Genomic DNA, 57,671 nt, shown 5'->3' with positions numbered 1-57,671 from the left:
AGCGTGTACCGATTCAGCGTGGAGTGGGCCAGAATCCAGCCGCAGCCGGGCATGTGGGATCAGCGCGAGCTCGAATACTACGACCGCGTGATGCACTACATCCTGCTGGCCGGGATGCGTCCGATGATCACGTTGGATCATTGGGTGTACCCGGGATGGGTGGCCGACCGTGGCGGCTGGAACGATCCGAGCATGGCGCAGAGTTGGCTTGCCAACGCACGCAAGGTGGTTGACCGCTATGCCCAGTTCAACCCCATCTGGGTCACCATCAATGAGCCGATCGTCTATACCTACCTCAAGGAATTGTCTTTCGGCGGTATCGAAGCGCGGAACGTCCCGTTGATGCTCGATCAACTGGTGCGTGTCCATCGCAGCATCTACGACCACATCCACTCGATTCAGCCCGGAGCCTGGGTGACGTCGAACTCTGCGTATCTGCCGACCGTCCAACCTGCACTGGACGCGATGTTTCTCGATCGGATCGCAGACAAGCAGGACTTTGTCGGTATCGACTACTACTACTCGGTGGCGGCGACGGATCTCAACACGTACAACGCTGCGACCGAACAGTTCTGGAAGGCTTCATCGTCGGCTGATGGCCTCTACTACGCGCTGCGCTACTACGCGCGGAAGTTCCCGGGCATGCCCCTGTACATCGTCGAGAACGGAATCCCCACCGAGAATGGGAAGGCGCGACCTGACCGGTATCAACGGGAAGATCAACTGCGCGATGCGGCGTACTGGATCACCAGGGCCCGAGCCGACGGGATGAACGTGGTCGGATACAACTACTGGTCGATCACCGACAACTACGAGTGGGGTAGCTACACACCACGTTTCGGTCTCTATCAGGTGGATGCGACCTCGGATCCGACGCTGACCCGCAAGCCCACTTCCGCCGTCGCGGCCTACGCCGAGATCATCGCCAACGGAGGCGTTCCGGTCAACTATCGGCCCACCCGCCCGGCTGATTTTTGTTCTCTTGTGGATGCTCCAACGAGCTGCAGTCAGCCGGTACGGTGAACGCCGACTGATCAAAGCCGTCATCGAATTCTGATCCGGCCGATTGTCCCGCGCCGGTCAGATTCTCCTGCGCCGAGCGTTCTGCCTCGGCAGATCCGAACATCGCAACCGCAACCGCGCCGAGGACTGCGAACGTGAATCCGGCGAGCGCCAGCCACTGCATGCCGGGCACCGTCGAGTCACCGAGCCAGAGCACCCCGACGATCCCAGGCGCCGCGGTCTCCCCGACAACCAGCGCCGCCGTCGACCCGTTCACCTCGCCCAGTTGCAGCGCCACGGTGTGCAGATAGAACCCCGCCGCACCCGCGATGGCGATCACCCACGCGGCCGGATCGGCCAGGATGGTCGGCAATGAGAGCGGATCGATGCCGTCGAGAATGCGGACGCCGATCACGACAGCGCCGAACAACAGGCCCGCTGCGGCGCCGGCGGCCACCGATCCGGCTCGCCCCATCCGGCGAACCGTGAACAGCGACAAAATCACCAGCACGACGGTGATGGCAAGCAGTGCCCAATGCAACGATGGCGGCGTCGGGTGATCGCTGTGCGGCTGCGACGCCGAACCCAAGAGCAGCAGCGCCACCAATACCGTGCCCATCGCGACGTAGTCGCGCGGGTGCAGTTTGATCCCGAGTAGGCGGATCCCGAGAAGTGCCGTGATGATGAGGTTGCCCGCGACAATGGTCTGCGACAGGAACAGCGGCAGCATCCGCGCCGCGCCTGCGCCGGCAACAAATCCGAGTACGTCGAAGATCGCACCAGCGACAAAAACCCCGGTCATCGCGGTGGCGACGGTGGATCGCCACGAGGGTGACCCGTCGGCGGTGGACATCCGCTCGTCGCCGAGGTTCGCCCGGGCGGTCTGCCGTGCCCCGAGGGCCTGCATCACCGACGACAGGCCGTAGCCCACTGCCGCGATGACGGCCAAGCTCACTCCGAGCAGCATTTCGTTTTTCCCTTCGCATGCACTTCTTGGTTGCAACACCTCCAGGATGCTCAGGTATTTCCCAGCTGCGCCACTGATTTTTCACAGCTTGGGCGATGGCGGGGTGTGCCGGTGCCGTGAGTGAGGGCCGGGACCTAGTGTTGAGCGATGAGCCAAACCGTGTTGATCACCGGTGCATCGAGCGGGATCGGTGCCGAAGTCGCCCGTCAGATGGTTGCCCGCGGACTGACCGTGATGGGTACCAGCCGCAGGCCCGGCGCCATCGAGAATCCGATCCCCGGTGTCACCTACCTCGAACTCGACCAGAATGACCCGGCCAGTATTGCGCGCTGCGCGGAGCAGGCCGGCGCCGTCGACATCCTGATCAACAACGCAGGCGAATCGCAGATGGGCCCACTCGAGGACACCCCGATGGAGGCCATCGAAAAGCTGTTCGCGACCAATGTTCTCGGGCCGATCGCGCTGACCAAGGCGCTTCTGCCGGGTATGCGGGAACGCAGGCGCGGCACCATCGTGATGGTCGGGTCGATGCTCTCGAGTTTCCCGCTGGCCTTTCGGTCGTCGTATGGCGCCACGAAGTCGGCGCTCAAGGCCTTCGCGGACGGCAGTCGCCGTGAGCTCGCGCCGTTCGGGATCGCGATCTGCACCGTGGAGCCGGGGACCATCGCCACCGGTATCGGCGACCGGCGTGGGTACTTCATCTCCGACAATTCGCCCTATCGCGGCGACTACGACACCGTCGCCGCAGCCACCCGCCGCAACGAAGATGCCGGTCTGACCGTCGGGCCGATGGCCGAAGTGGTCGTCGAGGCGGCGCTGTCGAAGGACCCGAAGCCGCTGTACGCCAAGGGGAACCGCGCACCGATCGTATTCGCACTGCGTCGCGTCCTGCCGCGTCGGACGATCGGCGACATCACCGGCAGATTCCATGGACTTTCGAAGGCCAGGCCCTGAGGACATGCGGAAGCTACTGGTCATCGGCATCGGGCCGGGCGATCCACGTCAGATCACCATCGAGGCCATCGACGCGATGAAATCCGTCGACACATTTTTTGTCCTCGACAAAGCCCCCGAGCGTGGTGTTGCGGTCAAACAGTCCCTCGTGGGCCTGCGTCGGGAGATCTGCGACCGTTACCTCGACGGGGAGTACCGGTTCGTCGAGGTCCCCGATCCGCCGCGTGACCGACGTCCGGACGACTACGCCGCCGAGGTCCGTCGCTGGCACGACGCCCGCGCCGACCTCATCGAGCAGGCCCTGACCGACGAACTGGGCGAGGACGGTGTCGGGGGAATCCTGGTCTGGGGTGATCCGGCGCTGTATGACAGCACCTTGCGCATCGTCGACACCATCGTCGCGCGCGGACGCCTGGACCTCGACCACAGCGTGATCCCGGGCATCACGAGTTTTGCGTCGTTGACCGCCGCGCACAAGATCCTGCTCAACCGCATCGGTGAGCCCATCCACATCACCACCGGCCGCCGGCTGGCCGACACCCCGGCGGGGGTGGCGACCAATCAGGTGGTGATGCTCGACGCGGATTGCACATTCCTGCAGACGGCAGCGCCCGACGATCACATCTGGTGGGGCGCCTATGTGGGCACACCCGATCAGATCCTGATCTCCGGCACCGTCGGTGCGGTCGGTGAGCAGATCCGCGACACCCGCAACTCCGCCCGAGCGCACCACGGCTGGATCATGGACATCTACCTGCTCCGCAAACCCCGATGATGTGGTCTTTTGGCGAACAAAAGCCCAGGTCGGCACCGCCAAAAGGGCACACTATCGGGCGGGGCTAGGCGATTTCGGCGAGTGCGGACAGGATCGGGTCGCGGAGTTCGGAGCGGCAGATGACAAAGTCGGGCATGAACGGACTGCGGCGGTTGTATTCGAGCTCGGTGCCGTCGATGCGGCTGCAATGCAGCCCGGCGGCCTGAGCGACCCCGACCGGCGCGCAGTTGTCCCATTCGTACTGCCCACCGGCATGGACGTAGGCATCGGCATCGCCGCGGACGACGGCCATCGCCTTGGCGCCTGCCGAACCGATCGGAATCATGTCGAGTCCGAGTCGCTGTGAGACGTGGCCGGACTCGTAAGAGGCCCAACCCCGCGAGGCAACCATTCGGCCGGTCAATTCGCCGTCGACCGTCGGCACGGTATCGGTGGTGTACACCTCGCCGATTGCCGGCAGCGAGACCGCGCAGTCGGCCGGTTGACCATCGATCGTCAGGGCGATGTGGACCGCCCAGTCGTCGCGGCCCGAGGCGAACTCGCGGGTGCCGTCGAGCGGGTCGATGATCCAGACCCGGTCGGAGGTGAGCCGCCGACCGTTGTCGGTGGCCTCTTCCGAGAGCACCGCGTCAGCCGGTCGGTGCTGTGAGAGAACCGCACCGATCCAGGCCTGTGCCATTGCATCGCCGACATCACCGAGCAGATATCCGCCGAGCAAATGCTGATACCGGATGTCCACCAGGATCTTCCCGGCGCCTTCGGCCAACATTCTGGCCAACTCGGCGTCGGTCACCGAACCACTGGAGCGCATCTGGTTACTAGAACATACTGTCCTCATGCCGGAGTTACCTGAGGTGCAGGCCATCGCCGACTACGTCGACGGCCGGGCTACCGGATTTCCGATTCGTCGTGTCGACGTGGCATCGCTGGCGGTGCTCAAAACCGCCGACCCGCCGTACACCGCGCTGGCGGGCAGAACCATCGAGTCGGTGACCAGGATCGGAAAGTACCTGGTCATCACCACAGCTGGACCGAGCGACAGTGCCGATGACGGCCCGATCCATCTGATCATCCATCTGTCGCGGGCCGGATGGCTGCGGTGGTCGGACAACCTGTCACCGGCTCCGCCGCGTCCGGGCGGCAAGGGACCGATCGCCTTGCGCGTGCACTGCGGGCTGCCCGGTGAAGGTTTCGACGTCACAGAGGCCGGTACCCAGAAACGCCTGGCGGTGTGGATCGTCCGCGATCCCGCCGAGGTCGAACGGATCAAGACACTCGGTCCTGATGTGTTGTCACTGAGCCGGGACGAACTGGCCGCGTTGCTGAAAACCTCGGGGGCGCGGATCAAGACGGTACTGACCGACCAGCGGATCCTCTCGGGTGTGGGCAACGCCTACAGCGACGAGATCCTGCACACCGCCAAGTTGTCGCCCTTCGCGACGTCGAAAACCCTGACCCCCGACCAGGTCGATGCGCTGTACTCGGCCATCGGTGAGGTCCTGCGAGGCGCAATCGGGCGGCTCGAAGGCCAGGAGGTGGCGAAGCTGAAGGGGGAGAAGCGGTCTGGTCTGCGTGTCCATGCACGCACCGGTCTACCCTGCCCGATCTGCGGTGACACCGTGCGCGAGGTCTCGTTCACCGACAGGTCCTTCCAGTATTGCCCGACCTGCCAGACCGGCGGAAAGGTCCTGGCCGATCGCCGGATGTCGAGATTGCTCAAGTGAGCACAGATCCGCTTCCGGCGGGCTTGCAGCTCAACCAGATCCAGTTCATGGCCACCCACAACTCGTCACACCGGATGATGCCGCCCGACGAGCGATTCGGATGGCTGATGGGGTCGGACCTGGATTCATACCGCTACGAACATCTTCCGCTCGATCAGCAACTCGGCGATCAGCACGTGCGGGGGATCGAGCTGGACCTCTATCCCGATCCCGACGGCGGACGGTATATGCGTCCGTTGGCACGCAGGTGGCGCGGCCGGGGACCACGCCCCGAACCGCTCTGGCGCCTGCCCGGGTTCAAGGTGATGCACGCACCGGACGCCGACTACCGGACCGGTTGCCCGACGATGCGCGGTGCGCTGCAGACCGTGAAGCTCTGGTCGGATGCACATCCCGGGCATGTGCCGGTGGTGATCCAACTCGAGCTCAAGGCGTCGTGGCCCTGGGCGCTGCTGTTGCGGGGTGCCCGGGTGCCGCGTTGGTCGCCGGCGATACTCGACGCACTCGACGCCGAGATCCATTCGGTGTTCGGTGAGGCGTCACTGTTGACTCCTGACCGAATCCGTGGCGCCGCACCGACGTTGGAGCGCGCTGTGCTGGAATCGGGCTGGCCGCGGGTGGACGACGTCCGTGGAACGGTGCTGTTCTTCTTGGACTACGGCGACCAGGATTACATCCGCGACAACTACCGCATCGGACGGCCGAGCCTGCAAGGCCGGGTGGCATTCACGACTCCACCTCCCGGACAATCCGATTCGGCGTTCATCATGCACAACGATCCTCGCGGACAGGGGTTCTTGCGGATCCGTGAGCTGGTGAACCGCGGATATCTGGTCCGGACCCGATCCGATGACCCGGTGTCGACCGCGAAGGCCGATGAGCACCGTCGGCCACAGCTGGCGTTGGCTTCGGGTGCGCACATGATCAGCACCGACTTCCCGGTGCCGGGCCTGGCGTTTCGGTGGGGCGACGGCACGTTTGTGTCCCGGCTGCCGGGTGGGTCTGCGGTGCGACCGAATCCGGTGACGACGTGGTCCGACGCCGGAGGGTAGGTTGCCTGCCATGAGCCGCAACAAGATCTTGATCACCGGTGCCAGTTCGGGGCTGGGCGAGGGCATGGCCAAAACCTATGCGGCACAGGGCCGCGCGCTGGCGCTGTGCGCGCGGCGGGTCGATCGTCTCGACGAGTTGAAGTCCGAGCTCGGCGCGCAGGCCTCGCAGATCGCGGTGGCCGGCCTCGATGTGACCGACGTCGACACCGTTCCGGTCGTTTTCGATGCTCTGCGTGACGAACTCGGTGGCCTCGACAGGGTGATCGTGAACGCCGGCCTGGGCAAGGGCGCACCGATCGGAACCGGCAAAGCTCACGCCAACCTCGAAACGGTACAGACCAATCTGATCGGCGCCCTGGCACAGATCGAGGCCGCGATGGAGATCTTCCGGGCGCAGAACTCCGGACATCTGGTGCTGATCAGTTCGATGAGTGCGGTGCACGGGCTCCCGAAGGCCCAGGCCGCCTATTCGGCGTCCAAGGCCGGACTGTCGGCGCTGGGAGAAGGCCTGCAGGCAGAGCTGGTCGGTTCGCCCATCAAGGTCAGCGTGATCCTGCCCGGCTACATCGCCACCGACATCAACAACGGGGTGAAATCGAAGATGATGACCGATCGGGAGGCCGGGGTGGCGGCGCTGGTCGCGGCCATCGAGTCAGAACGCAGTCGGGCCGTGGTGCCGCGCTGGCCGTGGACCGCAGTCGACCTGGCGCTACGCCACCTGCCGGCTGCCATCACTCGTCGAATGGTCTGATCGGCGCCTGCGCACCGTCGCCGGGAAGCCGGTGTTCACGGTTAATGAGCGGTCTGCGGCGGGCATCGAAAAGTCCTCTGGCACAGACCACTCGAACTCGCGAAGCATGCGGTGCAGGACCGTGAGTACTTCCATCCGGGCAAAGTTCATACCGAGGCACTTGTGTACACCGCCGCCGAACGGCATCCACGCCATCCGATGTCTGCCTGCATCGCGTTCGGACATGCTGAAACGGTCGGGATCGAAGTGCGTGGGGTCGGGCCACACGTCGTCGATACGATGGTTTGCCCCCACCAGGACAACCACAAACGTGCCCCGCGGGATGTGGTGCCCGCACAGTTCGGTGTCCTTCACCGCTGCGCGCGGCAGTACCGGGACCGGCGGTCGAAGCCGGATCGCCTCCTTCATGACGCGTTCTGCCAGTGGCATCGATGTCAGATCGTCGTAGGTGATGGTCTCCGGCAATGCCTCGACCTCGGTCCGTACCCGGGCGCGCCATTCGGGGCTTTTGGCCAGCTCGAAAGCGGTGGCGGTGAGCGCGATGGTTGCCGTGTCGTGAGCCGCAAAGATCATGAAGATCATGTGGTCGATCACCGCGGCGTCGCTCAGTCGATGACCGTCCACCTCAGCGCGGCACAGTTCGGACATCAGGTCGTCCCCACCTGCTGACCGTTTCATGGAGACGAGATCGCCGAAGAACTTCTCGAGCCGGCGGCGGGCCGTCAGGCCACGACTGAACCGAAGCCCCGGGACCGGGAGGCGGAGCAGCGCGCCGCCCGCCTCGATCAGATCGACACAGGCGCGGTTGAGCTTGGTCGCCTCGGCGCGGTCGAGTTCAACGCCCGCGAACACTTCGAGGGCGATGTCCAACGTGAGATTCTTGAACTCCGTCCGAAGGTCGACGGCCGGGCCGACCGGAAGTTCCTGGATCGACTGACGCACCTTTGCCTCGACGTGCCGGTGGTAGACAGCGAGTCGGTCCGCGGTGAACGCCTGTTGCATGATCCGACGGTCCCGGTGATGCTCCTCGAAGTCCATCAACAGAACTCCTCGCCGGAAGAATCTACCCAACGCGAACTCGTAGACGGGTTCGTTCGAGAACGCCTTGTCGCGATTGAGTGTCAGTTCTTCTGCTGCGGCCGGACCCTGCGCCACCACGACCTTGCGGCGCAGTGCGCTGGTCAGAGCGATGTCGCCGTAGTCGCGACGCAGCGAAGCGGCAAGATCTGCCGGGCGGCGGACCAGTTTCACCGTTGAGATCAGCGGCAGGTTTCGCGGACCCCGGACCGCGCGCAACCCGGTGTCGGGAGGTGGCGTTGACAAGACTTTGCTCATGATCGTTCCTTCGATGTGGTGGGTTGCCGTATCTGCCGATGCCAATCGGTAGGGGGGTTCGATGATCCGGTCGTCAAGGTCCGGCCCAAGTACGCTGGAACCGGCGTAGGTCAGCCCGGAGGAGGCCCGATAGTGCGTGTTCTCGTGGTCGAGGATGACGTTCGCGCGGCCGAGACTGTCCGGCGGATGCTGGTCAGTGACGGCTGGAGTGTGGTCATCGCGCGGGACGGCGCCGAGGGGTTGTGGCAGGGCACCGAGCATGCCTTCGATGTGATCGTGCTCGACATCATGCTTCCGAAGCTGAATGGCTATCAGGTCATAAAAAAGTTGCGCGGCGGAGGAGTATGGACCCCCGTTCTGATGCTCTCGGCGAAGGATGGCGAGTACGACCAGGCCGAGGCGCTCGACTACGGGGCCGACGACTATCTGGTCAAGCCGTTCTCCGTGGTTGTCCTCAAGGCTCGATTGCGAGCACTGTTGCGACGTGGCGTCCGGGAAAGACCCGCGGTGTTGTCCGCGGGCTCGCTGCGTCTGAACCCGTCCGATCATGGCGTACACCGCGATGACACTCCGATCAAATTGACCCCCCGGGAGTACTCGGTTCTCGAATTCTTGATGCGCAACAAGGGGCGGGTTGTCACCAAAACCGAGATCATGCAGGCGATCTGGGATGAGAACTACGACGGCGATGTGAATATCGTCGAGGTGTACATCCGATATCTCCGAAAACGGATCGATATCCCGTTCGGTGCCAACTCAATTCAGACGATCCGGGGTGCCGGTTACTGTCTGGCCGACGGCTAGTGCATCGGGATGGTCGGCACCGTGGGCAGGTTCGTCCGCAGGCGGCACCGTTGTCTCGGTTCTGATGGTCATCGTGAAGCAGGCCCCACCTCCCGGGGCCTCGCTGACCGTGATGGTCCCGCCGTGTGCACGGGCGATCTCCATCGCGATCGGTAGTCCCAGACCCGACCCGACCTGGTGGCGGCCACGATCGAGTTCGTGTCGGTAAAATCGGTCGAAGATCTTGTCCTGAACCGCTTTCGGGACACCGGGTCCATCATCGCTGACCTCGATGATCGCGGTGGATTGATCTGTGTCCTTGCGCATTCTGATGGTGATCGTCGACGTTGCGTAGTGGGCGGCGTTGTCGGTGAGATTGCGGATCGCCCGTTGCAATTTGCCCGCGTCGCCGATGACCCGGATCGGCGTCACGTCGGCGATCACCTTTGCCAGACCGAGCGACCGGAGTCGTTGGACTTCTGAACCGACGATGTCGTCGAGGTCCACCTCGTCGACGGTCAGCGGGATGCCGCGTTCGTCGGCGCGGGCGAGCAGCAGCAGGTCGGCCACCATGGTGTTCATCCGCTGGGCTTCGGGCAACAGGATCGTTCGTACCGTCTCGACATCGATCGGTGAATCGGTGTCGTCGGCCAGGTCGAGGATGCCGACCAGGGTGGTCAGCGGCGAGCGCAACTCATGAGAGGCGTCCCCGACGAACTCGAGCTGGCTGGCCCGGCTCTTTTCGAGGCGGTCGAGCATGGTGTTCATGGTGACCGCCAACGTGGTCACCTCGTCGTCGGTCGAGGGAACCGGAACGCGGCGGCTCAGGTCAGAACTGGTGATCGCCGAAACCTGCTTGGTGATGCGGGCGACCGGGGCCAGGGCGCGACCGACGAAGAAATAGATGGCCGCTCCCGCGATCAGGATCACGATCGGGAATTCGACGGCCAGGATGGCCGCGGTACTCAGTAGAGCCGACGCATATGCCTGTGTGGAGACCACCGTGATGACGCTGTAGTCGATCCCGTCAAACCGGGCACCGGTGATCTGCCCGCAGTACGTGCCGGATCGGCCGGGTATGTCGACGTTGTCGATCCGCTGGGTGTTCCACCATCCCGGGGTCACCGTTGAGATCGGTTCCTGGGTGGCACCTGGGCTGGTCGCCACCACGACACCGTTCTGGTCGACAACCTGAATGATGTCGATACCTGTTGTCGCGGAGAGGAGGTCAGGATCCACGGAGGGCAAACCGCCCTCGTTGATCTGATCTGCGATGTCGTACGACCGGGTGCCGGTGGATTCGTACATCTCGCGGTCCTGGTACCGCTGCAACATGTACAGCATGATCACTGCACCGACGAACATCGCGATGGCAACGATGCACGTCGCCACAATCGTGGAGCGCACGCGCACTCCCTGATTGCGGCGGAACATCGCGCGGACACTGCATGTCCTGGCCATCGGCTCCGCCTTTCGAACTGTTGCTGCGGGCTGTTTCAAGAGTATGTCGGTCGTTCGGTAGATACCAGGGGACGCTTTCAGGAGCCTTTCAGGCCGACGGGCGCAGGGTTGCCTCATGACAGATCTCAAGCCCGCGAAGGCAACGGTTGCCGACGTGATCATCCGAAGGCTCGGTGTCATCGGTGTCGATCGGATATTCGGCGTACATGGTGCCAACATCGAAGACCTGTATGCGGCGGCACTGGCCGATTCGGACATGAAACCCGTTGTGGCAAAACATGAGTTCTCGGCGGGAACAATGGCTGACGGTGCTGCACGGATAACCGGGAAACCGGCGGCGGTGATGACCACCTCCGGCGGCGGTGCCATGAATGTGGTTGCCGCGTTGGCAGAGGCCTACGACAGTCGGGTGCCGGTGCTGGCGCTGATCGGCTCGGCTCCCACGGTGCTGGAGGGCCATGGCGGATTCCAGGACATGCTCAGTCCGCCCGAGACCATCGACGCCAGGGCGATCTTCTCGGCCGTGACCGGATTGTGTCTGAAAATCGATGCGCCACAGCAGATCCATGCCGCTCTCAATTCGGCCGAAGAAACACTCGCGGCCAATCTGCCGGTCGCACTGATCATCCCGAAGGATGTTCAGAGTTCTCTGGTCGTCGACCGGCCAAGGCTTCGATGTGTTCGCGACCGCACTGTTGCCCCGATCGCGGAACTGGAGGAGGTGGCCGCGACGCTGTCCGAAGCGCGCGGCGCCGTGACTGTCCTGGCAGGTGAGGAGGCATCTCGGCAACAGATCGGAGACGATCTGGCCGACCTGGTCGCAGCGACGGAGGGAGTCCTTGCTGCCACGCCCGGTGGTCGGGACGTCCTGGAACCAGGCGTGCCGACGGTGGGTTTGACCGGCGTGATGGGGCACCCGTCGGCAGCGTCCGCGGTCGCGAGATCCGCTGTCTTGCTCGTGTTGGGAAGCCGGTTGAGCCTGACCGACCGCGCGGGCCTGGACACCGGCGACACCATCGTCATCCACCTCGGTGCCGAATCACCGAGTATCGATGTGGACACCCATGTCCGGATCACAGATCTACGGTGGGCGATTCAGGTGATCACGAAGAACATCGACATCGCACGCGCGGTATCGAGGACGATCGTGCCCGGCATCGAGGCTTTGCCGACCCCGGCGCGAGTGCTGCCGGGGGACACCGACTCGCTCACCTCTATACAGGTCATTCAGACCATTGGAGACCGTATACCGGAGGATTTCAACATCTTTGCCGATGCCGGCAACGTCGGGGCGGCAGCCATCCATCACCTGCCGGTTGGCGGCCACGGACGATTTGTCGTCGCGCTGGGCATGGGTGGCATGGGCTATGCCTTCGGCGCGGCGATCGGCGCCGCGATGGTCACCGGCCGCCGTTCGGTGGTCCTCGCCGGGGACGGCGCATTCTTCATGCACGGCATGGAGATCCACACCGCGATCGAACACCGGTTGCCGCTGACCGTGGTCCTGTTCAACAACGATGCCCACGGCATGTGTGTGACAAGGGAACAGCTCTTCTTCCCGGGTACCCCGAGCATCAACCGATTCCGTCCCACCGATTTCGAGGCCGGACTCTCGATGATGTTCCCCTCGTTGAACGTCAGTGGCGCCCGGTCGCGCACCGATCTGCTCGCCGTTGCCGACGCCGCCTTCGACGGAGACGGTCCGCATTGTCTTGTGGTGCAGACCGATCCGGACGAACTTCCGCCTTTTGCCCCATTTCTTGCCGCCCGTACGACTCTCGAGGAGAACCGATGACCGTCACCCTGCCCGCGCTCGAAGATCTCGGACACAGTGCCGACGACCTCCCTGGCCTGCACCGGATAGAGACCCACGACCGGAAGAAGGCCACCCCGATCATCCTGGACATGCTCAGGTCGGTGTACCCGCATGATCAGGTGTTCGGTGAGTTCTGCCCGGTTCAGGCCTATGTCGACGCACCGCCACGCGATCTGTTCGACTGGCTGTCCGATACCAGGTCGCTGGAAGAGTGGACCTACAGTCTGCGTGGCTTCACGCCCACCGACGAACCGGGCCTGTGGATCTCGAAAGACCGCCTCGGCGAGGACACCAAGTGCTTCACCCGCACCGTCTCCAACGCCGACGCCATGACCGTCGACTATCACTGTGCCTGGGACCAGGGGGAACACCTGTGGATGATCTACCTGATGCGGGTGGTCGACGCGCAGGTGGTGCTGAACAAGCCGGGGTCGGTGGTGTTGTGGAACAACTGCAAACACCCGTTCTACGACAACAACCCCTATCCGGAGACGGCCCCACCGGAGCGTCCGGTCTGGGTGGGTGACTTCTGGGACATGTTCTCCGCCGGACACCAACTCGAGATGGACAACCTCAAAGCGATCGCCGAATACCGCAGCCATCACGGACTGCCGATCAAGCCGGAATGGATGAGCCGATGAATTCTCCGACGATCTCCCTGGTTGACGTTGCCAGTTACCTGCCCGAGAACCGCGTCCCGGCAGCCTATTTCGCGCAGTATGCCGAATCCGATGATCTGGCAGACAATCTCATGTTCCGGGCACCGGCGTATCGGCATCATGCGGCACCGGATGAGACCTCGGCCGAGATGATCGAACGCGCGATGGCCGGCCTGCTGGACCGGCACGGCTCCGAGGTCCTCGACGACGTCGACATCCTCATCACGCACAGTCAGCTACCCGAACTGCCGGTGGTGGGGTGTGGCGGTGAGGTCTCGCACCGGCTCGGCATCAAACCGGAATGGGTGATCGACGTCCACAACGGCGGATGCGCATCATTCATGCACATGATGAAGATGGCGCAGCAACTGATGATCGCCTCGGGGGCACGAAAAGCGTTGATAGCCAATGCCCAGAACAGCGCGGGCCAGGTATTCGTACAGGATCAGGTACGCGGCAAACCACAGGCGTCGATACCCGGTGACGGTTCGAGCGTGGCACTCCTCGAGATGAGCGATGCCTCTCCGATCCTGGCCACCACCTGCCGCTCGTACGGCGAGTACGCGGGTGACATGACGTCGGTGGCCTATCCGCAACGCAAGTACTGGGAGGCAGGCCCGGGTCAGGTCCATATCGGATTCACCGAGACCAAGATCGCCAAGGTGCTGGCGCGCGGCAATCGGCTGGTCCCGGAGGTCGCCTACGATGTGGCCGACAAGATCGGTGTCGCGACCAGAGACATCGACTGGTTCGTCACCAATCAGCCCAACCGGATCTTCCTGCGTAACTGGCGCGATGCCCTGGAACTGCCTGCGGAACGTCATCCGGACACCTTCGACGAGTGCGGCAATCTGTTCGGCGTCGGGGTGCCGCTGACCCTGGACACCGCGATCACAGACGGCCGGATCCGGCCCGGCGACATCGTGCTGATGGCAGCATTCGCCCATGCCGGCGACTACGCGGGCGCCACAGCGATCCGATGGGGTGGGCGATGACTGCACTGATCCCGCTGAACCTCAACGAAAGTCCGTATCCACCACTGCCCAGCGTGGCCGCAGCCCTGCACGAGTGTGTCAACAGCGCCAACCGATATCCCGAGTTCATCCCGGACACCCTGCGTTCGCAGGTCGCTGACCATCTCGGGGTTCCCGGCGACTGGGTCAGTATCGGAGCCGGCGCCACCGGATTGGCTTATCAAGTGCTGCAGGCATTTTGCCCGCCAGGTGGGCGGATGGTGTCCGCGACACCAACCTTTGACGGCTATCCGATCCTGGCGGACCTGGCCGGGGTGCATGTAGACGCGGTACCGCTGCGCGCCGATGGCGGCACAGACCTGCGGGCCATGGCGGCAGCGATCAGGCCGCAGACCCAGGTGGTGGTGCTGTGCTCACCTCACAACCCCACCGGATCGGTCATCGATGAGCCCGCCCTGCACGCCTTCCTGCGTCGGGTGCCGAAAGATGTTGTGGTGATCCTTGATCAGGCCTACTTCGAGTTCGCCGATTACACGCCGGATCTGCACCTACTGCTACTCCATCATCCGAATGTCATCGTGCTGCGCACCTTTTCCAAGGCACACGGACTCGCTGCCCTGCGGGTCGGCTATGCGGTCGGCAGTGCCCAGCTCATCACGAAGGTGCGCCGTTTCGAAGTGCCGTTCGCCGTCGGGTCCGCGGCCGCACTTGCCGTGCCCGCGGCGCTGGCCGCCACTGATGCGCTCCGGCAACGGGTCCGGTCCGTCCGCGAGGAACGAATTCGTTTGCAGGCGAACCTGACCGATATCGGGATCACGAGTCTGCCGAGCCAGGCGAACCATGTGTTCGTGCCATCGGAGCGACCGCAGGACCTGGCCACCGACCTGCGGTGCGGTGGTGTCGCGGCGAAGGTGTGTGCGGTTCCCGGTGCGCTGCGAGGTGTGCGGATCACCGTCGGTGACCGGGCCGCGACGGATTCGGTCGTCGCGGCGCTGATCGAGGAGCAGTCGGTCAGTGCGTGATGCGCGGGCGTTTGTGATCTGAACGCTGTCACAGAAGAAGTAGGCTGGCACGCATGGCAAAAGATGATGGCGAGGTCCACGGACGCGGTGCGTTCCAGTTGTACGGATACGACATGCAGGTCAGGATGAGTGACCTGCTGTCCGACATCTTCGGACGTGAGGACATCACCTGCTACGCAGGCGATTGGCGCGGCATCCTGTACTTCACCCTCGACGACGAACCCGGTGTCGATCCGCAGCAGGTGTTCGGCTTTGATCCGTCGACCGGCGAGAGCGGAGAACTGGCGACGCTGTCGGAGGTGATGGCGGCCGTCGACAACGGTGACATCGTCGAAGCCGTGGACGGCGCGGGATTCGAGGCCTGGCTCGCCGAGACCGGCCACAAGGAACTTCCGATGGGAACCTGCGCGCCCACACTCGAACTCGAGTTCATCGGGGGTGCGTCGGATGTGCGGGTCAGTGAACCTCGCGACATCGTGACCCACGTGGCGTTGGCCGCCGTGATCATGGGCCGTCTCGAAGTGCTCGGTGTCGAACCCGGCGATCCGATCCCGGACGAGCTGTACGACGAGGCGCGCTGGAACTGAGGCCTATTCGCCGGTTTGCGCTCCGCCGCTCGCCATCGCGGAAGGACCGAACTCCCTGCCACTGGGGTAGGGCAGCCGAATGTTGTTGGCCTCGTACGCTGCCAAGATCTCCTTTCGGATTCGTCGCTGCAGCGACCACTGGGCGTTCGGCCGGGTCTTGAGCAGGATGCGCAGGGTGACCATGTCGGCCGAGATGTCCTGAACACCCAGCATTTCGGGAGGTCCGAGGACGTCATCGGCAACCGCGTCGTCGGCCACCACCTGCCGCGCTGCTTCGAGGGCGACTTCCTGCGCACGCTCGAGGTCGACGTTGTGGGCCACCGGGATCTCGATCCGTGCCACGGCGTAGTCCTGGCTCATGTTGCCGACACGGATGATCTCGCCGTTGCGGACGTACCAGAGCGTTCCGTCGATGTCACGAATGGTGGTGACCCGCAGACCGACCGATTCGACCTCGCCGATCGCCTCACCGAGGTCGACGACGTCACCGACGCCGTATTGGTCTTCGAGCAGCATGAACACGCCGGATACGAAGTCTTTCACCAAGTTCTGGGCACCGAAACCGACGGCGAGGCCGACCAGCCCGGCGGAGGCCAGGAACGGCGCGATGTTGACCTGCAGAACGCTCAGGCAGGTCAACACCACCCAGACCAGGATCAGGATCGAGGCTGTCGACTTGAGGACCGATCCGATGGTCTCGGCGCGCTGCTGACGGCGCTGGGCCACTTTGGGGTCGCGCAGCGACTTGGGTGTCCGTTCCCGCAGGTGTCGCAACAGTGCCGGCTGTGCGCGAGCATTGCCCGAATCCGCCGATGGACGCCGCGTGGCCCGATTGATCAGTCGGTGCACGACGTACCGGGCAACCAGTCCGACAGCGATATAGATCACAATCCGGATCGGGTTCTCGATGAGCCAAAGACGGTTCGTCTCAGTCCATTCGAACGCGGTGGTGGAGTTCGCCAGAGTGCTCAGGGGTTGGGCAGTCATTCACTCGACCGTACGTACTTTGTGTCAGCTGTCCACCGCTGTGATGCAAACCCCGTGGTCGGCTACCAATGGGTGGCGGACAGTTCCCAGTGTCCGAGAGCTTTGTTGATCAATTCATGTAGATCTTCGCTGGTTGCAACTGCCGGGTCCGGGATCGCAAGGGCGATGGTCATCACTCCGCCGGACAGCGCGGCCCAACCGGCAACGGAGGTCCGCGTCATCTGCGTGGCCTGGGCGCAGAGCCTCGGATGCACCGAGCGGGCAGCGATCACCCGGCCACGATGACCGGCGAGCATCGACAGGATGCCGTCGAGTTCACCGAGGTTGGAAGCCAGGCCATCTCGCGAACCCGGGTCGGGGACGATGGCATGCGCGGCGCGGTGCCCGATGACCTGCAAGAGCTCGGCAGGCATGCCTGCAGGCGGTCCCAGCCCGGAGCCATCACCAGCCGCGGCATAGCCTGCACGTGCCCGCCGCCGCAGCAACGGCAGATCCTGACATTCGTCGATCGAGGTGATGCCGATCGAGGCGGTGGTCAAAGAGTTTGCCTCGTCGCCGCCTTGGGCAACCGGAAGTGAGAGTTCGATGGGCCCGAAACCCCGGATCTGCAGTACGAGTTCACCGATCAAAGACGTGAACAGAGTGTTCGATGTGCCGCCATGCGCTGCGGCAGCAGTTGTCCAGGCCTCGGCGTCCACCGAGAAGATGGCGGTCGGTTCCCGCCACTGCGGGGTTCCGGAGGCTTTGGAAGGTCCGGTCGGAGAGCGTTTGGCCGCAGCGAACAGCTCGGCGCGCTGCTCGCGATCGTGGCAGCCCTTCCACAGACTCCGAGCGACCCCGCCGATCACGGTTCGAAGCTGCGACGCCGCGTCCCGGAGGTCGTCGGCGAGCGTGGGTGAGGGGGAGTGGGGCAACTCGGGAGGCTCTCCTGCCGTGAGCTTTTCGCCTGCAGCAATCCCGGCGGCAGTCAGCAGCGTCCTGGCGTCGGCGACTACATGCGAGCAGACCAGCGAGACCACACTGCCGCCCTGCTCGAGCCGGGCCACCGACAACTCCCACACCGGACCCGAACCGATGTCGAGGTCGGTGTTGCCACGTTCGTCCGCCCAGGCGGTGATGGTTCCCGGAGCCAGCGACCGCGGCTCTTCGTGGACCGGTGCCACGGTGGCATCGGATGCAAAGACGTTGCGGGCAGGCCAGATCCGGGGACGGACCACTCTGCGGGTCAGCGGTCCCATCGCCAACGCACGATGGGCAGGCTCGAGATCGGCGGCGGTGACAACCGTGTCGAATCGCCACAGTCCTTGCATGTAGAGGGGAAGGCCCATGCCCTGATGGGTCCGCCAGAAGATGTCATCTGATACCCCGAGTCGCTCGCTCCGGACACCGAGTCGCTCGCTCCGGACACCGAGTCGCTCGCTCCTGACGCCCGCCCGTCGTGCGCGGGCGGTACCGATGGGCCTTCCCCTGCGCTTCATGCCTGTCGGCCGCGATGAGTCCGATACCAGCGCAGCAGCGAATCGGTGGACGAATCATCCTGAGCCTGTGGCGAATCGGCTTCGGTGATCACCTTCAGCAACTCGGAGGCCTGGGTCTTCCCCAGTTCGACACCCCACTGATCGAAGCTGTTGATGCCCCAGATCGCGCCTTCGACGAATACCTGATGTTCGTACAGTGCGATCAACTGGCCGACAACCGACGGGGTGAGCTTGGGTGCCAGGATCGACGTCGACGGCCGGTTGCCCGGCATCACCTTGTGCGCGACCACATGTGGGTCGACGCCCTCAGCCGCCACCTCGTCCGCGGTTTTGCCGAATGCCAGCACCTTGGTCTGCGCAAAGAAGTTGCTCATCAACAAATCGTGCATGCTGCCGGTGCCGTCGGCTGTCGGTAGATCATCGGTGGGCTCGGCAAAACCGATGAAGTCGGCCGGGATCATCCGGGTGCCCTGGTGCAGCAGCTGATAGAAGGCGTGCTGCCCGTTGGTACCCGGCTCACCCCAGAAGATCTCACCGGTATCGGTGGTGACGTGGTGGCCCTCGATGTCGACCGACTTGCCGTTCGACTCCATCGTCAACTGCTGCAGATAGGCGGGGAAACGCGACAGGTCGTTCGAGTACGGCAGGACAGCACGCGATGCGGTGTCCCAGAAGTTGGAGTACCACAACCCGATCAGGCCCAGGAGTACCGGAGCGTTCTGATGCAGTGGCGCGGTGAGGAAGTGGTGATCGACGATGTTGAATCCGTGGAGGAACTCGGCGAAGGACTCTTTGCCGATCGCCGCCATCACCGACAGACCGATGGCCGAATCCACCGAATACCGACCGCCCACCCAGTCCCAGAAGCCGAACATGTTGGCGGTATCGATCCCGAACTCGGAGACCTTCTCGGCGTTGGTGCTCACCGCGACAAAGTGTTTGGCGACGGCGTCGGGTCCGGCACCCAACTTCTCGAGGAGCCAGGCCCGCGCCGCGGAGGCGTTGGTGAGCGTCTCGAGGGTGCTGAACGTCTTCGACGCGACGATGAACAGCGTTGTCTCGGCGTCGAGTCCATCGAGTGCGGCCACCAGGTCGGCGGGGTCGACGTTGGAGACGAACTCGCAGCGGATGTCGGTGTCGACGTAGTGGCGCAGCGCTTTGTAGACCATCACCGGACCGAGGTCGGAACCACCGATACCGATGTTCACCACGGTTTTGATCGACTTCCCGGTGTGGCCCTTCCATTCACCGGACCGCAGCTTGTCGGTGAACTCACCCATCGCGTCCAGGACCGCGTGGACGTCGGCCACCACGTCTTGGCCGTCGACCTTCAGGGTCGCGTCGCGGGGGAGTCGCAGTGCGGTGTGCAAGACCGCGCGGTCCTCAGAGGTGTTGATGTGCTCGCCCCAGAACATCGCGTCGCGCTTCTCGGTGACCCCGGTCTGGCGGGCCAGATCCAGCAACAGGCCCAGGGTTTCGCGCAGCACCCGATGCTTGGAGTAGTCGATGTGGAGATCTCCGACGTCGACGGTGAGATCGGTTCCGCGCGTGGGGTCGACGGCAAAGATCTCCCGCAGATGCATTGCGTACACATGTGGCTGATGCGCAGACAGTTCTTGCCAGGGCTGTGACCCGGTCAAATCGAACTTTCGGTTTGGCTCAGTCGGAACGCTGGTCATCGTGACAGCCCCTTCATCGGTGGTGCGAATGTGTTTCTTCACTGCCGTACCTCGACCATCAGCCTAGTCAGACGGTCCATCTCGGGTGGCAACGAGCACGCCGACTCGATCAAGCGGCCTAGCATCGAGTTCCATGACGTGCTGCACACCTGCTTCCGAATCGGGTGACGACAATGCGAGACCGGCGATCGCGGCCACGGGTGTTCATCGTGTTCCGCAGGTGGCGATCGCAGCCGGTGATTTCGTGATGGGCGACCACACCGGTGATGGGTTCGCCGCCGACGGCGAGCTGCCTTTGCACGAGGTGGCGGTGGGTGCGTTCGCCATGGACGCGCATCCGGTCACCACGGCGGACTTCGCGGAATTCGCGGGCGAGACCGGCTATCTGACGGTCGCCGAACAGCAGGGGTTCTCCGCGGTGTTCCACCTGCTGATCGCGCAGGGGTGCGACGTGATCGAGCAATATGCAGGCGCGCCGTGGTGGCTCGCCGTGGCGGGTGCGAGCTGGCGACAACCGTTCGGGCAGCCATCGACTGTGGACGGGTTGGGCGATCATCCTGCGGTCCACATCAGTTGGGTTGATGCGCAGGCATATTGCCAGTGGTCGGACCGCCGACTGCCCACCGAGGCGCAGTGGGAGTACGCGGCTCGTGGTGGCCTGGCCGGAGCCCGATATCCCTGGGGTGATGACTTGATGGCGGCCGACGGCAGTTGGTTGTGCAATATCTGGCAAGGCGATTTCCCCGCCGACAACACTGCGGAAGACGGTTATCTCGGGACGGCGCCGGTACGCAGCTATGTGCCCAACGGGTTCGGGTTGTGGCAGATGGCGGGCAATGTCTGGGAGTGGTGCGCCGACCGTTTCGATCCCCGGTACTACCGGGCCATGGACCACCATGACCCGCAAGGGCCGCAGCGGGGCCGATCGCGGGTTCTACGGGGCGGTTCCTACCTTTGCCACGACTCCTACTGCAACCGCTACCGGAACTCGGCCCGCTCACACAACACGCCGGTCTCGTCGATGGGCAATGCCGGCTTTCGAACGGTGGGCGCGTCCGCGGATGGACCCCTGACCGGGGATCGAGGCGGTCAGGCCACCAGTGCGTGATCGGCGACCGGCCACGCGCCCACCGTCGTCACCGTGTGTCGGAGGCTCTCGAGTTTGGCCGACCGGACGTGATCGTGGAGCCATCCGGCCGCGTCGCCGGGATGACGGTGGGCCATGACCGCCGCCGAGAACGCCAGTGCAGCGCTGTCCGCGACGACGCTGACACAGTCGAACGCCGTGGTCACCTGGTGCGAATCGCTGACTGCGAGCAGGTCGGCGGCTCTCACCTGCGCGAGCGCGCCATTTGCGGAGGCGATCACCGGGCCGACCTGGATTGTCACCGGGCCGCCGAGGGTGTCGGTGAGCAGCCGTCCGGCCCGATCGGCGAGGAATGCGCGGGCCGTCGTCATCAATTCGAGTCGACCGCCTGCCGCAACGGTCACCGTTCCCCGGCCCAGCTGTACCCGATGCCACGCGGGAATCGGTGGATCGGTGTCCGGGCAGCGGACAACCCCGGAGGCGTCGTCGGTGAGATCGGCGAAGTAGAGCGCCTCGATGATCAACTGATCGAGCAGAGACGAGACCAGTACGGGTTGGCCGTTCGCCAGATCCACGGCTTCGATCTCGGCCGATCCGCAGTCACGGTTGACGGTGGCATCGAGGCGGGCGGCCACCGCCGCGGTGTGTTCGACGGCAAGGCCGAGCAGCCGTGGATCGGCCACCGACACGATGATGTCGGTCCCGAGCCCGCTGATGGTGGCGTTGTCCGGCATAGTGCACCCTGCCCGTCTCGGAGTTCGTCTGGTGATGTACACCACTGTCGTCTCCCAACCTGGCAGGCGTCTGTGAGGAGACGATGAGCACCCTGACGAAATTCCGGCACAACGCGAGATCGCCGGACACCGCGGTCGGGTGCCGGCGATCTGCTCGGTGATGGCGGCAGGGGACGGTCAGGCGGAGATCACCACGTCGTAGAAGCCGTCGTAGTCGGTGTCGGAGGCGTACTCGTCGACATAGCCGTCGTAGTTGTGGTCGTATTCGGCCTCGTCGATGAAGCCGTCGGCGTTCGTGTCCCACTCGCAGACGTCGATGTAGCCGTCGCCATTGGTGTCGGTGACGATCGTGTCGACGATGCCGTCAGCGTTTGTGTCGAAGTACTGGGTTTCCATGACGCTCTCTTTCTCCGGGCCGATTGGGCTGGGTCGCAGCTCGTTTGCTGCAGTCGGAGATAGGAGTGCCAGGCGATCCGGATTGTTCCGGGATCTGACGAAGTCGGTTCTTCGCAGGCAATGGTCAGGATTCGTCGGGCAGCAGGGCGCGGGTGAGGGTCACCCGAATCCAGTCCTCGAACTCGTCGTAGGTGAATCCGGCCGTGTCGACGAGTTGTTGATGCGTCTGGGGGCTAGCGATCACCCATGCCGTGTCTCCCGCGGCCTCGGGTGTCAGTCCGGGCCGCAGCGCGGCCGGATCGAGATTGGTCAGGAGGTTGCGGATGCTCATGCGCCGGATCTCCATCAGCGATTGCCAGTCGTCGGCGGCCTCGGGGTCGACTGCGGCGGCCTGCGCATAGGTCTTGAAGCCGACGGCGGCACGTTCGGCGAGCAGCCGGAACTGGTGGGTGATGTGCGCGATCAGTTCGCGGGGCGCAGCCGCGATCGGATCGAAGTTCGCCAGGATGGCCAGCGGCATGTCGTCGGGGTTGACCGAGCCGGGATGGTGGCCGATCACCTGCGCCTCCATCATTCCGCGTAGCAAACCGCGTTTGCTGCCCCATGACGAGTAGAGACTCTGAACCGATACGTCAGCGCGTTGGGCGATCTTCGCCACAGTGGCAGCGGCATAACCACTTTCGGTGAACACCTCGATAGCCGCGGTCAGCACGCGTCGGCGGGTCTCGGCCCGGGTGGCGGCGCCTGCCTCTCGCTGCCGGCTGGTCCTCCGGCTGTTTGATTCTGTTTCACTCTTGCCCACGTGACCAGTATATGTCATTCTTTGGAGTAGCATTCTAAATGCTTTGAACGTGACTCCAAAAAACGTTCTACCGGGTCATCCTCCGAAGGATCGAAGTCATGACGACCACACCAAGCACCATGCAGAAGCCCGTCAACACGCGCGCCATCATGATCGTGGTGTGCATCGCCCTGGCGGCAGTTGTTGCCGCCATGTCCTCGCTCAACGTCGCCCTCCCGGACATCGCCCGGGCGACGCACGCCGGCCAGACGCAGCTGTCCTGGATCATCGACGCGTACTCGCTGATCTTCGCCTCGTTCCTCCTACTGGCCGGCGCGGTCGGGGACCGCTACGGCAGACGCAAAACCCTCATCGCCGGACTGGCGATCTTCGGGATCGGATCGGTGGTCGCGATGACCGCCGGCTCGGCATCGGAACTGATCGTGCTCCGCGGAATCCTGGGATTGGGTGCAGCGCTGGTCATGCCGGCGACACTGTCGACCATCACAGGGACCTTCCCGGCGGACAAGCGAACGCAGGCCGTCGGCATCTGGGCGGGCGTGGCCGGAGGCAGTGCCATCCTGGGCCTGTTGTGTTCCGGTGTGCTGCTCGAATTCTGGTCGTGGCGTTCGGTTTTCGGCCTGAACGTGGCACTGGCAGCCGTCGCGCTCATCGCGGCATGGCGCGTTGTGCCGGAGTCGGCCGACGCCGATGCACCCCGTCTCGACATCGGTGGTGCGGTGCTGTCGATCGCCGGCCTCGTGGTGCTGGTGTACTCGATCATCGAGGCTCCCGAGGCGGGCTGGCTTTCGGCGCGCACCTTGACCGGCATCGTCGGTGGCCTGGTGATCCTGGCACTGTTCATCGGATTCGAACTGCGTCAGAAGGCGCCGATGCTCGATCCCCGGGTCTTCCTCCATCGCGGACTGAGTGCAGGCAGCCTGTCGATCTTCGTGCAGTTCTTCGTGTTCTTCGGGTTCATCTTCGTGGTGCTGCAGTATCTGCAGATCGTGCGGGGTGGGTCGGCGTTGATGTCCGCGATTTCGATGCTTCCGATGGCGGCGGTGATGATGCCGTCGGCAAGGGTGTCACCGAAGCTCGTCGAGAGGTTCGGCACCCGCCGGGTGTGCGTTGCCGGGCTGGTCCTGGTGTCCGCAGGCCTGTTCGTCCTGTCGCAGCTCGGTGTCGGCACCTCGTACTGGTTGATGCTCGCCGGTCTCATCCCGCTGGGGATCGGTATGGGGACCGCCATGACGCCGGCGACCAGTGCGATCACCGGTGCACTTCCCGCGGCGCAGCAGGGTGTGGCCTCGGCGATGAACGATCTGTCCCGGGAAGTCGGTGGAGCACTGGGCATCGCAGTACTCGGCAGCCTGCTGACACAGGGCTACCGCAATCACCTCGAGCTGCCCGGGCTGCCGTCCGGTGTGGTGGACAAGGCCAGGGAGTCCTTCGCCGGAGCGGCCCACGCCGGTGGTCAGATCGCCGCGCAGGCGGATACCGCATTCGTCAATGGTCTGCAGATCGCGCTGCTCGCAGGCTCGGTTGCGGTGTTCGTCGCGGCCATCGCCGTTGGTCTGCTACTGCCCAGGGGTGAGCTGGCGATCTCGGATTGATGTGGCCCCGGGTGGTGCGCGCCGGTCAGCGATGGGTCGGTTCGCCCCGGAGTTCGCGCTGGCTGGCCCGCGGGCGCCGAGACGGAAGTGACCGCTCCGCGTTTTCCTCATCGATCTTGTCGAGCTGGCGACGGTAGCGAGCCATGAAATCAAGGGCGATCTTGTTGCCGTCGGCTTCGGAAGGCAACACGTCGCCGGTGTCGCTCCGCCACCGGTGCAGTCGTGACTGAAGGTCGGTCACCACATCCGTGAGCAGGGGGTCGTCGATCAGATTGTTCAACTCGAGTGGATCGTCGAGCAGGTCGTACAACTCCTGCGGCGCCCGCGGCAGATCCTGCGAACCGTCCAAGGCCCTGGCCGACGGGCTGTCCCGGATGTCCAGCGGCAGACTCAGAGCCGGGCGATCGGCGTAGTTCTCGATGTAGCTGTATCGATCGGTGCGGATCGCCCGGATCGGATCGAAGTTGTCGTGGTAGCTCTTCTCCGTGAACACCTCGTCGCGCACCGTGGCGCGAGCGGTGCCGGTGATCGTCTCCGCGTGTGAAAAGCCTTCCACCGCTTCCGGAATCTCGACACCCAGCAGATCCAGCACGGTCGGGGTGAGGTCGACACCACTGAAGAGGTCGTCATAGACAAACGGCGTGATGTTGCGGTCGGTGGGTGGCCGCGCGATCAGCGCGACCCCGGTGCCCTCGGAATACAGCGTCGATTTGGCGCGGGGGAACGCCAGTCCGTGATCGGTGATGAACACGACCCAGGTGGTGCGGTCGAGGTCGAGTTCGGCGAGCGTGGACAGGAGCCGCCCGACCGCGGCGTCGGCCTTGGTGATCGAACCGAGCAGCCCGGCGAGATCCTCACGAACGGGACGGGCATCGGGCAGAAATGCCGGGACAACAACACTTTTCGGGTCGGCATGCACATAGTCTTCGGCCGGATAGGGCCGATGGGTCTCGAAGAACCCGGCCGTCAACAAGAACGGTTGCTGCCGGCGCTGCGCGTCAGCGCTGAAGGTGCGCAGCCATTCCTGTGACTGTTCCACGACGTGGTCGCACTCCGAATCGGAGGTGTCGAATTCGTCGAACCCCAGGCGGCCTGGATCGCTCGACTCGTGCTGCATCCCGAAAAGCGCGCTGTACCAGCCATTCTCGCCCAAAACCTGGGGGAGCGTCAGAACATCGTCGTGGTATTCGAAACCGTGGTGTGCCAGACCGGTCAAACCGTTTGAATGGGGATACCGCCCGGTGAACAGCGAACCGCGGGCAGGCGAGCACAGCGGTGCGGTGGCGTGGGCGTTGCTGAATCGGATGCCGTGTGAGGCCAGCGCGTCCATCGTCGGACTCTCGACGCCGTCCGCCCCGTAACAGGCCAGGTGCCGGCCCAGATCATGCCAATGGATCAGCAGAACATTCTCAGCCATTCACCACTCCTGTATCGGGCTCGGATCACCTCGCTGCGACCCGATCCATGTCCCCCGAGTCGACCAATCCTGCAGGCAACGCACCGGCGGAGACCACACTTACGCTCGGCGTGGGCCGAACGCGGTGCGCCCGCTCTATCGTCCGAGTGGTCCGCGGCCCAGTCGCAGCAGCAGCATGGCGAGCGTGTGGCCTTCTTGGCCGAGCTCGCTGAAGCGGTCGAGCACCTTCATCTCACGGCTGTGCACGAGGCGGGTGCCTCCGGATGCCATCCGGGTCTGCCCGATGCGCTTGGACACCGCGGTCCGTCGCTTGATCGCGGCGAGAATTATCGCGTCGACCCGATCGATTTCACGGCGCAGGTCATCAATGTCCTCGGGGAGATCTACCACGTCAGACCCAAGATCAAGGCCGGACAGGTCGATCGGCTGGTCAGCAGTCACGGGCCCAAGTGTGCCACGCAGGGTGGTGACGCTGGTAAGAGTGGTCGTTGTGCATCTGTCCACAGCGGCCCTGAGATGGACTGGTCGAGCTCCGCCTTCGGCTTCGTCTCCGCCACGCCCCCGCCCCGTACCGTCACGGCCGGGCTCTCCGGTGAGTGCGACATCTCGGGGTGCGACGGTGCTGTGGATCGCCTCGGCGCTGATCGTCGTTCAACTCGTGGTGCGGATCGCGCTGGTCGCGGGCGGCGACTTCTACTGGGACGACCTGATCCTCATCGGCCGCGCCTCCGAGCTTTCGACATTCTCGTGGGAACACCTCATGTACGGCCACGACGGGCACCTGATGCCCGGTGCCTTTCTGGTCGCAGGACTGAGCACCGACCTCGCGCCGCTCAACTGGGCGGTCCCGGCGGTGACCCTCGTCGTTCTGCAGTTGCTGGCTTCCCTGGCAGTGCTCAGGATGCTGATCGCGATCGCGGGACGCAATCGTCCGGCGATGCTGATTCCGCTGGCGTTCTACCTCTTCACACCGCTGACCGTGCCGGCATATACGTGGTGGTCGGCGGGTTTGAATGCGCTGCCGATGCAGATTGCGATGGCGGTGGTCGTGACCGAGGTGGTGCACCTGTGCCGGGGTGGGGTCGCGAACCGGCGGATGGTGATCGCACGGGCGCTGGTGGCGTTTGTGATCGGGCTGGCATTCTTCGAGAAGTCTGTCCTCATCGTGCCGGTGGCCATGGTCGTGGCGGTGCTGTGGTGTCTGATATCCGGCCGCGGCGCCACCGTAGGGCAGGCGGTGCGTACGGCCTGGAGGTCGGCGTGGGAGTTGTGGACAGGGTTGTGCTTGATCGCTGCCGCATGGCTGACGTCGTATCTGATCGTGGTGCCGGTCGATCCCGACGGGCACTCCGTTTCACAGACACTGCAGATCACCTGGCGGTCGGTCAACGCCGGGCTCATCCCCGGACTGCTCGGCGGGCCATGGGACTGGGAACGCTGGCTGCCCAGTCCGCCTTTCGGATCGGTCGGCTGGCCGCTGACCGTCGTCGGCTGGCTACTGGTGCTGGGGGCTGCCGGCTACGCCCTGTACACCCGCCGCCATGTGGGATGGATACTCGCCGCGGTGGTCGGGTACGTGGTCGTGCTGCAGATACCGATCATCTGGAACCGGTCCGGCGCCCACACCACCATCGAGTTGGCCCAGACTCTGCGCTACCTGCCCGACAGCGCACTGTTCATCACCATCGCGATGGCGTTGACACTGGTGGCGCCGGTCCGCAGACGTGACGTCGCGAGCAACCATCGACGGTGGTTGCGCCCGGCCGCAGTGGTGGCAACCGGCGCGTTCATCGTCAGTTCGTTGCTCGCCACACACCAGTTCGCGAAGGAGTGGGATACCGATCCGACCGGCGACTACCTCGCGAACGCGCGAACCTCGCTGGCGCAGGCCCGCAATACCCCCATGTTCGACCATCAGGTCCCGATCCTGGTCCTGCTGCCGCTGGTCAAGCCGTACAACGTGGTCAGCAAGGTCTTCGGTGGGCTGTCGGACCGTCCGGAATTCGATGCGCCGACGGACAAATTGCAGGTGCTCGACGACTCCGGGCGGTTGGCGCCCGCCGACATCACACCCATTCGCGGCATCCGAGCCGGTCTCGGGGACTGCACCGATCCGGAGGTGACCGGTCCCACCGACCTGCAACTCGACGGACCACTCCTGGTCTGGTCGTGGAAGGTTGCGCTGCCGTACTGCGCGACGTCCGACGGGGAGATCGAAGTGGGCCTTGCCGATGGTGATCCGGTGACCGCGCCGGTCAAGGCGGGTCTGAACACGGTCTACCTCCAGCTGCACGGAGGAGGAGACCAGGTCCGGGTGCGTCCCCTGACGCCGGGGCTTGGCCTGCACTTCGCGCAGGGGCGTGTCGGTGAACTCGTTCGAGTGCCCTGAACCTGCCTCGAATCACACCGCAGGCACGGTGACCACCTCGATGTCGCTGATCCCGGCGTCGGTGAGTGTTTGCCGCGTCGCGTCGGCGGCGTCGGATTCGGCGAAGACCCACCGGACCGGAGTGTCCTCGGCGGCACCGGTCTGGGCCTCGGCGGCGGCGAGTATCGCCTCGGTGCCTCCCCAGCTGCTGCTCAGCGCGCCGTCGCTGCCGATGTTGTCCGAGTAGCCCGGACCGAACGTCGTGAGCAGTGTGCCGTCCGGCGCCCGGCCGTCGAATGACTGCCCGCCGACGACGTAGGTGTATGTGGAGTGGATCCCGGTGATCTGCTGGTTGTAGTCCCGGCTCTCGAGACTGCCCTTGAATCCGTCCGCGGTCCAGACTCCGGTCGGCTCGGCGGTGGACACCTGTTCGTTGGCGGCGAGCGCCCGGGTCAGGACTGTTGCGTCTTGATCGAGATACGCGGTGAAGACGTATGCCACATCGCCCTTGAGGGTGCCGTCCTCACCGGATGCAACCGTGAAGGGGCACCGCGTTTCGCCCCGGCCGTTCAGGGGGATCACAACCGTGCGGGTGCAGGTGCCGCCCACCGGCCGGTCGTTGAGGGTCAGGGTCATGTCACCGACGATGGTGATGGACCCCGGAGCGCTCGTCCCAGGGGTCGTCGCGACGTAGGTGACGATGTACTCACAGACCGGTGGGGTGCACGGGGCCGGGAACACCGCGAGGCGGAAACCGCTGGCATCGAAGTTCGGGGTCAGGTACGGGGCCGGAATGTGTGTGAGGGTCGCGGCCTGTTCCTCGATCGCGTCGTAGATCCGGCCGATCTCGTCGGCGCCGATGGGTTCGACGGACAGATCGACCTCGATGACCGAGCCGCCCGGTTGATCCAGTGGGCCTGCGACGGTCGAGAGGGTGTCGGTTTCGGCCACAGTCGTGGTGCGCAGGCTGCCACCGGCGACGATCGTGTCGTCCTCTTCGGCGACGATGTCCGGAAGTGTTCCCGGTGTGAAGCGCTCGTCGGGGGTTCCGGCAAGGCCGGTGGCGCGGCCCTTCACGCTCATGTCGAGCGAAGAGTTGTCGTTGGCCAGTGCCAGGCCGAGTGCGGACGGGGCCAGGACCAGACCCAGGTCGGGGAATGTTGCCGGGTCCAGGGCAGCCCAGTCGCTGGCGACGGCCTCGTAGTTCATCTTGGGCTTTTCCAGGTGGCTCTTCCAGAAGCTGGCCGAACCCTTCGCGTACGTCTGACCGTTCACACCGATGATGTCGGCGGTTTCGCCGCCGACCTTGATCGTGCCGCGCAGGTCTCCGCCCGCGGTCACCTCGACGTCGTCGAGGTTGATCTTGTCGGAACCGGAGGTGACGGTGCCCGAGTACGTGGCGCCGTGCTGGTCGGCGAACTCCAGAGCGATCGTCGAAAGTTGCTTCTGGGCCAGGATCGCCGAGGGCGCCACCGCGGCCCCGTCGGCGGCGCGCGGGATGAACATGGCCACGACGACCGCGATCAACGCCACCACGGCGATACCCAACGCGACCTTCGGGATTGCATTGCTCTTCAACGTGGTGCCCCCACCCATCAGGTTGTCCGGCTGCATCCCCGGCGGCTGTGGTGCGGGTCCCACCCCGCATCGGCCACCGAGTGGCCCACATGGCACATAGGTACCAGCGTGGTCCGAGCTCGAGTGGCGATGATGTTACCGAACGCTTGCCGGGACCGGCGGAGTCGTGAGGTGTCGGTGCGAGCGGGTAACTTTGGGACACGATGAAAAGCGCTGCTCCCCACCCGTCGCTGCCGGGCATGGCCACTGGAAACCTGCACGAGGGCACCCGCGCCGAATCACGGCGTGCCCAAGAATTGCTCGACGGGCTGAACACCCAGCAGCGGGCAGCGGTTCTGCATGCCGGCTCGCCGTTGCTGATCGTTGCAGGCGCCGGCTCGGGTAAGACCGCCGTGCTCACCCGGCGGATCGCCTACCTGCTCGCCGAACGTGACGTCAGTCCAGGTCAGATCCTGGCGATCACCTTCACCAACAAGGCGGCCGCCGAGATGCGGGAGCGGGTTGTCGACCTGGTGGGCCCGCGAGGGCAACGCATGTGGGTCAGTACGTTCCACTCGACGTGTGTCCGCATCCTGCGGGCCCAGGCGTCGCTGCTGAGCGGCATGAACTCGAACTTCTCCATCTACGACGCCGACGACTCCCGCCGGTTGCTGGGCATGATCGTGCGCGACCTGGATCTGGACCCGAAGAAGTTCAGTCCGCGCGGGGTCGGCATCTCGATCTCCAACTTCAAGAACGAACTCGTCGATCCCGATGGGGCGATGGCCGCCGCCGAAGAGGGCAGCGAGCCCGCATCCAAGACGATTGCTCAGATCTACCGGCAGTATCAGCAGCGATTGCGCTCGGCGAACGCGTTCGACTTCGACGACCTGATCGGCGAGACCGTGGGGTTGTTGCAGGCATTCCCCGAGGTCGCCGAGTATTACCGGCGTCGGTTCCGGCATGTTCTGGTGGACGAGTACCAGGACACCAACCACGCGCAGTACGTCCTCGTCCGTGAATTGGTCGGTACCGGGGCCACCGGCAACGTGACGCCCGCAGAACTGTGCGTGGTCGGTGATGCCGACCAGTCGATCTACGCCTTCCGAGGTGCGACGATCCGCAACATCGAGGAGTTCGAGCGCGACTTCCCGAACACCGAAACGATTCTCCTGGAACAGAATTACCGTTCCACCCAGACGATCCTCTCGGCCGCCAACGCGGTCATCTCCCGCAACGTCGGCCGCCGCGAGAAGAAGCTTTGGACAGACTCCGGTGACGGCGAGCTCATCGTCGGCTACGTTGCCGACAACGAGCATGACGAGGCACAGTTCATCGCCCGCGAGATCGACGCGCTCACCGATTCCGGGGAGTTCAACTACTCGCAGATCGCCGCCTTCTACCGCACCAACACCGCCTCGCGTGCGCTGGAAGAGGTGTTCATCCGCCTGGGCATCCCGTACAAGGTCGTCGGCGGGGTCCGCTTCTACGAGCGCAAAGAGGTCCGCGATATCGTCGCGTACCTGCGAGCGGTCGCCAATCCGGATGACACGGTGAGCTTGCGTCGCATCCTGAACACCCCGCGCCGGGGGATCGGCGACCGTGCCGAGGCCTGTGTCGCGGTCCACTCGGAGAATACCGGGATCAGCTTCTACCAGGCGTTGGTCGACGGTTCTGAGGGCAAGGTCCCGCTACTGGGAACCCGTGCGGTCAAACAGATCTCAGCATTTGTCGAACTCATCGAAGGGTTGCGCAAAGACTTTCTGTCGAACTTCGGTGAGGCGGGGTCCGATGCCGCTGACATCGCGGAGCTGGACGCAGGCAGCGAAGCCGGCGACATCGGTGAGCTGGTGGACGCGATCGTCGAACGCACCGGTTACCGCTATGAACTCGAGGGTTCATCGGATCCGCAAGACGGTGCCCGTCTCGACAACATCAACGAATTGATCTCGGTGGCACGGGAATTCAGTGCCGAGGCCGCAGAAGCGGCGGCGACGCAGATACCGGAAACACAGATCGGTGAGGCAGCCGACGGCGCCGCGCCATCGGAGCCCGAGGACCCAGATCTCGAGCCCGATCCGGGTGAGCCCGAACCCGGTTCTCTGGCAGCGTTTTTGGAACGGGTGGCCTTGGTGGCAGATGCCGACCAGGTGCCCGACGACGAAGACGGCGTCGTCACGCTGATGACTCTGCACACGGCAAAGGGCCTGGAGTTCCCGGTGGTGTTCGTGACCGGCTGGGAGGACGGGCAGTTCCCGCACATGCGGGCCCTCGGTGATCCGGCCGAGTTGTCGGAGGAGCGCCGGCTGGCCTACGTGGGGATCACGCGTGCGCGCAAACGGCTGTATCTGAGCCGGGCGATGGTTCGCTCGGCCTGGGGCACTCCGATGCAGAACCCGGAATCGCGCTTCCTGCAAGAGATTCCGCAACATCTCATCGACTGGCGACGCACTGAACCCAAGCGCAGCATGGGGCGCGGGTTGAGCGATGGCACCCGCGACTACGGCGACAACGGTCGCGGTTTCGGTGATGAGCGCTTCGGCGGTTCGGGCGGTTCGGGTTCACGGCGTCGAGAGTCGTTCGGCTCACCCACCCGTGGCCGCAACAAGCAGGTCCACGTCGAGGTGGGGGATCGGGTCACCCATGCCAAGTACGGGATGGGCAAAGTGGTCGCAAAGGAAGGCGCCGGTCCGACCGAGCGGGTCAAGTTCGACTTCGGCAGTGCCGGTCAGATCACGCTGATGTCGCTCGGCGGGCTGCCGGTGGAAAAGCTCTGAGCCGACAGGCTCTGGACCACCCGACAGGAAAAGCCTGCATCAGATCGATGCAGGCTTTCCTGTTGTCTAAGGGTGTCGCAATTGTGCGGGCTGAAAAGCCCGGGTGCACAAGGTATTCAGGTCAGCTGGCGTAGCCGGAGAGCTGCACGCCGTGTGAGGCGAGCCACGGCGTCGGGTCGGTCTTGGTGGTGCCGTTCTTCCAGACCTCGAAGTGCAGGTGGGGTCCGGTGGAGAAGCCCTCGTTGCCGACCTCGGCGATGATGTCGCCCGCGGTCACGGTCTGGCCCTTTTGGACGTGCACGCCGCTGGATGACATGTGGCCGTACATCGTGACGGTGCCGTCAGGTGCCTGGATCTGGACCCAGTGCCCGTATCCGGAAGCCGGGCCTGCCGCGATCACGACACCGTCGGTGACGGCGTGGATGGGCGTGCCCAGCGGGGCTGCCATGTCGATACCACCGTGGAAGGTTCCCCATCGGCTGGCGTATGCCGAGGTGAAGTCGTAGGCACCGAGATCGATGGGGGAGACGATCGTCGGACGCCGCGCTGCGATCTCCGCAGCAACTTTCTGGTCGGCGATCTGCTGGCCGGTCGCGAGCTGGGCCGTAAAGGTGTCCATGTTGACCGGTAACGGTGCAGCTGTCACTGCGGCTGCTGGGGCGCTACCGGTGTGAACCACCGCTGCCGGAGTCGGCGTGGCGGCCTCCGCGGCCGTCGTGGGTGTGGCCTCGTCGGATTGTTGTGCAAACGATCCCGTTGCTGCTGCCACTGCGGCACCGGCGGCGACTGCAAGAAGTGCAGCGCGTCCCTTCAGTGCCTGCGGCGGGGCGGTGATGCGATGTTTGCCGCCACTGCGACCGGGGGAACGCTCTGTTTGTGGAGACCATTCGGGAGCGTCGTCGGCAGGGGCGAAGTCGTCGAATTCGGCGCCACGGACCGCAAAGGGATGTTCGTGGACGATTTCGTCGAACTCGATCTCGGCGACAACGATGTCTTGCGTCACTTCAGCCGGGCGAGGCTGGTCGTAGGCGTCGCGATCAAAACGACGGGTACCGGTCGAGCGGTGGCTTGCGCGGGCTTCCGTGGCTGAATCGTTACGCCACTGGGTGAGAGGTCCGTCCGCGTACTGCTCGAGACCGAAGTCGTCGATCGGGATGATGTTCGTGATCTCGCTGTCGTTCACAGCTGCAGTGCGTAAGGCGTCAGGGCGCTGCTCGTCGAGCGTTCCGGCCGAAGCGCGCTTACCTGCGCCGCTTCCGGGTTTCGTTTCACGAGCATCCAACTGATTGAGCCTTCCTAGCGTGTTCAGAAGCAGTCCGAGGTAGTTCCGCCGCACTGCACGAATAGTTTGCTGTGACAAATCCGTGACCTTCTGACCTAGCGACGGTAACGAAACGATTGCGAGACCCGCAACCGCTCGCGGATTTGGACCCCCGATTGTGAGCTGGATCACGTAATTGCGTACGCTTTCCCGATATGCCTCATCGCTGGTCGCGGACGGATCGCGCAAATGATTCGCCGAGTGAACAATCAGTAAGTGATCTGAGGCACAAGCGGCGGTAGCAATGGTCGGCGGCGTTTCTCGCGGCGTTAGAGTCATCGATGGTTCGCAGGCACCAACTGCGGACAAACCTACGAGATGGTGAGCTGAATGGATCTCTTCGAATACCAGGCGAAGGAACTCTTCGCCAAGCACGGGGTGCCGACCTCGGCAGGACGTGTTACCGACACGGTTGCCGGCGCACGTGAAATCGCCGAAGAAATCGGCAAGCCCGTGATGGTCAAGGCGCAGGTGAAGGTCGGCGGCCGCGGGAAGGCGGGCGGCGTGAAGTACTCCGCCGACGTCGATGCCGCAGTTGCGAACGCGGAGGCCATCCTTGGCCTCGACATCAAGGGCCACGTTGTCAAGAAGCTGCTGGTCGCAGAGGCGAGTGACATCGCCGAGGAGTACTACATCTCCTTCCTGCTCGACCGCACCAACCGCACCTACCTGGCCATGTGCTCGGTCGAGGGTGGCGTCGAGATCGAGGTCACCGCCGAAGAGAACCCCGACGCACTGGCCAAGATCCCCGTCGACGCCGTCAAGGGTGTCGACCTCGCGTTCGCCCGCGAGATCGCCGAAGCAGGCAAGCTGCCTGCCGAGGTGCTCGACGCCGCGGCCGTGACGATCCAGAAGCTCTGGGAGGTCTTCATCAACGAAGACGCACTCCTGGTCGAGGTCAACCCCCTCGTGCGTACGCCCAACGATGAGATCCTCGCCCTCGACGGCAAGGTGACCCTCGACGAGAACGCCGCATTCCGTCAGCCCGGTCACGAGGCGTTCGAGGACAAAGACGCCACCGACCCGCTCGAGCTCAAGGCCAAGGAAAACGACCTCAACTACGTCAAGCTCGACGGTGAGGTCGGAATCATCGGTAACGGTGCCGGTCTGGTCATGTCGACCCTGGACGTCGTCGCTTACGCGGGCGAGGCGCACAACAACGTCAAGCCTGCCAACTTCCTCGACATCGGTGGCGGCGCCTCGGCTGCGGTCATGGCTGCCGGCCTGGACGTCATCCTGAACGACCCGCAGGTCAAGAGCGTGTTCGTCAACGTCTTCGGCGGCATCACCGCGTGTGACGCAGTTGCCAACGGCATCGTCGGTGCACTGAAGACCCTGGGTGACGAGGCCAACAAGCCCCTCGTCGTGCGCCTGGACGGAAACAACGTCGAAGAGGGTCGTCGCATCCTCGCCGAGGCCAACCACCCGCTGGTGACGGTCGTCGCAACCATGGATGAGGCTGCCGACAAGGCCGCCGAACTGGCGAGCAAGTAGGAGCTGTAGACCAATGTCGATATTTCTGAACAAAGATTCCAAGGTCATCGTCCAGGGCATCACCGGTGGCGAGGGAACCAAGCACACCGCTCTGATGCTCAAGGCCGGCACCCAGGTCGTCGGTGGCGTCAATGCCCGCAAGGCCGGCACCACCGTCAGCCATGACGGCGGCGTGGAGCTGCCCGTGTTCGGCACCGTGGCCGAGGCCATCGAAAAGACCGGCGCCGACGTGTCGATCGCTTTCGTGCCGCCGAAGTTCGCCAAGGATGCGATCATCGAGGCCATCGACGCCGAGATCCCGCTGCTCGTCGTCATCACCGAGGGCATCCCGGTGCAGGACAGCGCGTATGCGTGGGCCTACAACGAGTCCAAGGGCAAGAAGACCCGGATCATCGGACCGAACTGCCCCGGCATCATCACCCCGGGTGAGTCGCTTGTCGGCATCACCCCGGCCAACATCGCAGGCTCGGGACCGATCGGCCTCGTGTCGAAGTCGGGCACGCTGACCTACCAGATGATGTTCGAGCTGCGTGAGATCGGCTTCTCGACTGCCATCGGCATCGGCGGCGACCCGGTCATCGGGACCACCCACATCGACGCCATCGAGGCGTTCGAGCAGGATCCCGACACCAAGATCATCGTCATGATCGGTGAGATCGGTGGCGACGCCGAAGAGCGTGCTGCCGACTACATCAAGGCCAATGTCACGAAGCCGGTTGTCGGCTACGTTGCAGGCTTCACCGCTCCCGAAGGCAAGACCATGGGCCACGCCGGCGCCATCGTGTCGGGCAGCTCGGGCACCGCGCAGGCCAAGAAGGATGCGCTCGAGGCTGCAGGTGTCAAGGTCGGCAAGACGCCGTCCGAGACCGCTGCTCTGGCTCGCGAGCTGTACAAGAATCTGTAACAGCGCACTGCGCTGACAACGTCGATGGCGTCGACCCGGGTTTTCCGGGTCGACGCCATCGACGTTTGCGTCCATGTTCGCCCCTGCGGGTGCATGACCAGTAGTGTCGACTTACTGCTATACCCACCGCGCGGAAGGCTGATCCATGACCGATGTCCCGGCAGAAAACCCAGGACAGCCAGTGGAATTCACGGTGCTCACCGGTCTCGACGAGGTGGTCGACTCCGGCACCGACCGGCCGAAGATCGACGTCGTGGCAAAGCTCGCTGGAGCAAATGTGGTGCATCTGTCGCTTCGGGCCGGCCAGGTGATCGACGATCATCAGTCGACGATGGAAATCCTGGTGATCGGTCAGCGCGGCCTGATCGAGTTCTCGGTGGGCGGTGAGCGCGTGCAACTCTCGCCGGGTTCAGCGGTCCGGGTGGCGCCGGGCGTGACGCACAAGCTTGTCGCCGTGGAGGACTCGGCTGCGACGCTGCTGGTCCTCAAAGGCACGCAGTAGTTCGCGGCTCACCCGATTCTGTCGCCAGAACACGGAGGTCGAGTATCGTTCTATGAGCGGTAGGGGGTACAAGGCACCGGCTTTCACAGCGGCGAAGAGAGCGGTAGGCCAATGGTCACTGGTGCGGCGACAGCGTCGAGCGTCGTGCGTGGAGTTCGTGGAATCTACGGTGTGGCCGTCCGTATTCCTGTTACCGGTCCATTGCTCGAGCGCGGAGCGGCTGCAGCCACCGCGTTCGGAGAACAACTCATCGACTCTTCGATCGAACTGACCCGCTCCGCGCTCAAAGTCATCATCCGAGAGGTGATCACCGCACTCGTCGACGAGGTAGATCTGACCGAACTCGTCCTCAATCACGTTGACCTCGACAAGATCGCCACCGAGATCGATCTGGACGGTATCGCCGCCCGGATCGATATCGATGCGATTCTGGGCCGGGTCGACATCGACGCGGTGATCGAGACGGTGGATCTCAATCGTGCGGTGGGTGGCGTCGACATCGATGTGATCGCGGCGCGGATCGATATCGACGCCATACTCGCGCGGGTCGACCTGATCGGAATCGCCAACGAGGTCATCGATGGCGTCGATCTGGAGGCCATCGTCCGGGATTCGACCACCACACTGACCAACGGTGTGCTCGACGACGTCCGCGTCCAGGGGGCCCGGGCCGACGACGTCGTTGCCGGCGTCTTCGGAAAACTGCTGGGGCGCAAGCCGACTCCCCTTGACGGTGGGCGAGTGGCGAACGGTGCGATCGAACCACCCGCGGTCACCGCGACCACCGCGGTCACCGAAGTTGTTGTCGATGTGCACCGGCGCGGGTCGCACGAGCCGCCGGCTGGTCAGTCATGACCGATGCGACACACCAGCCGCACCACACCAACAAGGACGCACTCGACACCCGGCTGGCAGGGATTGTCAGCCGGGGCACGGCAGCCGCGATCGACGTGCTGGTTGTCATTGTGATTCTCGGAGCGATGTATCTTTTCATCTTGCTGCTGGACTTGCTGTTCACCACCGGATCGTTCAGCGCACCGAACCCGAACATCCTGGCCTCGGGTGTCGTTTCGTATTCGGTGGTGCTGATCTATCTGACCGCGTGCTGGACGGTATCGGGGCGGACGGTCGGATCGGTGGCGATGGGGTTGGAAGTGGTCAGTCGCAACGGAAGTCGACTCGGTCCGGCCCGCTCGTTGCTGCGGGCGGCGTTCTGTGCGTTCTTCCCGATCGGATTGGCCTGGGTGGCAGTTGACCGACGCCGCCGGTCGATCCAGGACGTGGTCCTGCGAAGCCGGGTCATCTACGCCTGGTGAGATGCGACCGGCGCGGGCCCATTGAAGTCGCGACCGGTCACGTGAAGTCTGTGGAACCGACCGATTTGTTGGAGTGGCGGGGGTGTACCTCGGTACTCTCAACAGACCATGACATTTGCAACCGAGGGGACATCTGCAACCGAGGGGACATCTGCGACGGCGGGCTCCCCGTCGCCTGCCCCGGTGACCCGTCGTGGTCTGGCGAAGGCCGCGCGCCGCCGTGAACTGCTTGCTGCGGCAGCTCGCCTGATGGCTGAACGGGGTTTTGCCGGTGTGCGACTCGAAGACATCGGCGCCGCGGTCGGCGTCAGTGGTCCGGCGATGTACCGGCATTTCTCCGGTAAGGATGCCGTCCTGGCGGAAATGCTCATCACCATTTCGCAACGCCTGCATGCCGGCGGGCAGGCGGTGGTGGCCGCGTCGACCGACGACGTCGACGCGCTGGAACGGCTCATCGAGTTCCACGTGGACTTCGCGACCACCGAACCGGAGCTCATCCGCGTACAGGATCGTGATCTTTCGTCCCTGACCCCGGAGGCCAGCCGCGAGGTCCGGCGACTGCAGCGTCAATACGTCGAGTTGTGGACCGACGTTCTCGTCCGGGTCGACCCGTCGATCCCGCGGCAGGAGGGCCGAACCCGGGTCCATGCAGCCTTCGGCCTGATCAACTCCTCCCCGCGGCTGCCCGAACTCGAGATCGCCCGCCAGCAGAAGTTGTTGGCGCAGATGGCGCGCGCGGCACTGACCGCCGCACGCCTCTGACCGTCGCACACAGATCCCTCCCGAAATTCGCGCCACTTGCCTGCGTGTGCGCCGGTTGCAACCGGCGCGTTCGCGAGTAAGTGGCGCGAATTTGGGGGTTGGGCACCGGGGGCGGTGGGGGGATCAGATGCCGAGGGCGGCGGTCTGGACGGCGACGGCCTCGCGATAGCGGTCGACGTTGGCCAGTTTGATGTCCTCGTAGCCGCGGATCAGGTCCGGCAACTCGGCAAGCGCGACCACATCATGCCGGCGGTCCGGGGTGATCGTCCCGTCGGCCAGTCCGGTCAGTGCCCGTTCGATCAGGTTGCGGTATTCGCCGATCAGCGCCCGTTCGGTCGTGCGGACCGTCGCTCGGGCGAACGGATCGAACCGGGTGCCGCGCAGTCGCTTTGCCTTGGCCAACGCGGCCAGGGCCGGGGTCGCCCGGCGGCCGAGGGCGATCTTGTTCTTCATGCCCATCGCCCGCAGCGTCGGTGGATGCAGTCGGACCGCGACCTTGGCGTCGTCGCCGAACTGATCGGCGACCTCGGCGGCAAAGGCGGCATCGCGGGTGAGTCGCGCGACCTCGTATTCGTCCTTGTATGCCATGAGTTTGAACAGGTTGCGTGCCACCGCGTCGGTCAGGTCGTCAATGTCGCCGCGCTGGGCAACGTGGGTGACGAACGACGTGTATTCGGTTGCGTAGGACAGGTTCTGGTATGCGACAAGCTCGTCGACGCGATGCTGGACACGCTGCCGGACATCGGGTCGCACCCCGGTCAACTCGGCGGTCAACCGCACCGCGTCGTCGCTCGACCGCTTCGGTGGCGGGGCCGGATGGGTGGCGGTGATGGCCGCGGACACCCCGGCGCGATCGGCAACCACCTGACGCCCACGCCGGAAGGCCTGCACATTGCGCTCTACCGCAACGCCGTTCAGTTCTACCGCGCGTTCGATCGAGGCGGCCGAGATCGGCATCGCCCCGGATTGGTAAGCGGCACCGACCATCAGCATGTTGGCGTACTGCTCGTCGCCGAACAGGTCGAGTGTCAACGCGCCGGGGTCGAGATAGATGGCGCGCGCCACCGAATGGGCGATCGAGTCCGCGATCGCGGCGTGGTCGGGATAGGAGACCGAGGTGTCGATGACCATGGCGCCGGTGGGGACCTTGGTGGTCGACACCACGGCGGTGGTCTTCTCGGGGGAGGCGACCTTGAGGTTCGCGGGATCGACGCCCACCAGGCCGTCGCAGGACAGGTACATGTCGCAGTCGCCGGTGGCGACCTTGGCGGCCTGCTCGACCACGCCCGCGCTGACCTTGACGTCGCTGACCACCGCACCACCCTTTTGCGCCAGACCGGTCATGTCGACGGTCCGGGCGACATGACCGTCGAGAACCGCGGCCGTGGCGATCACCTGGGAGACCGTCACGACACCGGTGCCACCGATGCCGGTGACCCGCAACGTGAATCCGTTGTCGACGGACTTGGACGACACGGGTTCGGGCAGTGAGTCGTCGCCGATGTCGGCAACGATATGGCGCACCCTTTCCTTGCCGGACGGGGTGACGGTGACGAAGGAGGGGCAGTCGCCCTTCAGACACGAGAAGTCGAAATTGCAGGAACTCTGATCGATCCGGGTCTTGCGTCCGAACTCGGTGTCGACCGGATGCACCGACAGGCAGTTCGACTTCTCGCCGCAGTCGCCGCAGCCCTCGCAGATGCGTTCGTTGATCATCACGCGCTGTGTGGGCGTGGCAGCCTTGCCGCGCTTGCGCTTACGGCGGTTTTCCGCGGCACAGGCCTGATCGTGGATGAGGACGGTGACACCCGCGGTGGCGGCCAGCTCTTGTTGGACGGCCATCATTTCGGCGCGTGGCCGTACCTCGACCCCGGCAGGCAGGTGCAGGGATCGGGTTCGGATGGGGTCGTCGGACGTGACGATGATCCGGGTGACGCGTTCGGCCTGCAGCAGATTCACGATCTGGGGCAATGTCATCTGACCCACCGGATCCTGGCCGCCGGTCATCGCCACCGTGCCGTTGAACAGTAATTTGTAGGTGATGTCGACCCCGGCGGCCACTGCTGATCGCAGGGCGAGCGACCCCGAGTGCATGAACGTGCCGTCGCCGATGTTCTGCACAAAATGCTGCTGTGTCACGAATGGCGCCATGCCCAGCCACTGCGCACCTTCACCACCCATCTGGGTGACACCGGCGATGTCGCCGACCTGACTCGGATCCATCAGGAGAACCATTGCATGACAGCCGATTCCGGCACCGACAAGGGTTCCGTCCGCCACCTTGGTGGAGCTGTTGTGCGGGCAGCCCGAGCAGAAGTAGGGGGTGCGGACCGCCAGCGGGATCTCGATTCGTCCCCGGCTGCGGCCTTTGGTGTCGAGCCAGTTCTGTGCGGCCGGGATCTGGTGATGGCGGGCAAGGCGACCGGCGAGTCCGCGGGTGACCGAATCGATGTCGAGTTCGCCGAACCGGGAGAACAGGGTGGAACCGTCTTCGTTGGTCTTGCCGACGATGGCGGGGACATTCGGCCGCCGGAACAGGATGTCGCGCATCATCGTTTCGATGAAGTCGCGTTTCTCCTCGACGACGATCACCTCGTCGAGTCCGGAGATGAACTCGTCCATAATCTCGCGCTCGAACGGGTAGACCATACCCATCTTCAGGATGCGGATCCCCAGGCGTGGCAGGTCGTCGTCGGTGATGCCGATGAGCCGCAGTGCTTCCCGGACGTCCATGTAGGTTTTTCCGGCGGCGACGATGCCGATCCGGTCGTCGGAGCTGCGTGCCGTGATCCGGTTGAGCCGGTTGATGCGGGCGTACTCGACCGCACGTGGCAACCGGATCGTCAGCTGATTCTGTTCGAGCTCCATCAGGTTGGCGCCCAACAGTTTTCCGCTCGGTACGTGGGGGCTGGTGCCGAGGTCGCCGTAGACGGGCAGGATGCGGTCGGGATGGACGTCGGCCGTCGAGGCGCCGTCGGCCACATGTGCGGAGATCTTGAACGACGTCCATAGTCCGGAGACCCGCGACATGATGGCGGCGTGGACTCCGAGATCGAGGATGTCCTGGGAATCGGCGGGGTAGAGGATCGGCATGTAGAGGTCGGCCAGTGCCATCTCGGACGCACAGGGAATCGTGGAGCTCTTGGCGCCGGGGTCGTCGCCGACGAGAGCCACCGCACCACCGGCGGCATGGGTGCCGATGATGTTGGCGTGGCGCAGGGCGTCGGTGGCCCGGTCGAGTCCTGGAGCCTTGCCGTACCAGTAGCCGACGACACCGTCCCGGGGGATGCCATCTGTACCGGCGGCCAGTGTGCCGACCTGCGCGGCGACTTGTGAACCCATCACCGAGGTCGCGGCGAGGTCCTCGTTCAGGCCGGGGCGGTGGACGATGTCGAACGGGTCGAGGTACTTGGCGCGGCGGGCGATCTCGAGGTCGTATCCGGCCAGCGGTGAACCTTCGTATCCGGAGATGAACGACGAGGTGTTCAGGTTCTGGCGGCGGTCGAGGCGGGCGCGGTCACGAACCATGCGGACCAGGGCCTGGATGCCGGTGAGATAGATCGTCCCGGTCTCCCGGGTGTAGCGGTCGTCGAGCGAAAAGGACTCAACGGGGCGTACTGGTCGAGCTGCGTCGCTGCGGACGTTGCCGCCAAGCGGATCGCGATCGTTCTGGTGGTGCTGGACGAGGGTCATGGCTGTTTACCCGGCTCTCTATGTGGTTGTGATCGCCCCGGGGGTGGTGGGACGAGGACATGCAATTCGGTAAGCCGATCGTACTGCAGCTGTGACCGTGCCCACATTTACCGCAACTGTGTGTGCCGGCGCCCGGTTGTCACAGATTCGGGCTGGTCGGCGTCTTGTGGCCATCAACCCCTGATGCGAGGAGAAAACGATGAATCGAACGACGCAGGTGATCGTGGTCGGAGGCGGTTTTGCGGGTGTGATGGCGGCGAACCGCCTGACTGGGCGCCCGGATCTCACGGTGACGCTGATCAATCCACGACCCGACTTCGTCAACCGGATCAGGTTGCACCAGGTGGTGGGTGGCACCCAAAAGGGAGTGACCGATTTCAGCAGTGTGCTTGCCAAGGAGGTTCGCCTGGTGGTCGACACGGTGGTGCAGATCGACACGGCCGGTCGCAGCGTGAGGCCGGCCTCGAAGGGGCGCCTCGACTACGACCATCTCGTGTACGCCGTCGGCAGTGGTAGTTCGATCCCGGGCGTCGTGGGCGGAGTTGAACACGCCTATCCGATGGCCACGCTCGAGGAGGCGCAACGCACCCGGCGCGTGCTGGAATGCACGCCCGCCGACGCACCGGTCACGGTGATAGGTGCCGGTGCCACGGGAATCGAGACGGCCGCCGAACTCGCCGAGCAGGGGCGTCCGGTGACTCTGGTCGGCGCCGGTGATCTGGGCCCCGGCCTCCACCCGAAGGGCCGTCGTTCGGTGTCCCGGGCGCTCGCTCGCGCCGGGGTGGCCGTTGTCGTCAATGCCCCGGTCGTCGAGGTGACAGGGGACGCCGTACGACTGGCGGACGGCACGGAGCTGCCGAGCGCGGTCACGGTGTGGACTGCCGGATTCGGTGTGCCCGATCTGGCGGCCCGTAGTGGGTTGAGTACCGATCCAGATGGTCGCCTGCTCACCGACGAGACCTTGACCAGTGTCGACGACGACCGCGTCGTGGCGGCCGGTGACGTGGCGGCGCCATCCGGTAGCCCACTGCGGATGAGCTGCCAGACCGCACTCCCGCTCGGTGCGCACGCCGCCGACACGATCCTCGCCCGAATCGCAGGCAGGCGACCGCCACCGATCACCATCGGTACCTTCGGCCAATGTATCGGCGTCGGAAGTCACTCCGCCACAGTGCAGTTCGCCTCCCGGGACGATGTTGCCCGCGGTCTCTACATCGGTGGCCGCGCCGGCGCGATGCTCAAGGCGAAGGCGTTGTCCGACATCGCCGGGAAGGTACTCCCACGCGAGGCGCGCAAGCCCGGGACATACCGCTGGAGGTTCTCGGATCAGGCGCGGCCACGCCGTGTCGGCGGTGTCGAGGTGCCTGCCGACTCGACTGCCGACGCTTCCCGCGATCGGATCTGACAGCGGGTCACCGGCTCAACGGGGTGATCTGGCGAAGAGATGTCAGCTTCTCGGGGTTCCGGACGTAGTAGATGGCAGCGACCAGGCCATCCTGCACGAGCATCGTCACCACCCCGTCGAACTCTCCGCCGAGCGTCATCAACAGCGCCTCGTGTCCGTTGACCAGGCGCCGTTCGGTCGAGATCTGCCCCGCGAGCCTGGGCAGTCCGGTGGTGAACATCCGCGCGACCCGGTCGGCACCGACGACTGGTCGGAGGATGGCCTTCTTGCGTCCTCCACCGTCTGCGAGAGCGACCACATCGGGCGCCAGGAGATCGACAAGGGCCTGCAGGTCGCCGGTGGTGACGGCCACCTGGAATGCGTCGAGTGCGGCGCGGGTCTCGCCGGCGGAGGCGGTGTCTCGGGGGCGTCGGGCGGTGACGTGCAGGCGGGCCCGGCGTGCGATCTGCCGGACGGCCGGTTGCGTTTTGTCCAGGGCCTGCGCCACGTCGTCGTATCCGAACTCGAAGACGTCACGGAGAACAAAAACTGCCCGCTCGGTTGGACTGAGGGTCTCGAGCACCAACATCATGGCCGTGGACAGGCTGTCGGCCAGTTCGACGTCAGCAGCCACGTCCGGTGAGGTCAGCAGAGGTTCGGGTAGCCATGCGCCGACATACGACTCCTTGCGGCGCCCGAGCATCCGAAGCCGGTCCAGCGCTTGTCTCGTGGTGAGTTTGACCAGGAAGGCCCGCGGATCACGCACCGACTCGAGGTCTGTGTCAGCGGCCCTCGCTGCCCACCGGATCCAGGCTTCCTGGAGCACGTCCTCGGCGTCGGCGGCCGAACCGAGCATCTCGTAAGCCACCGTGAACAGCAGGTTGCGGTGCTCGACGAATGAATCGGTCACCGGGTCGTTCCCGGGTCGGGTGGTCATGGGTACTCCTTCGTGTCAACGGTTGGGCACCATCGAGACGTCGGGGGTCGGCTTTCTGTGACAGATTTTGCACCGCATCTGCCCGGGGTGCGGTGAATCTGCAGGCAACCGCGACATCGCCGCTCGTAAACACGTGACAATTGGACCGGAAGGCGCGTAACGTCCAATTCAGTTAATCGCTCCTAACTGAAAGGTGGGCGCAGGTGTCCACAACCGCAGTCGCAGGCCAGTGGCGGCAAGCGCACGAAAAGAACGTCACCGAACTGCGAGAACGGCTCAATCGCGTTGCACGTGGCGGCGGTGACAAGGCCCGCGAGCGTCACCTGTCCCGGGGTAAGTTGCTGCCCCGCGATCGGATCGACACGCTGCTCGACGCCGGTAGCCCGTTCCTCGAGATCGCCCCGCTGGCGGCCGAGGACATGTACAACGGCAAGGCCCCGGCCTCTGGCGTGATCGCCGGCATCGGCCGGGTGGCCGGGCGGGAATGCCTGATCATCGCGAACGATGCCACCGTATCGGGCGGCACCTACTACCCGGTGACGGTCAAAAAGCACCTGCGCGCGCAGGAGATCGCGGCTGCCAACCACTTGCCGTGCATCTACCTCGTCGATTCCGGCGGCGCCATGCTGCTCGAACAGGACGATGTCTTCCCCGACCGCGATCACTTCGGCCGGATCTTCTTCAACCAGGCCAACATGAGTGCCGCAGGCATCGCGCAGATCTCGGCGGTCCTCGGCTCGTCGACAGCCGGTGGCGCCTACGTTCCGGCGATGAGCGACGAGACGGTGATCGTGCGTGATCAGGGCACCATCTTCTTGGCCGGTCCGCCGCTGGTGAAGGCTGCCACCGGCGAAGACGTCACCGCCGAAGATCTCGGTGGCGGACTCATGCACTCCACGGTGTCCGGCGTGACCGATCACCTCGCCGAGAACGACGAAGACGCCCTCGAACGGGTCCGCCGCATCGTGGCGACACTCGGACCGCAGGAAGCCCCCCAGTGGGATGTGCAGCCGGTGCGGGAACCGAAAGCCGCGCAGACGGATCTCTACGACATCGTCCCGACCGATGCCCGCACCCCTTACGACGTGCGCGCGGTCATCGAAACCGTCGTCGACGGCGGCGAATACAACGAGTTCAAGGCCGGATACGGCACCACGCTGGTGACGGCGTTCGCCCACATCCACGGACATCCGGTCGGAATCATCGCCAACAATGGCGTGCTGTTCAGCGAAAGTGCCCTCAAGGGAGCACATTTCATCGAGCTGTGCGACAAGCGCAAGATCCCGCTGGTGTTCCTGCAGAACATCACCGGCTTCATGGTCGGACGGGAATACGAGCAGGGTGGCATCGCCAAGAACGGTGCAAAGATGGTCACCGCGGTCGCCTGTGCCCGAGTTCCCAAGTTCACCGTGATCATCGGCGGCTCGTTCGGAGCCGGCAACTACTCGATGTGCGGCCGGGCGTATTCGCCCCGCTTCTTGTGGATGTGGCCCAATGCCAGGATCTCGGTGATGGGAGGCCCGCAGGCCGCCGACACCCTGGGAACGGTACGCCGCAACCAGATCGAACGCGGTGGCGAGCAGTGGGATCCCGCCGACGAGGAAGCCTTCAAAGCCCCGATCCGGCAGCAGTTCGAAAACCAGTCCGGCGCCTACTACTCGACCGCCCGGTTGTGGGACGACGGTGTCATCGACCCGGCCGACACCCGCACCGTGCTCGGGCTGGCGTTGGCTTCCGCACGCCGAGCGCCGTTGGCGCCGGTGTCCTACGGCGTCTTCCGGATGTGAGAGGCACCACCATGGCAACCAAGACAATCAAAAAAGTTCTCATCGCCAACCGGGGCGAGATCGCCTGCCGGGTCATCCGCACCCTTCGGGCTCAGGGAATCCGCAGCGTTGCAGTGTATTCCGATGCTGATGCCGATTCGCTGCACGTACGACTCGCCGATGAGGCCGTGCACATCGGACCCGCGGCGGCCACCGCGAGCTACCTCGACATCGACAAGGTGATCGGTGCGGCCAAGCGCGTCGGCGCCGATGCGGTGCACCCCGGCTACGGATTCCTCTCGGAGAACGCAGCTTTCGCGCGCGCTCTGCACGAGGCCTCGATCCTGTTCCTCGGCCCTCCGACCCGGGCCATCGAGGTCATGGGTGACAAGATCGCCGCCCGCGCCGCGGTTTCCGAACGTGATGTTCCGGTGGTGCCCGGTCTCTCACGGCCCGGTCTCGGCGACGACGAATTAATCGCGGCAGCAACCGATATCGGGTTCCCCGTGCTGATCAAGCCGAGCGCCGGTGGCGGTGGCAAGGGCATGCATCGGGTGGCTGATCCGGCCGATATGCCTGCGGCGCTGAAGACCGCGCGCCGTGAGGCCGGTGCCGCGTTCGGCGACGACACCCTGTTCCTCGAGCGGTTTGTCGACACCCCGCGTCATATCGAGGTGCAGGTTCTCGCCGACACCCACGGGAACGTCGTACACCTCGGGGAACGTGAATGTTCGCTCCAGCGGCGCCATCAGAAGGTGATCGAAGAGGCACCGTCGGCACTGCTCGACGCCACCACCCGCGCCCGGATTGGCGCAGCGGCCTGCGATGCCGCCCGCTCGGTCGGATACACCGGCGCCGGCACGGTGGAGTTCATCGTCTCGGCGAAGCGCCCCGACGAGTTCTTCTTCATGGAGATGAACACCCGTCTGCAGGTGGAACATCCGGTCACCGAGCTGGTCACCGGTATCGATCTGGTCGAGTGGCAGCTGCGGGTTGCGGCTGGCGAGAAGCTGGACTTCGGTCAGGACGATGTCACCATGACCGGCCACGCCATCGAGGCCCGCGTCTACGCCGAGGATCCGGCGGCCGGTTTCTTGCCGACCGGCGGTCAGCTGCTGTTGGTCGACGAGCCGAGCGGACCCGGAATCCGGGTCGACTCCGGCATCGTCACCGGCGGAGTCGTCGGCAGCGACTACGACCCCATGCTGGCAAAAGTCATTGTCCACGGCGAAGATCGCGCCGATGCGATTGAACGATTGGGCGCCGCACTGGCCGACACCCACGTGCTCGGGTTGCGTACCAACATCGATTTCTGCCGCTTCGTGCTCGATGAGCCGCGGGTACGCGAGGGCGACCTCGACACCGAGCTGCTCGATCGCCTCATCGTCGACTACACGCCGCCCGCCGTCCCGTCCGAAGCGTTGGCCCTGGTCGGCCTGCACCGAACCCGCCGGGCCCGACATGCGGGCACGCCGTGGACCTCGGAGGTCGGCTGGCGAATCGGCGGCGCTGCACCGACCCGGACGCGACTGCAGGTCGGCGACGAGAAGGTCACCGTGTCGGTGACCGGACCGGAGACCGATGCGCAGGTGGAAATCGGTGACTGGAACGCCTCGGCAGCGCTGCACGGCGAGCGCCTCACCGTTGACGGTGCCGGCGCACGGTGGCTCATCACCGAGTCCGATCCGGAGGCCGAATTGGGCCACGAGAACCACCAGAGTTACTGGATCAGTGGTCCAGGAGGCATCTGGGAGGTTGCCACCGCACACATCCTGCGGTCGTCGGCCGATGACGAAGCCCTCAGTGAGATCACCAGTCCGATGCCGGGAACCGTTGTGGCGGTGCTCAATCCCGGTGGCGAGGTGGTTGAGGCCGGCGCTCCGGTGCTGGTGGTCGAAGCAATGAAGATGGAACACACCCTGACTGCACCCCGCGCCGGTGATCTCACCGTCACGGTGAAAGTCGGAGACAAGGTGGCCGCCGGTCAGAAGCTGGCAACAGTCATCGACCCGGCCGCAGCCACCACCACGGAAGGAACACCCGCATGAGTGTCACCGATGACCTGACCACCGAATACGACGAACTCCGCAAAACCGTGGCCGATTTTGCGCAGCAGGTGGTTGCGCCGGTTTCGGCCAAACATGATGCCGAGCACAGCTTTCCGTACGACGTGGTCCGCCAGATGGGGGAGATGGGCCTGTTCGGTCTGCCGTTCCCCGAGGAATACGGCGGCATGGGCGGCGACTATTTCGCTCTTGCACTGGCACTGGAAGAACTCGGCAAGGTCGACCAGTCGGTTGCCATCACCCTGGAGGCCGGCGTCGGTCTCGGTGCGATGCCGATCTACCGGTTCGGCAATGAAGAGCAGAAGCAGACGTGGCTGCCCGATCTGACGGCCGGGAAGAAGTTGGCCGGTTTCGGTCTCACCGAACCCGGTGCCGGTTCGGATGCCGGGGCCACCGCCACCACCGCCAAACAAGACGGCGATCAGTGGGTGATCAACGGTTCCAAGCAGTTCATCACCAACTCCGGCACCGACATCACCTCGCTGGTCACGGTCACCGCGGTCACCGGTACGCGTTCGCCCGGCGCCGACGGCCGCCCGCGCAAGGAGATCTCGACCATCATCGTGCCCAGCGGCACACCAGGTTTCACGGCTGAACCGGCGTACAACAAAGTGGGCTGGAATGCCTCGGATACCCATCCGCTGAGTTTCGACGACGCCCGGGTGCCTGCAGAGAACATGCTCGGCGAGCGTGGTCGCGGCTATGCGAACTTCCTGTCGATCCTCGACGAGGGCAGGATCGCGATCGCCGCGCTGGCGACCGGTGTCGCTCAGGGGTGTGTCGATGAGAGCGTGAAATACGCCAAGGAGCGGCAGTCCTTCGGTCGTCCCATCGGCGACTACCAGTCGGTGTCGTTCTCGATCGCGCGGATGGAGGCGCGGGCTCACACGGCACGCACGGCCTACTACCACGCGGCGTCGAAGATGTTGGCAGGCAAGCCTTTCAAAAAGGAAGCGGCGATCGCCAAGCTCGTGTCCAGTGAGGCGGCGATGGACAACGCCCGCATGGCAACGCAGATTCACGGTGGCTACGGGTTCATGAACGAGTACCCCGTGGCACGTCACTACCGCGACTCGAAGATCCTCGAGATCGGTGAGGGCACCACCGAGGTCCAGTTGATGCTCATCGCACGTGAGCTGGGGTTCGCATGAGCACCACGCCGGGCAGTGAAATGAACACCAACTCCGGTGGGGAACCGAAACGAGTCACCCAGCGCGGTCTGTACTTCGAAGAGTTCGAGATCGACACCGTCTACGAACACCGCCCCGGCCGTACCGTGACCGAGGCGGACAACGTGCTGTTCACAACGCTGACGATGAACACCCAAGCCCTGCACCTCGATGCGGCGTTCGCAGCCGAGCAGCCGGGATTCGGTGGTCAGCGCCTGATCAATTCGATGTTCACGTTATCGACCATCGTGGGACTGTCGGTGAGTCAGCTGACCCAGGGCACTTTGGTGGCCAATCTCGGTTTTTCGGAGATCGCCTTCCCCAAGCCGCTCTTCGCTGGCGACACGCTGTACGCCGAAACCGTGTGCACCGGGAAGAGGGAAAGCAAATCCAGGCCCGGTGAAGGCGTGGTGTCCCTGCGTCATATAGGAAAGAATCAGCATGGTGACATAGTTGCTGTTGCACAGCGATCGACATTGGTTCGGAAGAACCCGTGACCATTGAGGTAGAACGCACAGGAGGGAAATCGATGACGAACTGGAGTCCACCGGGGCCGGCGATTTTGTTCGTCCCGGCCGATCGGCCGGAGCGATACGCCAAGGCTGCCGAACGTGCCGACGCGGTGATCATCGATCTCGAGGATGCGGTCCGACCCGAAGCCCGCGACGATGCGCGCGAGGCGTTGATCAACAACCCGATCGACCCCAACATCACCATGGTCCGGATCAATCCGGCGGGCACCGGCGATCATCTCAAGGATCTCAAGGCGCTGGCACAGACCGACTATCGCGTGGTGATGCTGGCGAAGGCCGAGAGCGCGGACCAGTTGCTGGCGATCGGATACCAGGTGGTGGCGCTGGTGGAGACCCCGCTCGGGGCCACCCAGGCCGATCAGATCGCCGCGGCGCCCAACTGCATCGGACTGATGTGGGGTGCCGAAGATCTGATCGCGGCGATGGGTGGCCGGTCGAGCCGGTTCACCGCCGCCGAGGAGAACGCCGGCCGGTACCGCGATGTGGCCCGTCAGGTTCGCGGCATGGTCCGGTTGGCTTGCGCCAGTCACGGACGTTTCGCCATCGACTCGGTACACATCGAGATCGCCGACACCGAGGGTTTGCAGTTGGAAGCCCTCGACGCGGTGAATCTGGGCTACGAGGCGACGGCATGTATCCATCCGTCTCAGGTCGATATCGTGCGGGCGGCATATCGCCCGACCGAAGACGAGGTCAAGTGGGCACGCGAAGTGCTCGCGGCCGCTGCGGACAATGTCGGCGGTGTCTTCCGGGTGGGCGGTCAGATGATCGATTCGCCACTGCTCGGACAGGCCGAGGCCATCATGCGAAGGGTTGATCCGGCAACAGCTTGACCAGGTGTGACCAGTGAGGAGACAACGATGTCTGACCGCTCGTCTACAAGGGGCGCCGAAAGCGTGCCGCGCTCGTACGCCAAAGGTGAAGAAGAACCACCGCTGCTGACGCTGACCATCGGCGAATCGCTTCGTGATACCGCGGAGCGATTCGCCGACAGTGAGGCCCTTGTCGATGTTCCGACGGGTCGCCGGTGGACATACGGGGAACTCCGGCAGCAGGTTCGCGCACTGGCCGCCGGGCTGTCGCGCAGTGGGCTGGGGCCCGGTGACCGTCTGGGACTGTGGGCTCCGAACTGTGCCGAATGGGTGCTGACCCAGTACGCCGCTGCGGAGCTCGGCGTCATCCTGGTGAACCTCAATCCGGCCTACCGGCAGACCGAGATCGAGTTCGCGCTGACCCAATCCGGCGCCCGCACCGTCATCGCTGCCCGTGAATTCCGTGGAGCCGACTACGCAGGCATGCTCTCCACCGCGCTGGGCAACTGCGACGCTCTGCAATCGGTGGTGTTGCTGGACAGCCCCGAGTGGGATGAGTTGTGCACCACGCCAACCGATTCCGAGCTCGCCGCTCTGGATGAGATCGCCGCGTCACTGAGCCAGGATGACGCGATCAACATCCAGTACACATCGGGAACCACCGGGAATCCCAAGGGCGCCACGCTGTCCCACCGGAACATCCTCAACAACGGCTACCTGGTCGGCGAGTTGTGCGGATACACCGAAGCCGACCGTATCTGTATCCCGGTACCGTTCTATCACTGCTTCGGCATGGTGATGGGTAACCTCGCGGCCACCACCCACGGTGCGGCGATCGTCATCCCCGCGCCGGGTTTTGATCCGTCATTGTCACTGAAAGCCGTTGCGGCCGAGAAGTGTACAAGCCTTTACGGCGTGCCGACGATGTTCATTGCCGAGCTGGCGCTTGCCGATTTCGACAGCTACGACCTCAGTTCACTGCGGACCGGCATCATGGCCGGATCACCGTGTCCGGCCGAGGTGATGCGGCAGGTCATCGACAAGATGCACATGGCCGAGGTGTCGATTTGCTATGGCATGACGGAGACCGCGCCGGTGTCGACACAGACGCGCACCGACGACACGTTCGACCGGCGGGTCGGCACGGTGGGCAGGGTCGGGCCACATCTGGAGATCAAGATCATCGACCCGGTCACCGGCAACATCGTCGCCCGCGGTGAGACCGGCGAGTTCTGTACCCGCGGGTACAGCGTGATGATCGGGTACTGGAACCAGCCGGACAAGACCGCCGAAGCGCTGGACACCGACGGTTGGATGCACACCGGCGACCTGGCGGTCATGGACAGCCACGGCTATGTCCAGATCACCGGCCGGATCAAGGACATGGTGATCCGCGGGGGAGAGAACATCTACCCACGCGAGGTCGAAGAGTTCCTCTATACGCACCCGGACATCCTCGATGCCCAGGTGATCGGCGTGCCCGATGAGAAGTACGGCGAGGAACTGATGGCGTGGATTCAATTGCGCGACGGTGCAGACAATTTCACCGTCGACGACCTCAATGCGTTTGCGGACGGCAAGATCGCCCGCCACAAGATCCCCAAATACGTGCACCTGGTCGACGAGTTCCCGATGACCGTGACCGGCAAGGTCCGCAAGGTCCAGATGCGTCAGCAGGCATTGCGGATTCTCGATATCTGACGCCGCATTGCCCGAATCGTCGGAGGGGTATTTCTGAGTAACAATTCGGGTCACGGTTTGCGAGATCGGACATTCGCAGATTTCGGTCCCGATGGAGCAAATCCTCTCGGCGCAAATGCATTCAGGCGACGCATGGCGATCGCCGTGTTTGAAAACGGTAAAAGAATCCGATCAAGGCGATCCGGCCGACCCGTGGAAACAGTGCGCATTCATGCTCGGTGGGTCTGTCCGCCGTTGCCGGTATCAAATATGATGATCAATGCGGCAAATACGCCGAGCTCAGGTACCGATCTGTGGTCACGATCAGAGAGTTCGGCCTGTTCAGGCACTGACCGTAGGTTGGAAGTAGGACAACCCGACCAAATCGGCCGCCGTCGGCCCAGGCGTATGTACTAGCGTGGGGCGCGACACCCAAGTCCTCGAACGCAGGAGTGGAAAATGAGCTATCAACCCGGGGGGTCCGGCTACGGCTCGCAGCAGCCGTACCAAGGCTCCCAGTACCCCGGCGCGGGACAACCCGAAGCCGGAGCGCCGCAATATGGCCAGGGTTACGGCCAGCAGCCGGCCCAGGGATACGGACAACAGCCTGCCGGGCAACAGGGTTACGGCCAGCAGCCCCCGCAAGGATATGGACAGCAGGGCTACGGCCAGCAGCCCTCGCAGGGCTATGGGCAACAGCCAACCGGACAACAGCCTGCGGGGCAGCAGGGCTATGGCCAGCAAGGTTATGGCTACGGCCAGCAGGGCTACTCGCAGCCCGCGGCGAAGCAAGGTCTGCCCGCCGCAATCGGGACCTACCTGGTCTACGCGCTCGGCGCCCTCGGTCTGATCAACTTCTTCCTCGGCTTCGCTCCTGTGATCGACATGGAGGGCCTCGAGAACAACCACATGTTCCAGTGGGAGGCCACTGCGCTGACGATCCTCGGTGCGGCCGGTCTGATCGCACTGTCGACGTTGCTGCTCAAGCAGGACACGAAGTTCAGCGGTGTGGTCGCCGGCATGTCGGTGATCGGCGGACTGCTGATCCTGTTCCAGTTCTTCACCAAAGGTGAAGGCGATGCAGGCATCGGATTCATCCTGGTGATCGTCTTCGGCATCATCCAGGCTGCCGTCGCGGTGGCATGGTTGCTGGTCGAAGCCGGAATCATCAAAACCGGATCGGCGGACGCCGCATCTACCACCGCGTCCACCTCGACCGGCTCGCAGCAGGCCGCGGCAGAATCGGCTCCCAGCTACGGACAGAGTGGCGGATACGGACAGGCGAGCGGGTACGGCGCAGGCTACGGCCAGGCATCGTCCGGTCAGAGCGCATCGGGTTCCGGCAGTCACCAGGCAGCGCAGAGCAATCCGTACGCGCAGACCGGTTACGGGCAGAATGCGCCGTCCGCCGCAGACACGGCCGGGCAGGGCAAGTCCGGAAGTTCGGATGCGACGACGGCAGTTCCGTCCGCGAACCCATCTGCCACACCGCAGCCGAGTAGCCCCTCGTCCGCGCAGCCGAGTGCTCCGTCGCCCGGTGCACATCCGGGGGCAACCTCATATCAGGCACCGGGAGCCTCGAGCTCCGAGGACCGCCCGGGCCAGGGCAGCGATCAGACAACACAGTTCAAGTCGCCGGAGCGCTAGAACTCTGCTTCAATCCGGTCCGGAAACAATTCCCGTACCGAAGTACACACCGGACAGTTGTGGCCAATGGCCGCAACCGTCCGGTGTGTTGCTTTATCCAGGTGTGTCAATTCATCAATTCGTAAACTGCATTTCTTCGGCGCGCCTGACCATCGGTATGCGATGCGAATGACACCCTGGGCCAGTGGTCAGTTCTACAGCGGAAAACCTCGCCGCGCGTCTGCGCGAGATACGCCGCTCGCGCCGCGCCGATGAGGTTGGTGCCGCGGATTCGACCCGGGCGCTTGTCCGGCTTGCCTTCGGGACCACAGCTGCCACTCTGGGGCTACTGATCCTGGTCGCGATCGTCACCCTGCTGACCGTGGGCGACGGCCTCGGGAGTCTGCCCGCGACGGTCGCGTCGATGTGGTTCGCAATACATCAGGTACCCATGACCGTCGGCGACGTCACCGTCGGTGTGATGCCGCTGGCCCCCACGTTGCTGATGATGTTCGCGGTGGCACGATCCACCGCCCGGGCAACCGACATCGACCGTCCACACTCCGAGGTCGCGGCCGTGATCCTCGCCGCCGTCGGCGGGCCACTGCTCGCCACCGTGCTGTCGCTGGCCGTGGTGATGGACGCATCGACGGTGATGACCTTGCAGAGCCCGAATGCGCTGCTGGCCTTCGTCTGCACGCTCGCGGTCCAGGCGCTTGGCGCCGTCGGCGGTGTCGCCTACAAGTGGTGGCCGACGATTGTGGTGCGGACCGGCGTGGCCGACTGGGTGCTCAAAGGTCTGCGCTGTGGCCTGATCGCGGTGGTCGCGATGTTCACGCTGGGCGCGTTGGTTGTCGCCTTCCGGTTGATCATCAACTGGTCCGTCGCGGGCGAGCTGCTGTCGGCAGGCAATGGCTTGGCAGGCGTGCTCGGATTGTTCCTGCTCTCGTTGCTCTACCTGCCCAACGTGGTGATCGGTTCGGCAGCCGCGTTGGTCGGGGCGCCCGTGCAGGTCGGCGGTGCGAGCGTCGACCTCTTCGGTTCGGTCGGCGGACAGGTGCCGCCGCTGCCGATCCTGGCGGTGCTTCCCGACGGCGGCGGTGGCCGGTGGGGTCTGATCCTGCTTGCCTGCGCCGCAATGGTGTCACTGATCGTCGCCCGACTGTGCGTGGATCTGTCGCTGCTGCGCAACATCCGCACCGTCGTGGTGGCCGCGGGTCTGACGTCGTTGGCGATCGTGGCGGCCTCGGCGGTGGCCGGTGGAAAGCTCGGTGTGCTCGGTGAGGTCGGCGTCAACCTGCCGGTGGTGGGGGTCTTCGCGTTCGGCTGGATCGCCGTTGTCGGGTCGGTCATGGCGCTGATCCACAGTGCGCTGCCGTCGACCCGGCGAGCTCGCGCGCGTGCCATGAACCTGATCTACGACGACTACGCCCCACGGGACCTCGACGAGTTCGACGATCTCGATGAGGCTGCTGACGCGGTCCCGGCAGAGCTGGAGATCGAGTATCACGAACCGGCCGAGATCCCGATCCTCGATCGAGACTCAGGCGCCCTGACAGACGTCGCCCCGGCGATCGACGGCTGGGATGTCGACGACTGGGTCACCGAGACCGACTGGGATGACGCCGACTCCGAGATGATCGACGCGGTCGGCGGCGAGGAACTGGTTTCGACCGACGAGTTCGGTACCCGACGGCCTCGCTGAAACAGCAGCGATTAGGCTCGACAGCGCGAGACGAGGCATCTGCGGGCCACTCGATGAGGGGCCCGCGTCGTCGAAGATTTCCGTTCAAACCAGAGTTCGAGGAGTTCCACACTGGACGCCATGCCGTCAGTCACCCCGGTGTCCGTTGTCATCCTCGCGTCGGGCGCGGGTTCGCTGGCCTCGGCGTTGTTCGACGCCGCCGAGGACGACGACTATCCGGGCACCGTTGTCGCGATGGTGACCGACCGTGAGTGCGCCGCCGAGCAGGCGGCGCGACGACGCGGAGTGGACACTGCGATCGTCCCGATGATGAGTGACCGCTCCGAATGGGATCGCAAGCTTGCCGACACGGTCGCCGCGTTCAACCCCGACCTGGTGGTGGCGGCGGGATTCATGAAGATCCTGGGGCCGGAGTTCCTCGCCCGTTTCGGTGGCCGCATCATCAATGCGCACCCCGCGTTGCTGCCGTCGTTCCCCGGCGCGCACGCGGTGGCCGACGCACTGGCCCACGGCGTCAAGGTGACGGGCTCGACCATTCATCTGGTCGACAGCGGCGTGGACACCGGTCCGATTCTCGCGCAGGCCCCGGTTGCCGTGCAGTCCAGTGACGACGAAATCACGTTGCATGAACGAATCAAGATGGTCGAACGGGTGCTGCTTGTAGCGGTGGTGCGTTCGATTGCCACCAAAGGTGTTGTCATCGAAGGACGAAAGGCCCACATTCAGTGAGTAATGACCTGCAGCGCAAGCCCTTCCGTCGGGCATTGGTCAGCGTGTACGACAAATCCGGGCTGACCGAACTGGCCAAGGGCCTGCACGCCGGCGGCGTCGAGATCGTATCGACCGGTTCGACGGCCAAGAAGATCGCCGAGGCCGGCGTCCCGGTCATCGAGGTCTCCGAACTGACCGGCTTCCCGGAGTGCCTCGAAGGTCGGGTCAAGACGCTGCACCCGGTGGTGCACGCCGGCATCCTGGCCGACACCCGCAAGGACGCGCACATCGAGAAGCTCGCCGAACTCGGCATCGCTGCATTCGAGTTGGTCATCGTGAACCTCTACCCGTTCACCGAGACGGTGGCCTCGGGTGCGACCCCCGATGAGTGCGTCGAACAGATCGACATCGGCGGACCGTCGATGGTGCGCGGTGCCGCCAAGAACCATCCGTCGGTCGGCGTGGTGGTCGACCCCAGCGACTACGCGGATGTCCTGACCGCCGTCGAGGCCGAGGGATTCACGCTTGTCGAGCGTAAGTCTCTGGCCGCG

At 64.6% G+C, this 57,671-nt stretch carries 49 protein-coding genes (2 of these 49 only partly in view); 33 read left to right on the top strand and 16 right to left on the bottom strand.

Going from position 1 to position 57,671, the window contains the following annotated elements; all coding sequences use genetic code 11:
• Nucleotides 1-1,023: the 3' portion of a family 1 glycosylhydrolase gene (locus tag AC1D75_RS26350; protein ID WP_495518258.1), read on the top strand. It extends 264 nt beyond the left edge of the window; only the last 1,023 of its 1,287 coding nucleotides appear in the window; its start codon lies off the left edge, out of view; the stop codon is at nucleotides 1,021-1,023.
• On the opposite strand, the gene AC1D75_RS26345 is transcribed toward AC1D75_RS26350, so the two are convergent.
• Nucleotides 944-1,969, bottom strand: coding sequence for a DMT family transporter (locus AC1D75_RS26345; protein ID WP_495518257.1), 1,026 nt, complete (start codon nucleotides 1,967-1,969; stop codon nucleotides 944-946). The genes AC1D75_RS26350 and AC1D75_RS26345 overlap by 80 nt on opposite strands.
• Nucleotides 1,970-2,116: 147 nt before the next feature.
• On the opposite strand from AC1D75_RS26345, the gene AC1D75_RS26340 reads away from it, so the two are divergent.
• Together AC1D75_RS26340 and cobF are read left to right on the top strand one after the other, a co-directional pair.
• The gene (locus tag AC1D75_RS26340) at nucleotides 2,117-2,923 is read left to right on the top strand and encodes an SDR family oxidoreductase (RefSeq protein ID WP_495518256.1); all 807 of its coding nucleotides are present in this window, start codon (nucleotides 2,117-2,119) and stop codon (nucleotides 2,921-2,923) included.
• A 4-nt stretch (nucleotides 2,924-2,927) separates the two neighbouring features.
• Nucleotides 2,928-3,698, top strand: a complete 771-nt coding sequence (gene cobF / locus AC1D75_RS26335; RefSeq protein ID WP_495518255.1) for a precorrin-6A synthase (deacetylating) — start codon at nucleotides 2,928-2,930, stop codon at nucleotides 3,696-3,698.
• Nucleotides 3,699-3,762: 64 nt separating this feature from the next.
• On the opposite strand, the gene AC1D75_RS26330 is transcribed toward cobF, so the two are convergent.
• Nucleotides 3,763-4,509: a 3'(2'),5'-bisphosphate nucleotidase CysQ gene (locus AC1D75_RS26330; protein WP_495518254.1), complete on the bottom strand. Its 747-nt coding sequence runs from the start codon at nucleotides 4,507-4,509 to the stop codon at nucleotides 3,763-3,765.
• A gap of 25 nt (nucleotides 4,510-4,534) precedes the next feature.
• Between AC1D75_RS26330 and AC1D75_RS26325 the strand changes: the two genes are divergently transcribed.
• Genes AC1D75_RS26325 through AC1D75_RS26315 form a run of 3 tightly spaced genes read left to right on the top strand, consistent with a single transcriptional unit; the run spans nucleotide 4,535 to nucleotide 7,225 of the window.
• Complete coding sequence (locus AC1D75_RS26325; RefSeq protein ID WP_495518253.1) at nucleotides 4,535-5,422, top strand: Fpg/Nei family DNA glycosylase; 888 nt, start codon at nucleotides 4,535-4,537, stop codon at nucleotides 5,420-5,422.
• Nucleotides 5,419-6,474, top strand: coding sequence for a Ca2+-dependent phosphoinositide-specific phospholipase C (locus AC1D75_RS26320; protein ID WP_495518252.1), 1,056 nt, complete (start codon nucleotides 5,419-5,421; stop codon nucleotides 6,472-6,474). The genes AC1D75_RS26325 and AC1D75_RS26320 overlap by 4 nt, the downstream gene beginning before the upstream one ends.
• Nucleotides 6,475-6,484: 10 nt before the next feature.
• Nucleotides 6,485-7,225, top strand: coding sequence for an SDR family oxidoreductase (locus AC1D75_RS26315; protein ID WP_495518251.1), 741 nt, complete (start codon nucleotides 6,485-6,487; stop codon nucleotides 7,223-7,225).
• Here the strand turns inward: AC1D75_RS26315 and AC1D75_RS26310 are convergent.
• Nucleotides 7,184-8,560 carry a cytochrome P450 gene (locus AC1D75_RS26310; RefSeq protein ID WP_495518250.1) on the bottom strand — a complete coding sequence of 459 codons (1,377 nt, stop codon included), beginning with the start codon at nucleotides 8,558-8,560 and terminating at the stop codon, nucleotides 7,184-7,186. The genes AC1D75_RS26315 and AC1D75_RS26310 overlap by 42 nt on opposite strands.
• Before the next feature lie 132 nt (nucleotides 8,561-8,692).
• On the opposite strand from AC1D75_RS26310, the gene AC1D75_RS26305 reads away from it, so the two are divergent.
• Nucleotides 8,693-9,364 carry a response regulator transcription factor gene (locus tag AC1D75_RS26305; protein WP_495518249.1) on the top strand — a complete coding sequence of 224 codons (672 nt, stop codon included), beginning with the start codon at nucleotides 8,693-8,695 and terminating at the stop codon, nucleotides 9,362-9,364.
• On the opposite strand, the gene AC1D75_RS26300 is transcribed toward AC1D75_RS26305, so the two are convergent.
• Complete coding sequence (locus tag AC1D75_RS26300) at nucleotides 9,317-10,750, bottom strand: sensor histidine kinase (RefSeq protein ID WP_495518248.1); 1,434 nt, start codon at nucleotides 10,748-10,750, stop codon at nucleotides 9,317-9,319. The genes AC1D75_RS26305 and AC1D75_RS26300 overlap by 48 nt on opposite strands.
• A gap of 169 nt (nucleotides 10,751-10,919) precedes the next feature.
• Between AC1D75_RS26300 and AC1D75_RS26295 the strand changes: the two genes are divergently transcribed.
• From AC1D75_RS26295 to AC1D75_RS26275, 5 genes are read left to right on the top strand one after another with little or no spacing between them, the layout of a single operon-like run.
• A complete protein-coding gene (locus tag AC1D75_RS26295; protein ID WP_495518247.1) occupies nucleotides 10,920-12,599 on the top strand; it encodes a thiamine pyrophosphate-binding protein in 1,680 nt (559 codons plus the stop codon).
• Nucleotides 12,596-13,261: an SRPBCC family protein gene (locus AC1D75_RS26290; RefSeq protein WP_495518246.1), complete on the top strand. Its 666-nt coding sequence runs from the start codon at nucleotides 12,596-12,598 to the stop codon at nucleotides 13,259-13,261. Before AC1D75_RS26295 ends, AC1D75_RS26290 begins: the two co-directional genes overlap by 4 nt.
• Nucleotides 13,258-14,274, top strand: a complete 1,017-nt coding sequence (locus AC1D75_RS26285; RefSeq protein ID WP_495518245.1) for a 3-oxoacyl-ACP synthase III family protein — start codon at nucleotides 13,258-13,260, stop codon at nucleotides 14,272-14,274. Before AC1D75_RS26290 ends, AC1D75_RS26285 begins: the two co-directional genes overlap by 4 nt.
• Entirely contained in the window at nucleotides 14,271-15,275 is a 1,005-nt protein-coding gene (locus tag AC1D75_RS26280) for a pyridoxal phosphate-dependent aminotransferase (protein ID WP_495518244.1), read from the top strand. Before AC1D75_RS26285 ends, AC1D75_RS26280 begins: the two co-directional genes overlap by 4 nt.
• A 53-nt stretch (nucleotides 15,276-15,328) precedes the next feature.
• Nucleotides 15,329-15,862 carry a hypothetical protein gene (locus tag AC1D75_RS26275; RefSeq protein ID WP_495518243.1) on the top strand — a complete coding sequence of 178 codons (534 nt, stop codon included), beginning with the start codon at nucleotides 15,329-15,331 and terminating at the stop codon, nucleotides 15,860-15,862.
• A 3-nt stretch (nucleotides 15,863-15,865) separates the two neighbouring features.
• Here AC1D75_RS26275 and AC1D75_RS26270 read toward each other — a convergent pair whose 3' ends face one another.
• The 3 genes from AC1D75_RS26270 to pgi form a co-directional block, all read right to left on the bottom strand.
• Nucleotides 15,866-16,849 (bottom strand): mechanosensitive ion channel family protein, encoded by a 984-nt coding sequence (locus AC1D75_RS26270; protein WP_495518242.1) that lies wholly within the window; start codon nucleotides 16,847-16,849, stop codon nucleotides 15,866-15,868.
• Nucleotides 16,850-16,911: 62 nt separating this feature from the next.
• The gene (locus AC1D75_RS26265; protein WP_495518241.1) at nucleotides 16,912-18,327 is read right to left on the bottom strand and encodes a hypothetical protein; all 1,416 of its coding nucleotides are present in this window, start codon (nucleotides 18,325-18,327) and stop codon (nucleotides 16,912-16,914) included.
• A complete protein-coding gene (gene pgi, locus AC1D75_RS26260) occupies nucleotides 18,324-20,006 on the bottom strand; it encodes a glucose-6-phosphate isomerase (protein WP_495518240.1) in 1,683 nt (560 codons plus the stop codon). The genes AC1D75_RS26265 and pgi overlap by 4 nt, the downstream gene beginning before the upstream one ends.
• A gap of 133 nt (nucleotides 20,007-20,139) precedes the next feature.
• On the opposite strand from pgi, the gene AC1D75_RS26255 reads away from it, so the two are divergent.
• Complete coding sequence (locus tag AC1D75_RS26255; protein ID WP_495518239.1) at nucleotides 20,140-21,114, top strand: formylglycine-generating enzyme family protein; 975 nt, start codon at nucleotides 20,140-20,142, stop codon at nucleotides 21,112-21,114.
• Here the strand turns inward: AC1D75_RS26255 and AC1D75_RS26250 are convergent.
• From AC1D75_RS26250 to AC1D75_RS26240, 3 genes are all read right to left on the bottom strand, one after another.
• Nucleotides 21,096-21,827 (bottom strand): hypothetical protein, encoded by a 732-nt coding sequence (locus tag AC1D75_RS26250; RefSeq protein ID WP_495518238.1) that lies wholly within the window; start codon nucleotides 21,825-21,827, stop codon nucleotides 21,096-21,098. The two genes, AC1D75_RS26255 and AC1D75_RS26250, sit on opposite strands and share 19 nt — an antisense overlap.
• A gap of 177 nt (nucleotides 21,828-22,004) precedes the next feature.
• Nucleotides 22,005-22,223, bottom strand: coding sequence for a hypothetical protein (locus AC1D75_RS26245; RefSeq protein ID WP_495518237.1), 219 nt, complete (start codon nucleotides 22,221-22,223; stop codon nucleotides 22,005-22,007).
• Between the two features lie 124 nt (nucleotides 22,224-22,347).
• On the bottom strand, nucleotides 22,348-23,025 hold the full coding sequence (locus tag AC1D75_RS26240) for a TetR/AcrR family transcriptional regulator (RefSeq protein WP_495518236.1): 678 nt from the start codon (nucleotides 23,023-23,025) through the stop codon (nucleotides 22,348-22,350).
• A gap of 98 nt (nucleotides 23,026-23,123) precedes the next feature.
• On the opposite strand from AC1D75_RS26240, the gene AC1D75_RS26235 reads away from it, so the two are divergent.
• Nucleotides 23,124-24,620 carry an MFS transporter gene (locus AC1D75_RS26235; RefSeq protein ID WP_495518235.1) on the top strand — a complete coding sequence of 499 codons (1,497 nt, stop codon included), beginning with the start codon at nucleotides 23,124-23,126 and terminating at the stop codon, nucleotides 24,618-24,620.
• Between the two features lie 25 nt (nucleotides 24,621-24,645).
• Here AC1D75_RS26235 and AC1D75_RS26230 read toward each other — a convergent pair whose 3' ends face one another.
• Entirely contained in the window at nucleotides 24,646-26,037 is a 1,392-nt protein-coding gene (locus AC1D75_RS26230) for a sulfatase family protein (protein ID WP_495518234.1), read from the bottom strand.
• Nucleotides 26,038-26,172: 135 nt separating this feature from the next.
• Nucleotides 26,173-26,478 (bottom strand): chorismate mutase, encoded by a 306-nt coding sequence (locus AC1D75_RS26225; protein ID WP_495518233.1) that lies wholly within the window; start codon nucleotides 26,476-26,478, stop codon nucleotides 26,173-26,175.
• Between the two features lie 151 nt (nucleotides 26,479-26,629).
• On the opposite strand from AC1D75_RS26225, the gene AC1D75_RS26220 reads away from it, so the two are divergent.
• Nucleotides 26,630-28,426 (top strand): hypothetical protein, encoded by a 1,797-nt coding sequence (locus AC1D75_RS26220; protein ID WP_495518232.1) that lies wholly within the window; start codon nucleotides 26,630-26,632, stop codon nucleotides 28,424-28,426.
• 12 nt (nucleotides 28,427-28,438) lie between these two features.
• Here the strand turns inward: AC1D75_RS26220 and AC1D75_RS26215 are convergent, their stop codons facing one another.
• The gene (locus AC1D75_RS26215; protein ID WP_495518231.1) at nucleotides 28,439-30,046 is read right to left on the bottom strand and encodes a hypothetical protein; all 1,608 of its coding nucleotides are present in this window, start codon (nucleotides 30,044-30,046) and stop codon (nucleotides 28,439-28,441) included.
• Nucleotides 30,047-30,186: 140 nt separating this feature from the next.
• Here AC1D75_RS26215 and AC1D75_RS26210 point away from each other — a divergent pair, with 140 nt between their 5' ends.
• Nucleotides 30,187-32,739 (top strand): UvrD-helicase domain-containing protein, encoded by a 2,553-nt coding sequence (locus tag AC1D75_RS26210; protein WP_495518230.1) that lies wholly within the window; start codon nucleotides 30,187-30,189, stop codon nucleotides 32,737-32,739.
• Between the two features lie 121 nt (nucleotides 32,740-32,860).
• Here the strand turns inward: AC1D75_RS26210 and AC1D75_RS26205 are convergent, their stop codons facing one another.
• Nucleotides 32,861-34,021, bottom strand: coding sequence for a M23 family metallopeptidase (locus tag AC1D75_RS26205; RefSeq protein ID WP_495518229.1), 1,161 nt, complete (start codon nucleotides 34,019-34,021; stop codon nucleotides 32,861-32,863).
• Between the two features lie 369 nt (nucleotides 34,022-34,390).
• Between AC1D75_RS26205 and sucC the strand changes: the two genes are divergently transcribed.
• From sucC to AC1D75_RS26175, 6 genes are all read left to right on the top strand, one after another.
• Nucleotides 34,391-35,554, top strand: coding sequence for an ADP-forming succinate--CoA ligase subunit beta (sucC, locus tag AC1D75_RS26200; RefSeq protein WP_495518228.1), 1,164 nt, complete (start codon nucleotides 34,391-34,393; stop codon nucleotides 35,552-35,554).
• A gap of 13 nt (nucleotides 35,555-35,567) precedes the next feature.
• Nucleotides 35,568-36,458 (top strand): succinate--CoA ligase subunit alpha, encoded by an 891-nt coding sequence (gene sucD, locus AC1D75_RS26195; protein ID WP_495518227.1) that lies wholly within the window; start codon nucleotides 35,568-35,570, stop codon nucleotides 36,456-36,458.
• Nucleotides 36,459-36,603: 145 nt separating this feature from the next.
• Nucleotides 36,604-36,960 carry a cupin domain-containing protein gene (locus AC1D75_RS26190; RefSeq protein ID WP_495518226.1) on the top strand — a complete coding sequence of 119 codons (357 nt, stop codon included), beginning with the start codon at nucleotides 36,604-36,606 and terminating at the stop codon, nucleotides 36,958-36,960.
• 144 nt (nucleotides 36,961-37,104) lie between these two features.
• A complete protein-coding gene (locus tag AC1D75_RS26185) occupies nucleotides 37,105-37,815 on the top strand; it encodes a hypothetical protein (RefSeq protein WP_495518225.1) in 711 nt (236 codons plus the stop codon).
• Nucleotides 37,812-38,276, top strand: coding sequence for an RDD family protein (locus AC1D75_RS26180; RefSeq protein ID WP_495518224.1), 465 nt, complete (start codon nucleotides 37,812-37,814; stop codon nucleotides 38,274-38,276). The genes AC1D75_RS26185 and AC1D75_RS26180 overlap by 4 nt, the downstream gene beginning before the upstream one ends.
• Nucleotides 38,277-38,384: 108 nt before the next feature.
• A complete protein-coding gene (locus tag AC1D75_RS26175) occupies nucleotides 38,385-39,038 on the top strand; it encodes an SACE_7040 family transcriptional regulator (RefSeq protein ID WP_495518223.1) in 654 nt (217 codons plus the stop codon).
• A 123-nt stretch (nucleotides 39,039-39,161) separates the two neighbouring features.
• Here AC1D75_RS26175 and AC1D75_RS26170 read toward each other — a convergent pair whose 3' ends face one another.
• Nucleotides 39,162-42,731: an indolepyruvate ferredoxin oxidoreductase family protein gene (locus AC1D75_RS26170; RefSeq protein WP_495518222.1), complete on the bottom strand. Its 3,570-nt coding sequence runs from the start codon at nucleotides 42,729-42,731 to the stop codon at nucleotides 39,162-39,164.
• Between the two features lie 199 nt (nucleotides 42,732-42,930).
• Here AC1D75_RS26170 and AC1D75_RS26165 point away from each other — a divergent pair, with 199 nt between their 5' ends.
• Nucleotides 42,931-44,136: an NAD(P)/FAD-dependent oxidoreductase gene (locus tag AC1D75_RS26165; protein ID WP_495518221.1), complete on the top strand. Its 1,206-nt coding sequence runs from the start codon at nucleotides 42,931-42,933 to the stop codon at nucleotides 44,134-44,136.
• 7 nt (nucleotides 44,137-44,143) lie between these two features.
• Here the strand turns inward: AC1D75_RS26165 and AC1D75_RS26160 are convergent, their stop codons facing one another.
• A complete protein-coding gene (locus tag AC1D75_RS26160; protein ID WP_495518220.1) occupies nucleotides 44,144-45,052 on the bottom strand; it encodes an RNA polymerase sigma-70 factor in 909 nt (302 codons plus the stop codon).
• Nucleotides 45,053-45,255: 203 nt separating this feature from the next.
• Between AC1D75_RS26160 and AC1D75_RS26155 the strand changes: the two genes are divergently transcribed.
• From AC1D75_RS26155 to purH, 10 genes are all read left to right on the top strand, one after another.
• Nucleotides 45,256-46,839, top strand: a complete 1,584-nt coding sequence (locus tag AC1D75_RS26155) for a carboxyl transferase domain-containing protein (protein WP_495518219.1) — start codon at nucleotides 45,256-45,258, stop codon at nucleotides 46,837-46,839.
• 11 nt (nucleotides 46,840-46,850) lie between these two features.
• Nucleotides 46,851-48,866, top strand: coding sequence for an acetyl-CoA carboxylase biotin carboxylase subunit (locus AC1D75_RS26150; protein WP_495518218.1), 2,016 nt, complete (start codon nucleotides 46,851-46,853; stop codon nucleotides 48,864-48,866).
• Complete coding sequence (locus AC1D75_RS26145) at nucleotides 48,863-50,035, top strand: acyl-CoA dehydrogenase family protein (protein WP_495518217.1); 1,173 nt, start codon at nucleotides 48,863-48,865, stop codon at nucleotides 50,033-50,035. Before AC1D75_RS26150 ends, AC1D75_RS26145 begins: the two co-directional genes overlap by 4 nt.
• Complete coding sequence (locus AC1D75_RS26140; protein ID WP_495518216.1) at nucleotides 50,032-50,550, top strand: MaoC family dehydratase; 519 nt, start codon at nucleotides 50,032-50,034, stop codon at nucleotides 50,548-50,550. Before AC1D75_RS26145 ends, AC1D75_RS26140 begins: the two co-directional genes overlap by 4 nt.
• A 32-nt stretch (nucleotides 50,551-50,582) precedes the next feature.
• Nucleotides 50,583-51,419 carry an HpcH/HpaI aldolase/citrate lyase family protein gene (locus AC1D75_RS26135; protein ID WP_495518215.1) on the top strand — a complete coding sequence of 279 codons (837 nt, stop codon included), beginning with the start codon at nucleotides 50,583-50,585 and terminating at the stop codon, nucleotides 51,417-51,419.
• Nucleotides 51,420-51,446: 27 nt separating this feature from the next.
• The gene (locus AC1D75_RS26130; RefSeq protein WP_495518214.1) at nucleotides 51,447-53,099 is read left to right on the top strand and encodes an AMP-binding protein; all 1,653 of its coding nucleotides are present in this window, start codon (nucleotides 51,447-51,449) and stop codon (nucleotides 53,097-53,099) included.
• A 438-nt stretch (nucleotides 53,100-53,537) separates the two neighbouring features.
• Nucleotides 53,538-54,725 (top strand): DUF5336 domain-containing protein, encoded by a 1,188-nt coding sequence (locus AC1D75_RS26125; RefSeq protein ID WP_495518213.1) that lies wholly within the window; start codon nucleotides 53,538-53,540, stop codon nucleotides 54,723-54,725.
• Nucleotides 54,726-54,909: 184 nt separating this feature from the next.
• Nucleotides 54,910-56,409 (top strand): cell division protein PerM, encoded by a 1,500-nt coding sequence (locus AC1D75_RS26120; RefSeq protein WP_495518212.1) that lies wholly within the window; start codon nucleotides 54,910-54,912, stop codon nucleotides 56,407-56,409.
• A 120-nt stretch (nucleotides 56,410-56,529) separates the two neighbouring features.
• The gene (purN, locus tag AC1D75_RS26115) at nucleotides 56,530-57,138 is read left to right on the top strand and encodes a phosphoribosylglycinamide formyltransferase (RefSeq protein WP_495518211.1); all 609 of its coding nucleotides are present in this window, start codon (nucleotides 56,530-56,532) and stop codon (nucleotides 57,136-57,138) included.
• Nucleotides 57,135-57,671, top strand: partial view of a bifunctional phosphoribosylaminoimidazolecarboxamide formyltransferase/IMP cyclohydrolase gene (purH, locus tag AC1D75_RS26110; protein ID WP_495518210.1) — the 5' end (the start) only. Its footprint extends 1,029 nt past the window's final position; 537 of the gene's 1,566 nt are visible here — the first part of the coding sequence; it begins with the start codon at nucleotides 57,135-57,137; its stop codon lies off the right edge, out of view. The genes purN and purH overlap by 4 nt, the downstream gene beginning before the upstream one ends.

It is taken from the genome of Williamsia sp. Y712, from assembly GCF_059445525.1.
The sequence above is the reverse complement of the archived record's forward strand: the minus strand, read 5'-3'. Positions and strand labels throughout refer to the sequence as shown.

Excerpts from the sequence above, each read along its gene's own strand:
- AC1D75_RS26345 (WP_495518257.1), bottom strand. The coding sequence starts at position 1,969 with ATGCTGCTCGGAGTGAGCTTGGCCGTCATCGCGGCAGTGGGCTACGGC.
- AC1D75_RS26340 (WP_495518256.1), top strand. The coding sequence starts at position 2,117 with ATGAGCCAAACCGTGTTGATCACCGGTGCATCGAGCGGGATCGGTGCC.
- cobF (WP_495518255.1), top strand. The coding sequence starts at position 2,928 with ATGCGGAAGCTACTGGTCATCGGCATCGGGCCGGGCGATCCACGTCAG.
- AC1D75_RS26330 (WP_495518254.1), bottom strand. The coding sequence starts at position 4,509 with ATGCGCTCCAGTGGTTCGGTGACCGACGCCGAGTTGGCCAGAATGTTG.
- AC1D75_RS26325 (WP_495518253.1), top strand. The coding sequence starts at position 4,535 with ATGCCGGAGTTACCTGAGGTGCAGGCCATCGCCGACTACGTCGACGGC.
- AC1D75_RS26315 (WP_495518251.1), top strand. The coding sequence starts at position 6,485 with ATGAGCCGCAACAAGATCTTGATCACCGGTGCCAGTTCGGGGCTGGGC.
- AC1D75_RS26310 (WP_495518250.1), bottom strand. The coding sequence starts at position 8,560 with ATGAGCAAAGTCTTGTCAACGCCACCTCCCGACACCGGGTTGCGCGCG.
- AC1D75_RS26295 (WP_495518247.1), top strand. The coding sequence starts at position 10,920 with ATGACAGATCTCAAGCCCGCGAAGGCAACGGTTGCCGACGTGATCATC.
- AC1D75_RS26290 (WP_495518246.1), top strand. The coding sequence starts at position 12,596 with ATGACCGTCACCCTGCCCGCGCTCGAAGATCTCGGACACAGTGCCGAC.
- AC1D75_RS26285 (WP_495518245.1), top strand. The coding sequence starts at position 13,258 with ATGAATTCTCCGACGATCTCCCTGGTTGACGTTGCCAGTTACCTGCCC.
- AC1D75_RS26280 (WP_495518244.1), top strand. The coding sequence starts at position 14,271 with ATGACTGCACTGATCCCGCTGAACCTCAACGAAAGTCCGTATCCACCA.
- AC1D75_RS26275 (WP_495518243.1), top strand. The coding sequence starts at position 15,329 with ATGGCAAAAGATGATGGCGAGGTCCACGGACGCGGTGCGTTCCAGTTG.
- AC1D75_RS26270 (WP_495518242.1), bottom strand. The coding sequence starts at position 16,849 with ATGACTGCCCAACCCCTGAGCACTCTGGCGAACTCCACCACCGCGTTC.
- AC1D75_RS26265 (WP_495518241.1), bottom strand. The coding sequence starts at position 18,327 with ATGAAGCGCAGGGGAAGGCCCATCGGTACCGCCCGCGCACGACGGGCG.
- pgi (WP_495518240.1), bottom strand. The coding sequence starts at position 20,006 with ATGACCAGCGTTCCGACTGAGCCAAACCGAAAGTTCGATTTGACCGGG.
- AC1D75_RS26255 (WP_495518239.1), top strand. The coding sequence starts at position 20,140 with ATGACGTGCTGCACACCTGCTTCCGAATCGGGTGACGACAATGCGAGA.
- AC1D75_RS26250 (WP_495518238.1), bottom strand. The coding sequence starts at position 21,827 with ATGCCGGACAACGCCACCATCAGCGGGCTCGGGACCGACATCATCGTG.
- AC1D75_RS26245 (WP_495518237.1), bottom strand. The coding sequence starts at position 22,223 with ATGGAAACCCAGTACTTCGACACAAACGCTGACGGCATCGTCGACACG.
- AC1D75_RS26235 (WP_495518235.1), top strand. The coding sequence starts at position 23,124 with ATGACGACCACACCAAGCACCATGCAGAAGCCCGTCAACACGCGCGCC.
- AC1D75_RS26230 (WP_495518234.1), bottom strand. The coding sequence starts at position 26,037 with ATGGCTGAGAATGTTCTGCTGATCCATTGGCATGATCTGGGCCGGCAC.
- AC1D75_RS26210 (WP_495518230.1), top strand. The coding sequence starts at position 30,187 with ATGAAAAGCGCTGCTCCCCACCCGTCGCTGCCGGGCATGGCCACTGGA.
- sucC (WP_495518228.1), top strand. The coding sequence starts at position 34,391 with ATGGATCTCTTCGAATACCAGGCGAAGGAACTCTTCGCCAAGCACGGG.
- sucD (WP_495518227.1), top strand. The coding sequence starts at position 35,568 with ATGTCGATATTTCTGAACAAAGATTCCAAGGTCATCGTCCAGGGCATC.
- AC1D75_RS26190 (WP_495518226.1), top strand. The coding sequence starts at position 36,604 with ATGACCGATGTCCCGGCAGAAAACCCAGGACAGCCAGTGGAATTCACG.
- AC1D75_RS26180 (WP_495518224.1), top strand. The coding sequence starts at position 37,812 with ATGACCGATGCGACACACCAGCCGCACCACACCAACAAGGACGCACTC.
- AC1D75_RS26175 (WP_495518223.1), top strand. The coding sequence starts at position 38,385 with ATGACATTTGCAACCGAGGGGACATCTGCAACCGAGGGGACATCTGCG.
- AC1D75_RS26170 (WP_495518222.1), bottom strand. The coding sequence starts at position 42,731 with ATGACCCTCGTCCAGCACCACCAGAACGATCGCGATCCGCTTGGCGGC.
- AC1D75_RS26165 (WP_495518221.1), top strand. The coding sequence starts at position 42,931 with ATGAATCGAACGACGCAGGTGATCGTGGTCGGAGGCGGTTTTGCGGGT.
- AC1D75_RS26160 (WP_495518220.1), bottom strand. The coding sequence starts at position 45,052 with ATGACCACCCGACCCGGGAACGACCCGGTGACCGATTCATTCGTCGAG.
- AC1D75_RS26150 (WP_495518218.1), top strand. The coding sequence starts at position 46,851 with ATGGCAACCAAGACAATCAAAAAAGTTCTCATCGCCAACCGGGGCGAG.
- AC1D75_RS26145 (WP_495518217.1), top strand. The coding sequence starts at position 48,863 with ATGAGTGTCACCGATGACCTGACCACCGAATACGACGAACTCCGCAAA.
- AC1D75_RS26140 (WP_495518216.1), top strand. The coding sequence starts at position 50,032 with ATGAGCACCACGCCGGGCAGTGAAATGAACACCAACTCCGGTGGGGAA.
- AC1D75_RS26135 (WP_495518215.1), top strand. The coding sequence starts at position 50,583 with ATGACGAACTGGAGTCCACCGGGGCCGGCGATTTTGTTCGTCCCGGCC.
- AC1D75_RS26130 (WP_495518214.1), top strand. The coding sequence starts at position 51,447 with ATGTCTGACCGCTCGTCTACAAGGGGCGCCGAAAGCGTGCCGCGCTCG.
- AC1D75_RS26125 (WP_495518213.1), top strand. The coding sequence starts at position 53,538 with ATGAGCTATCAACCCGGGGGGTCCGGCTACGGCTCGCAGCAGCCGTAC.
- purN (WP_495518211.1), top strand. The coding sequence starts at position 56,530 with ATGCCGTCAGTCACCCCGGTGTCCGTTGTCATCCTCGCGTCGGGCGCG.